The organism is Dehalococcoidales bacterium, from assembly GCA_041652735.1.
Taxonomy (GTDB): Bacteria; Chloroflexota; Dehalococcoidia; order Dehalococcoidales; family RBG-16-60-22; genus RBG-13-51-18.
In genome coordinates, this window is record JBAZGT010000022.1 from 1 (window position 1) to 42,014 (window position 42,014).

Here is a 42,014-nt window from a genome sequence, read left to right on the forward strand (position 1 = left end):
TCTTTTAGCACCTGGATAATCTGCTCTTCAGTGTACTTCTTGCGCTGCATTTCGAGTCCTCCCGTTCGCTATATTCTAGCAGAGAACTCTAAGAGCCAATGGCATTATTTACGGGGGAAAGGTCAATTCATCATCATGTCCATAAAGAAGACTAAGTACTGCCCGCCTGGATTTGCTGAAAAGAACAGAAGACAGAGCGCTATTTGTAAAAGTTGTATCCATAATGATTACAAATGTAACCCGTTTAGTTACGTTTGTCAATCGATTATTTTACTTATTATTAGTTATTGACAGCATCGTATCTACTTGGTAGACTGAGAGTAATGAAAGTCGAAATGGTTAGCACCCTAACCAGGACGGTGGACTTTCAACCCGCGGGTGGCCCCAAAAAAATGCCACCCTGTCACGGTGGAGATCGGGGGTTCAAATCCCCCCGGGGTCGCCAGGTTTTATGCAAAGTATTCAGCCGTAATTATTCCCACACACAGGATTAGCTCTTCCATAGAACAATCAAGTTAAGGTAGTCGAGCATTGTTTCAGGTAGAGTTAGACTCTCCTGTTTCTTCGCTCTTCGGTAGAATATAATCAGGTAAGCCCGCGTAGCACTCTTAGATATCAGCCACCAGATCACTGTAAAATCTGATATAATATTACTGATTACTTTACTCCGCCCGCGGTCTTACAAGTTTTTAATTACCAGACCGTCTGTTTTTCAACGCTCTTCTAGAGCTTGCCTAAGCCGGTGGTGTGAGTGTAAACTTGGGGCATGATTCACATAACCCGCACCATCACAATTGACGAAAGCGAGATCCAAGAGGACTTTGTTCGCGCCTCAGGGCCGGGCGGGCAGAACGTAAACAAAGTCGCCACCACTGTACAGCTTCGTTTTGATGTAGCTAACTCACGCTCTCTACCCGAGGAAGTTCGTAAACGTCTCATTTCACTGGCTGGTAACCGGATCACCGTAGCTGGCATACTTATCATCGAAGCTCGACGATTCCGTACCCAGGGACGGAATCGCGAAGATGCAACTGATCGGCTTGTGAAATTGATTCGCGATGCAGCACAAAGACCAAAATTCCGTCGCAAAACAAGACCGACACTGGCATCAAAGATACGTCGGTTAGAGAGTAAACGTCACGTCGCCGAAAGTAAACGCGTGCGTGGTGTAGTCCATCCCGGCAATGAATAACCACCAGGCGCCAAGATCGTTTTGCCAAATCAGATCAGTCCACCCACCAAGGATCGGGCTTCAAACTTATTAATGAAATACAATGATCCCCATTTTATGTTAAAATAGTAATAGCCACGTAAACCAAGGATATGCGATCCAGAAATACCGCCTGACCTTTCTACGAGGAACGAGCGGTTTTTTTGTTGTAACAGCAGACTCTTACTTGCAATCAGGGTCAACTGTTGAAAGCAACCGGAGAACCTGATCCGCCAGGAACAGGTAATACAGTGGACTTATAACGGAGCAAGTAGAAGTATAATGACAACCGAATTTACCCAATTGGGTCTAAACCCGCAACTGGTGCAGGCCGTATCTGATCTTGGCTATATCATCCCCACCCCAATTCAAACGAAGATTATCCCGTTAATGCTGGATGGTCACGATGTAATCGGCCAGGCACAGACAGGTACCGGCAAAACGGCTGCTTTCGTGTTACCCATTCTTCAAACCCTGGAACGAGGTCAGCGTGGCATACAGGCTCTTGTTCTGGCTCCCACACGGGAACTGGCCATGCAGGTAGCGAAGGCTGCAAATGAATACGGAAGGTGCCTGAATGTGCGTGTACTAGCGGTATATGGCGGCCAACCGTATAATATACAGATAAGCCGTCTCAGGCAGGGAGTAGATATCGTAGTAGGTACGCCCGGGCGCTTACTTGATTTGATAGAGAAGGGGGAACTCGATCTAACCCGTGTCAGTACAGTCGTCATCGATGAAGCAGACGAAATGCTCAGCATGGGTTTCATCAAAGATATTGAGGAAATTCTCAGTACAATCCCATCAGAACGCCGGACCGCTCTCTTTTCCGCTACCGTCCCGCCGGAGATCACCCGCATATCTAAAAAATATATGCATTCTCCGCAGTCTATCATCATAAAAAGCGAACATCTCACGGTTGATGCAGTTGACCATCGGTATTGTCTGGTCAATAAAGAGGAGAAACTGGCTGTCCTCACGCGGCTCTTTGAGGTTGGGGATATCACCAGCGCTCTTATATTTGTCAATACACGTGTCGGCACAAGCGATTTAGTGAATGAACTTATGGGACGCGGCTTTCCTGCCGAAGCCTTGAACGGGGACCTTAACCAGCAGACCCGGGAACAGGTTTTGAATCGTTTTCGGCGTAATCAAACCACGGTACTTGTGGCTACGGATGTGGCAGCCCGGGGATTGGATATTAATGATATTTCACACGTGTTCAACTACGATTTGCCCTTGGACCCGGAATTGTATGTTCATCGAGTTGGGCGCACGGGGAGAGCCGGTAAAACAGGCATTGCCATTACGCTGCTGACAACGAAGGAACAGTGGCGCTTACGCCGGATAGAAGGATTTACCAAACAGACCGTCACCCGGATACAAATTCCAACAGCGGAGGAAATCGAGGAACACAGAAAAGCGCAGTTACTGGAACAGATGATGGTCTGTTTGCAACGCGGTCGTTGTCAGAAGGAATTGCAGATGGTCACCAGACTGGTAGAAATGGGCCACGATCCGCTTCAGATTGCGGCAATAGCCCTTAAAATTGCCCGTGGAGAGGAGAAGCAGCGCTCTATTGCACAGATTAGCGAAGTATATGAGGGAAGTTCCCCAAAAGCCCGGCGAGGGATCAAACGCGGTAAAAAAGAGAACGGCCGTAATGGTGCTAATGGTTCTTGTGAAAAGGGAATGGTGCGGCTGACTCTTAGCGCGGGAAAATCCCATGGTGTACGGCCTGCTGATGTCGTCGGCACGATAGCCTACCACGCAAATTTCCCCGGTAGTACCATTGGCGCAATAAATATTCTTGATAAATATACACTGGTTGATATACCGCAACAGTATGTGGCGCAAACCTTGGCTAAAGCCGGCAAATACCAAATCCGCAAAAATGCTGTTAAGTTGGAGCTCGCATGAACAACCAGCTGTTTCGATTTGACGGACTGAATCCTGGGGAAATCGGACTATATTGATGCCGTGGATCTGTTGGCAGTGGTGGGGCTTAAAAAATCCTAATAACCGGTATGTTACTTTTACATCTCGTTTTTAAGTTGCTCAAGTTCTTCCCATCGAGTGTAGCATTCAGCCAGTAGCCTTTTTACTGCCTCAAGCCGTTCCTGCTTACTAACAATCTCGGACTTATCATTTTTGTAGAGACCCGGGGCGCCCATCGCCCGGTACAAGTCCTCTTGCTCTGTTTCCAACGCCTGGATAGTTAGCGGGAGCGATTCCAGTTCCTTTTGCTGTCTTTGTCCGAATTTTGGCTTCGGCCTGGAAATCCGAGCCGGCGGGATAGCTTTATTAACCGCCACGACATTATTTTGTCTGGCTTCCGGCGGGCGTTGACGCAGCCAGTCATCATAACCGCCGACATATTCTTTCACTACGGAATCGCCCTCAAAAACCAGCGTACTCGTGACGACGTTGTTGATAAAAGCCCGGTCGTGACTGACCAGGAGAATTGTCCCGGCATATTTAAGCAGGAAATCTTCCAGGATTTCCAGCGTCTCGGTATCCAGATCGTTGGTCGGCTCATCGAGGACCAGGACATTGGAAGGCCGGGTAAACAGCCGCGCCAGCAGCAGCCGGTTGCGCTCTCCGCCTGAAAGGGTCGATACATAAGAGCGCGCCTGATCGGGTTCAAAAAGGAAATCGTGCAAATACCCAAATATATTACGGGTTTTACCATTGATGGTAACCGTATCCTTACCCTCGGCTACATTTTCCATCACAGTCTTGTTCTCGTCCAGTTGCTCACGCAGTTGATCAAAATAGCTGATTTGCAAATTGGTCCCGAAGCGGACATTTCCGGATACCGGATGTAGATCGCCCAGAAGAATCCGTAAAAGGGTCGTCTTGCCGCTGCCGTTCGGGCCGAGTATGCCCACCCGGTCGCCCTTCAGAATCGTGGTGGACAAATTCGAGATAACAGGAGCACCGCCATAGCTGAAACTGACGTCTCCAGCCTTCACCACCAGCGTGCCGGAACGTTCCGCTTCATGGACTTCCATTTTTACCGTTCCGGGGCGTTCCCTTCTCGCCCGGCGCATCTCCCGCATTCTTTCCAGCTCCCGTACCCGCCCCTCATTGCGGGTCCGTCTCGCCTTGACGCCCCCACGTCTCCACTGCTCTTCCTTTGCCAGCTTCTTATCAAACAGCGCGTTTTGAGTCTGTTCATTGTCACGGGCGGCGCTGCGGCGCATTAAAAACGTCTCATAATCGCACGACTGGTCAAACAATCTGCCGCGGTCTATTTCCACAATCCGGGTGGCGATTCTCTGCAAAAACATCCGGTCATGAGTTACAAATACTAAAGCTCCGGCAAACCGTAACAACATCTCCTCAAGCCGTTTGATTGAATCGATATCCATGTGGTTGGTCGGTTCATCGAGTAAAAGGATATCCGGCTCTCCGACCAGCGCTTTTCCCAGCAACACCTGGCGCTTGAGGCCGGCGGAAAGGGAGCTAAATACACGCCCGGCATACAGCCCCAACTGTGAAATCACTTTATTCACCTGCTGCCGCTTCTCCAGGCCGTCTCCGCCATCAAGAGCCTGATAAATACGGCTCAAATCTTCAGGCGGAGCGGATTTCTCTTCGTTTAACAGCCCAGCGCTAACCGCCTGATACCGGTTGGCCGGGTCGGAAGGCGCTTTAAGTCCATCGGACACCACCTCCAGCACCGTACCCGGCACCTCTTGAGGCACCATCTGTGAAAGGCAGGCGCAGCGGATACCCTTTTGGATGGCAACAGTGCCGGAATCCGGTTTGATACTCCCTTCGATTAATCTCAGCAGAGTTGACTTGCCCGACCCGTTTCTTCCCACGAGTGCGACCTTCTCTCCCTGCTCGATTGTTAAGCCGATTTCATCAAAAAGCCGGGCGCCTCCAAAGGTTAATTCTACATTCTGAATATTTATATACGCCATCAGCGGGAATTACCTCCTGAGCGCAGGCAAAACTATTTCCCGTCAAGAATTGCCCGGATAACCTTGTCAAGACTATGTAAAAACATGGAACGATCTCGTTTCTTAAAGGAAGCCGGTCCGCCGGTAGCTATTCCGGTATTACGCAGATACGTCATTAAATCGCGGTTTGCCAGCGCATTGCTGATAGTAGTCTCGGTGAAAACGTAGCCTTTGGGTTCCAGTACCCGGGCGCCAATTTTCAGGCACCGGGCAGCGAGCGGGATATCCCCGGTTATCACAATATCATTTCTGGCGGCATGGTCAACTATCCAGTTATCTGCCGCGTCCAACTGGCCATTCACTACCGCCAGACTAACCCCGTCCTCTTGAGGTATGTTCATCGGCGAGTTAGCTACCAGCATGACCTTTAATCCGTAGCGCTTGGCTACGCGGTAAACCTCCTGCTTTACAGGGCAGGCATCAGCATCAACTAATATATCAGGCAATAATGAGTTTCCTCTGTCCGTAGATAAGAACTTGCCGGGTTATCTGTACTGTTATGAACCGGTTTCATAACAGGTTGTACCGGCAGATTTTGCAAACACGGCCATGCCAGGCGGAAATCTGATATTATACTTTTATCTCTTTAACTCGACCAACCTGACCGTCTTCTAAACGGACTTTGATGCCATGAGGATGAACCGATGATTTGGTCAAAATGTCTTTTACTTTCCCCTCGGTTAGCTTTCCGGATCGCTGGTCTGTCTTTAATACTATTGAGACCCGCAAGCCCTTTTTTATGTCAACACGATTTGTCCCGTTCATACTGCCGATTCCATCTTTTCTATAATCATACCATATTGGGAATGTGGGAGCCTGCAGTTATCAGGCATCTTCAAATATTAGAAAATCTAACTCTATAAGTCTTAATACATGGTATCATTGGAATAAGTCAATAACCTACGAGAGAAAGGTAGCAATGAAGGCACAATTGATCATCACGCATCCCGGCAGCGCACATTTTGATGAGGTGGCAGCCGTCAGCCTGATTCTGACCGTGCATGCCGATACGGAATTCCGTATCGAGCGGCGCGAGCCCGCACAGGCAGAATTAGATAATCCGGATGTGTGGGTGGTAGACACCGGCGACAGGCATGAGCCGGAGAAGCATAATTTTGATCATCACCAGTCCCTGGACTGCTCGGCGGCGTTTGTCCTGGTAGCCGATTACCTGGGGCTTTTAGAGACCATGTCCGTCATGCCCTGGTGGCATTTCAAGGACGAGGTTGACCGCTTCGGGCCGGTAAAAAGCTCGGTAAAATTTCAGGCCGGTGATGACCTCGTAAACCGGAGTCCGGTGGAAAGCTGGCTGGTAGCCAGCTTCGCTTCCGGGCCGGAGGCATGCCTCCCCATGCTTAAGACTTTTGGCGCTCATATCATCGGGGAAGCCCGCCGTCTTAAAAGCCAGATTGATTATTGGAAAACCAGTACCCGGCTGGTAATTGCGGGGGTACCGGCCATGATCGGGGAGACGAGGGAATCCGCCGGGCTGGAGGAATTCCGCCGCCTGGATGAAAATCCGCCCGATATCGTCATTTCCCTGGACCGCCGCGATGAGGGCTGGCGCCTTTTCCGCTACGAAGGAACACCGGTTGATTTTTCCCTGATTTCAGACCGCCCGGAGATTGCTTTCGCTCATAAAAGCGGATTTATGGCCAAGACCAGAGAACGCCTAGACATCGACGACCTTATCGCCCTGGTGAGCCAGGCTGTCACCGGTCAGTAATATGCGGGGAGTTAAGCCAGCATGGAACAGAATAAGGACGCTACCCCTCTCAATCCTCAAATATTGCTCGAACTGGTATCGGTACGGATGCCTTTCGGGAAATACAAAGGCCGCATTCTTTGCGATTTACCCGAACCTTACCTGGTATGGTTTCACCAGAAAGGTTTTCCTCCGGGAAAAATCGGCTTGCAGTTGTCCGCCCTGTATGAAATCAAGTTAAACGGATTGGAGTATCTTCTGAAGCCAATCAGGAAATTCCAGCCGTAAAGCCGCCTGGAACAATTACACGGTTATTTACGCCCCGGCTTTTTTGTTATCTCATCAATAAGTGTATTGTCTTTTATCAGTTCTTCTTTCCTTGCCTTTGACAGCTTCTTAACCTTGCTTTCCACTTCCAGTGCCAGGCTTCTGTTCCCTAATTTCTTTTGGAAAACCAGTACCAGAGGCCCCCTGCCCCGAAGGTACTTAGCCCCTGCATCACCGTTTCTCTGGTGCTCCGCAAACCGGCGGGCAACATCAGTCGTAATTCCGGTATACAGACTTCCATCACTGCACCTAACCAGGTATACGTGCCAATTCAGCATAATCTTTGTTATCAAGTGGCTGACCCGGGTTGTCCGGGCGGGGACGCATTCGATTTCATCGATAGAGAAATGCGTTTACGTTCCGTATCTATCGTGAGCACCGTGACCGTAACCTTTTGATTGACACTGACTACATCAGCCGGGTTCTTAACAAATTTATCCGATAGCTCGCTGATGTGCACCAGCCCGTCCTGGTGCACGCCGATGTCGACAAAAGCCCCGAAATTGGTCACGTTGGTCACGATTCCGGCCAGCTTCATCCCGGGAGAAAGCCGGTCAATCGTCCTGATGTCCGCGGCGAAAGCGACCGTCTCAAACTGTTCACGGGGGTCACGCCCCGGCCTGGCCAGCTCCGCCATGATGTCCTGCAATGTCGGCAGCCCATACTCTTCCCCGGTGTAACTCTCCAGATTAATTTTGCTGCGTAAATCATCACGGGTTATGAGGTCGGTTATATTGCAGCCCATGTCCCGGGCCATGCGGCCGACGATGTGGTAGCTCTCCGGGTGCACAGCGCTGGCATCGAGAGGATTCTCGGCATGATCAATACGGAGGAATCCGGCAGCCATCTCGAACGCCTTCGGGCCTAGCCGCGGTACTTTTTTAAGGTCGGCTCGGCTACGGAACGGGCCATTCTCGTTTCTATAGGCGATAACGTTTTTTGCCAGCGTGGGGCCGAGTCCCGAAACATAGGTGAGAAGCTGTTGACTGGCGGTATTTACCTTGACGCCTACCTCATTGACACAGCTCATGACGGTTTCGTCGAGATTACTCTTGAGCTTGCCTTGATCGACATCATGCTGGTATTGCCCCACCCCAATGGACTTGGGGTCTATCTTTACCAGTTCCGCGAGAGGGTCCAGCAGCCGCCGCCCGATGGATACCGCCCCGCGCACGGTGATATCCTGGTCGGGGAACTCTTCACGGGCGACGGCGGAGGCGGAGTAAATCGATGCGCCGCTTTCATTGACCATGACGACCGGCATTTTGCCCGGCAAGCTCAGCCCGCGAATAAATTCTTCGGTTTCCCGGCTGGCCGTGCCATTGCCGATGGCGATAGCTTCAACTTGAAATTTTTGTATTAGAGCGAGTATCGTCTGGCCGGCTTCCCGGCTCCGCGCCGCCGACTGGCTCACGTAGATAACAGCATTGGTTAAAAGCTTGCCCTGGGGGTCCAGGCAAACCACCTTACACCCGGTCCGATAACCGGGGTCGATGGCCAGTACCGCCCGCGGCCCCATCGGCGGAGCCATGAGCGTCTCACGCAGATTGCGCGCAAAGACACGGAGCGCCTCGTCATCGGCGTGCTCTTTGGCCTGCTGGCGGATATCAGTTTCGATAGAGGGCGCCAGCAACCTCGGATAGCTATCCTCTACCGCCAGGACCACCTGTGCCGAGGCGGCGCCGGTACTTTTAACGAAACGCCGGTGAAGTAATAACAGCGCTTTTTCCTGAGGCGGCCTTATCGTGAGTTTCAGTAACCCCTCGTTCTCGCCACGCAACATGGCCAGCACACGGTGGCTGGGAACCCGGGCCACCGGCTCATGCCAGTCGAAATAATTGCTGTATTTGATACCTTCGCCTTCCTTACCTTTAAGCACGCTCGATTGAATGATGCCTTCCCGGTAAAAAAGCCGGCGTATGCTCTGCCTTGCCTGGGTGTCTTCGTTGACCCGCTCGGCAATGATGTCCCGCGCTCCGGCCAGGGCATCATCGACCGAAGCGACGCCCTTTTCCGCGTTCACGAACGCGAGAGCTTCATGAGATGGGTCGGTAATCTCCTGAGCCAGTATAAGGTCGGCGAGGGGCTCAAGCCCTTTTTCTTTAGCCATGGTGGCCCGGGTGCGCCGTTTGGGGCGGTAGGGAAGGTAAATATCCTCTAAAGCGGTCAGTGTCTCTGCCGATTCAACAGTGTTGCGTAACTCGGCTGTGAGTACATTCTGTTCTTCAAGAGATGCCAGGATCGCCTGGCGCCGGCTATCGAGCGCTGCCAGTCGTGCCAGGCCGTCCCGTATTCCGCCAAGCACCACCTCGTCAAGTGACCCTGTTTTCTCCTTGCGATAGCGTGCAATGAATGGAATAGTCGCTCCCGCATCAAGCAGGGACCTAACAACCTCTACTTGCTGGGTTGTGACTCCCGCCTGTTTGGCAATGGTCATGACATGGGTTTCAAGCATTACGTTTTTATCTCCGGGTGATGGATATGGATAATTGTACTACAGAGTTCCTGCTCTCTTAAAGCAATTACCCTATGGGGATATTAAAAGGTGCGCTAAATTTCATGCCTGAGTATCAGGCGCGAACGTATGAGGCAATAATGAACGTTTTAGTTTTAGCCCATGATTAACAATACGCTTGATTGTTGGGTTATGAAACTTAATATTACTTTTGTTATGTAGTAAACAAATCTCAATCTCTTTTTATTATTCTCCTAACTGTTTCATGACTTACGCCATATTCCTTAGCTAACTTCCTCAGGCTCTTAGTTGTATGCTGCTCCTTTAATTTAATAGTTAATTTAGAAGAAACTTTACCTATCCATCTGTCTTGAAAATCATAGGGAGCATTCACAGGATAATAACTTGATTTGAGATATTGCATCAAAGCCCGAGGCCCCCCGGGGTCGCCAGCCTTCCCCACATTATTCGCCGGTTACTCTTCCCGTTGTCCCCGTATCTTTTTTCCCTGGAAATCCAGAGCTTGATTATCCATTTTAAGCCAATTTTTACCTAATAATTAGGACCCGGCGTTTGGTCGGCGGGCTCTGACTATCAGCAGCGTTGTAGTAATGACCAGCACGATGATAGACACCACCTGCGCCTGGTGTAAACCGAACAGGAATGAAGTACCGTCCCGGATAAAATCAACGGCCAGACGCCATACCGCGTAAGTGGAAAGGTAGATGAGAAAGAGCGAGCCCTCCGTCTTAATGCGTTTTCTCAGCATCAGCAGTACGCCGAAGACGATAAGGTCGAAGATAATCTCATAGACCTGGGTGGGGTGCACCGGTACGCCGATAGGTGCATGCGTGCCCGGATTGGTATAAACGATTGCCCATGGCAGAGAGGTTATTTTACCATAGCAGCAGCCGTTTAACGTACAGCCCACCCGCCCGACCGCCTGGGCCAGGATGATACCGGGCGCGATGACATCAGCCAGGTGGCTGAAAGAAAACTTCTTGCTGAATAAGCTGTAAAGCCAGATGCCGATAGCCGCTCCCAGTACCGCTCCCCAGATAGACATTCCCTCCCCGCCGATTATCTTGCCGGGATTTTTCATATAATAGTCCCAGAAATCTAACACGTGAAGAAAACGTGAAAAGATAACGCCGGACGGTATGCCCACCAGCGCGGCGTTTAAAACCATCTGGAAAGAAAGCCGGGGATCTTTCTTTACGGAAAACAGCGCCCAGGTAACCACCGTCAGCACTGACAGCATTACCATTATGCCGTACCAGGCTATGTTTACAGGGCCGATGCTGAACGCTATCGGATTTACATCGATATAAATCATAAATTACTTTGGATAACCAAAAAACCTTACCGGTAGAAATCCTTGGCTAATCGTGGTCCATGCCCCAGGCTTCGAACACTTTTTTGTAAAGCTCCGGCTGGGGGAAGTCCGGCCGCATCATCATCTGTTCATGGGCAAAGCCGGACTCGTTCCGTTCAAACTGCTTCAGATTAGCCACGAACTCCGGCAGCTTTGCTACCGGCACGGAGAACATCATTTCCCCGGCGGGGGTCAGCGCCCGCGCGTATTCACCGGGGTCCGGCAGGTTAATCCAGTACTCGCCGTGCCGTATTACCGGGACGACGGCATTGGAGCAGGAGAACGGAAAGAAATTGGACTTTACCAGGGCGCGGTCTTCCGGTTTTAGGGAAAGCAATATGATACGCAGTTGATTGGTATCGCAATAGAGAATCACGGCGTCCGGCGTGAAATCCGCTTTTTTCAGCGGGGCGGTGAGAATGCCGATGTATTTCCCGTACTCGAAACACTCGCCGGTGTTTTCCGCTCTGGCCGCCGGGTTATCCGGTATCTGCACCAGTCCGTAAGATATCACCGCGCCGGGACACCAGTTGTCTTCTTTCAACATGGCGATGGCGGTCTTCTCCCGCCGGGACATGGAGAAAGCCTGGCACTGGGCCAGGTGATAGCCGCGGTCTTTTTTAGGCCTGACGGCGCTCGCCGGAATGTCCGCTTCTTTCTCAATCATCTTTACGGCGATGGGGGACGTTTGTAGTCCCAGCCGGTTTTCCAGCTCTTCTCCGTAACCATTGTATTCGCTAATCGTCGTCATTCAAATCCTCCGGACTTCTTTAATTCTTCTTATGTTCCCTGATAGACTTTAGCAAAGCCGCCGTTAGCCCGGCAACATTATCCAGGTCTTCCCGGTTCGGGCGGCCCCGGATATCCCCCAGCCGCCCCTGAGTGCTCATATCTTCCCGGCCGTGGAACTCTCCCACCAGGTACCATTTGGCGGCGACATCGAAGCCGAGGTGCTCGAAGAACTGCCCCATGTAGTCGCCGGCGGGCGTGGCCTCCCGGATACCGGTGTGCGGCCCGGAATAGGTGCAGAACACCACCGCCGTTTTCCCCGGTATTCTGGGGCTGCCGGGCTTGATATCTCCCCGGCCGGAATGTAATTTCATCTTGTCTTTGATATAGCGCTGCACCTGGTCCGGCGGCTGGAAAGAATAGGAAGGCGCCCCCAGGAAAACCAGGTCATAGTCGTACAGCTCATCATCCGCCGCCTCGGCCACTTTTTTTACCACCGGCGCAATCCCCTCCCTGACGAGGGTATCCCGGATGGTATGCGCCACTTTCTCTGTGTTGCCGGTGGCCGACCAGTAAATAATCAGCGCTTTGATATTACCTGCATCCCTGCCTTGCGGCATGTCAGTTTCCCCCTTTTCTCCATGTTCGGCTAAGGCTGGCCGAGTTTCATCACGGCATCTTCCGCCGCATTTACCGTCTGGTAGGCTATGGGCGAAGCGCAAAGCGCGGGATGCGTGCCCATCTGGAACAGGGAGACCTGGTAGGCGGTCATTTTGTGCTGGATACAGGCGCTGATAACGTTAATGATTTCACCCACGGACACGCTGCCGGAAGCTTCGCCGCCGAGCATCACGCCGTCTTTTCGGGAGAAAATCAGTTTTACGGATATCGGCGCCGCGCCCGGCATGCCGCCCGGGTGCTTACTCGGCGCTTTGGCCTGCCCCACCACGATGTCATATCCCTCCGCCCGCGCCTGCCGCTCGATCATACCGGCGGCGGCGATGGCTAAATCCCCTATTTGGGTGGAGAAAACGCCCACGGCGCCCAGCCCGGCATACTGCGTGGTGAACAGGTTGGCCGCCGCCAGGCGGGCCTCGTTAGTCGCTATTGAAGCCAGCCAGGTCTTGACGGGCCTGCCGCTGAAAAAGGACACCTTCATGGAGCAATCGCCGCAGGCCAGGATATCGGCGTCGCCTTCGACCCGCTGGTAGCGGTCGACGACTACCCCGCCGGTGGCACTATCGATACGCAGGCCGGCATCCGCGGCCAGTTTGGTATTCGGGGCTACCCCGATGCTCACGATAACCACATCGGCCTTGATTTCCGCGCCGCTGGTCAGGCGGACGGACTTTACCCGGTCATCGCCGAGGATGGCGGCTACGGTATCGTTACCGATTATGTTAACTCCCCGCCCGGTCAGCACCTTCTCCGCCTCGATACAATACTCATCGTCGAAGGCCAGTTGGAGACAGTGGGGCATTTTTTCGATAATGGTTACGTTGGCCTGGCGGTTTTTCTTGCATTCATCGGCGAATTCCGCCCCGATAAAGCCGCCGCCGATGACCACGATATCACCGGCTTTATTGACCGCTTCCAGCATGGTCTCCAGGTACTCCACATCTTTCTTAACCAGAAAGACGTTCTCTTTATCGATGCCGGGGATGGGCAGGACCACCGGCGATGAGCCGGTAGCCAGGATGAGCTTGTCATAGCCTACCTCGCCGTCGGCCGTGCGCACGGTCTTGTTTTTCCGGTCGATGGCTTCGGCGGCGCTGATTATTATTTTCGCCCCGATGCCGGTCAGCATCCCATCCGGGATGAGGTTCTTTTCCGGGCTGCCGAGGGTCCCGAAGATGTACGGTATGCCGCAGGGCACGGATACGTCCTCTTCCTGGCGTATCACCGTTATCGACTTTCCGGGGTTCCGGCGTTTGCAGCTGACGGCCGCGGTGACGCCGGCGGCGCTGCCTCCAATGATTACCACATCAACACGTTCCATATTGTCCTCCTTGAAATTTTTCAGCCCTGTTATTTTATGGACAAAACGTCAGCCAGTTTCCTCGCAAATGTATTATACTCCTCCGCGTCATAACGTTCGATATTGCCTTCATCACAGAGTTTGGCCAGTTCCGGGTCTATGGGCAACTGCCCCAGCAAAGGGGCGCCGGCGGACTGCGCCATCTCTGCAGCGCGGCTTTTGCCGAATATCTCCATCTTTTTGGCCGTCTCCGGTATGTAGAGATAGCTCATGTTCTCCACCACGCCGATAATCTTTTTATCCATCTTTTTGGCCATTTTAACCGCTTTGCGTACCACCATGGCGGTGAGGTCCTGCGGGGTGAAGACTATTATTATACCGGATACCGGCAACTGCTGCATAACGGTCAGCGGGGCATCCGCCGTGCCGGGCGGCAGGTCCACGATAAGGTAGTCCAGCTTGCCCCAGAGCACGTTTTCCCAGAACTGCGTTATCGTTTGGCCGATGAGCGGCCCCCGCCAGATAACGGCGTCATCCTCGGCGGGCAGCAGCAGATTGACGGACATTACCCCGATGCCGGAACGGGACGGCACCGGCAGGATGCCGCTTTCGGCTATAGGCGGCGGCCCGCTGATACCGAACATCCTGGGAATGCTGGGGCCGGTGATATCGGCGTCCATGATGCCTACCTCATAGCCCCGGCGGCGCAGCGCCACGGCGGTAAGCGCGGAGACCAGCGATTTGCCGACTCCCCCTTTGCCGCTCATTACCGCGATGACATTGGTGATTTTGTTGAGTTCTTTAGGTTTGGCCTCGGCGTAGCTGATATTTACCTCTTTAATGCCGTCCAGCTTGCTTAGTGCCTCTTTTACCGTAGCGGCCAGCCATTCTTTGGTGTTTTCCATCAGCGCCGCGTCGGAAAGAACAACATTGATTTTCCCGCCGGCTACAGCGATATCTTTAACCAGGTTCATCCCCATCAGGCTGCGTTTTACGCCGGGGACCAGGACCGTATCCAGGACTTTTTTTACTTCTTCGGGTGAGGGCATGATTCTCCTTTAGATCTCCGGTTTTTTTAATGCAGGCGCTCCATCAGGTTGGTCATTTTACCTTCGATATACAGCTTGACGGCTTCATCGATGTCCTGGACATCGGTGACAATGGGCTCGATGCCGCGGCTTTTCAGGCCATCGTAAGCGCCCCACCCCATGCCCCCCACGATAAGCACCTGGCAGTCATCGATGCTCTGCGCCATGCGCTCATGTCGGGACTGCGCGCCGGCATCATAGCCGTGCCGCTCGCCTTCCGCCGTTTCCGGGTGCTCGCCGCCGGCAAAAGTGTGGTGACCGGCTTTTTCCCTGGTTTCCTTGTTCACCACGGCGCCGTTTTCCACCGTAGCCACTACATACAGCGTCGCCATCCCGAAGTGCTGGCTGACGGTTTTCCCGTCATCAGAAATTAACGCGATTTTCATTACTTAGGTTCTCCTTTATTTTATTATTAGCTCGTATTTAGGCTGGTTTTGCGTAACGGTAATCCTTACCGCTACCTGTTTCCCTTCCGCCAGGTATTTTTCCGATTGTTCACGGAGCAACTGTGATTCCGGCGACTGCAAGAAGTCCATCAGCGCCTCGTATTTGCTCTGGATATCTTTATCCATGCCGTCTTCCCGCAATAGTTGCATCAGGCAGCTGTTCAGTTCCTGCTCGCTCAGGCACTTCAGGCATTTGCCGGATATTTCATTGGTGGAATACCTCGGTTCGAGGTCGAAAGAGTCCATCACGTTTCCTCAATTCATCATAACACACACGCTGTGCACTACCTTCATGCGGTTTTCCTTACAATAGTTAATCGCCGCCTCGCTTTCCGAGCCGGGCTGGAGCCAGATGCGGTCCAGTCCCAGCGCCAGGCATTGCTTTAGTATTTCTCCGGTCACTTCCGGCGGCACCACGAAGTCCGCCACATCCACCCTGACGGGAATATCCGCCAGACTGGCATAGCAGGCCAGTCCCTCCAGCTCTTTCAGCTTGGGGTTAACCGGGTACACTTCATAGCCGCGGCTCTTCAGGTTTTTCACTATCCGGTTGCCGTATTTCTGCGGATTGTCCGTAGCCCCGATAACCGCGAATTTTTTTTGCGCCATGAATTCCTTTATCAAGTCCTGCACGGGTCTGCCTCCTTAGTGCCGGTGACAGTGCTGCCCGCCGGAGCAGGGCGGCTTTTCACACCGCTCCTCCCGCCCGCAGCAGGTCTTGCCGGCATTATCGCTTTTACCCGTCACCGCCACGGGGACTGACAGACGCCTTTCCATATTCCCGCCGCAATCCGGGCATACCGGGTCGGGCGGGCTAAAGAAGCCCTGGACCAGCACCTCGGAAACCTTGCCGCAGGACGGGCACTTGTATTCGTATATGGGCATGACACTCTCCTTAATTACTGGATAACTTGTCTTCAATGCTCTGCCAGAGCAGTTTAATCTGTCGGCTCGCTCTGCCGTCAGAGCAGGCGACCACCGGTTGGCCGCGTATTATAGCTTCGGTAAAAACGTTATCGAACGCAATTCTAGCGACGATATCCACCTGTTGCGTAGCGCAATACTCTTCTATCCGGCGCGTGTTGTCCCGGTTGATATCGTATTTGTTGATACATACCAGCACCGGCACGTTAAAGTGTCGGCAGACCTCCATGACCCGCTCCAGGTCATGGATTCCGGACAGGGTCGGCTCCGTCACCAGCAGCGCCAGGCTGGCGCCGGAAAGGGAAGAAATCACGGGACAGCCGATGCCGGGCGGGCCGTCACTGATAATGTAGTCAGCCCCCTGGCTTTCCGCCAGCGTCCTCGCTTTCTGCCGGACCAGCGCCACCAGCTTGCCGGAATTTTCCTGGGCTATGCCCAGCCGGGCATGCACCAGGGTGCCGTAGGCAGTATCGGACACGAAACATTGTCCGGCCACGTTTTCTTCCATCGATACAGCTCCGGCGGGGCATATCTGGACACAGAATCCGCAGCCTTCGCAGGAAACAGGATCAACCTGGAAATCCGTAATCGCATTAAAGCGGCAGATTTCACGGCACAAGCCGCATTGGGTGCATTTTTCCGCGTCAATCCGTGCGGTCTGCCCGCTCCGGAAATCATGTTCCTCGCGCGTAACTGGCCGTAGCAGCAAATGAAGGTCGGCGGCATCTACATCGCAATCTACCAGCACCTTGTTTTGCGCCAGCGCCGCCAGAGAGCCGGCGATACTGGTTTTGCCGGTGCCTCCTTTACCGCTTAAGACAATTACTTCTTTCATCCACCAGCTCCCGTATCTCCAAATAAAGCCGTTTGAATTTTTCCCGCCACGGCGGCATGCCTTCCGCCAGAGTTATGCCTCTGGAGTACAGGCGGGCGATTTCCGTATCCAGCGGGATGGTCATCAATACCGGCAGATTTTCTCTCAGGCAGTACTCCGCCGTATCATTATTGTCGGCGTACGCGCGGTTGATTACCACGCCGCAGGGCACACCAAGCTGCTTTACCGTTTGCACCGCCAACATGAGGTCGTTCAGCCCGAAGGGCGTGGGCTCCGTCACCAGCAGGCAGAAATCGCTGTCTTTGACGGCTGTCACCACCGGGCAGGAAGTCCCCGGCGGCACGTCGATAATGCAGATGCCCGCGTGGTCCGCCAGCCCTTTTACCGCCCTGATTAACGGTGTAGGCATAGCTTCTCCCACATTCAGCCTGCCCTGGACGAACGCCACCCCGGCAGCGTGCCCGGTTTCCACTATCCCTATCTCCTTTTTCTCTTCAACGATAGCTTTTTCCGGGCAGAGATAGCCGCAGGCGCCGCACCCGTGACAGAGATGAGGAAAGACCAGCACGTTTTTAGAAATAACGGCGATAGCGTGATAAGCGCATACCTCCGCGCATTTACCGCAGTAAGTACATTTTTCTTTATCTACCTTGGGCACAGGTATGCCGACCGATTCCCGTCCGGTGATATCCGGCTTAAGAAAAATATGGTCGTTGGGCTCTTCGACATCACAATCCAGGAGCTGTACCCTGTACCCGTCTTTCAAAGAGAAGACGAGGCTGGTAGCTACCAGTGTCTTGCCCGTCCCTCCTTTGCCGCTGGCCACCGAAATTATCATAATGGTTTATTCCCTGGTCATCCTCGTGCCGCATTTGGGACAATTTACCGTGTAGCACGGCGTTCCCGGCTTGTGGGGCGCTTTCTCGCCGCAGCCGGGGCATACGCAATTGCCGCCGGGACCGGACCCCGCCAGGTTGCCTCTCTTTCTGCCGCCCCTCTGACCGCGTCCGGTGGGCGGGCCCATGCCATCTCCTCCAGGCATTTCAGCACCTCCAGTAATTATTCCCGGTTTTACCCCCGGCCCATGCCCCTGCCGTGCCCCCCGCCGCCCGAGCCGAAATGCGGGGCAACATTGGGCTGGGAACTGGCGGCGAGGTTGCCGGCTTTGTAGTCCTCGATGGCATCTTTGACCTTGCCGGATACTCCGGTAATTACCTTGATGCCGGCCGCCGCCAGCACATCGTAAGCGTTGGGACCGCAGTTGCCGGTGAGCACGGCTTCTATGCCTCTGCCGGTGATGCTCTGCGCGGTGGATATGCCCGCCCCGCCGGTCGCCGCCCCGCTCGAGTTATTCAAAGCGACAAACTCCATGGTGTCCGGATCGGCGATGATAAAGTACTGGCACCGCCCGAAGCGCGGGTCTATGGCGGCATCCAGCGCCGGGCCGGTAGTGGATATGGCGATTTTCATCAGGCTGCCTCCTTTATTTGGGTATGATTTTCAAGACGTCCTATTCTGGATTTTATGTCTTTTAACTGCTGCATCAATGCTTTTTCCTGGTTCTTTAAAAACCCGAGTTCTTGCTCAGGAGTATTCAGTGAGATTGCGCAACGGCCTTTCCCCTGACCGGTCATGGGGCCATTCCCTTTCGGGCCGGTATTATCGAAATTGGGCATATCCTTCCTCCTGTTATCGGCTTTATCGCATCCCTGTGTTAATCTTTTTTCTCAAGCTCCTGTATCCGTCGCTCTATATCCTCGAGTTGACTTTTCGCGGCTGCCGCCTGACTTTTTAACATTCCCAATTCTTCTTCCCGGGTAGCAGCCGCCGGGGAAACAGCCCGGGCGTCCGCGGGGATATTCGCTCCGGTTAGTCCGGGATAAGCGCAGCGGGGTAAACCACCCCTGCCCCTGCCTGTATAGGGATACGGCGGAGAGCTTCCCCTAAAACCAAAACCACTGCCTCCCCGCTGACCTCGTCCAAGATAATTTCTACCAAACATATTTCACCCCCTTCTTATCTTATGGCCTAAAAACTTCTAGCCGTCTTTTTTCATGGTCAACAGCCGGATGCCGCTTAGTTGCCGGAAGGTCGCCCCCTGGCTGACGCTACGAAGCACGCTTTCCGGTTCGATAACCAGCGTACCGGAAACGGCGCTGACGCCGTAGTCGAAAAGCACCGATGAAAGGGGCGCCGTCCCACCCAGGATAACGACATATGTTTCTGGCCTGCACAGCGCGAGCAAATGCTCGATGGTATGGTTAATGAAAGCCGTGCCGGTAATCCCTACGATATCCGCCTGCGGGAGGAAGGTTTCCGCCGCTTCTTCGGATAAATCCCCATCCTGCGGATTTTTCTCGATAACCCAGAGCTCTTTGGCCGCCTGGCGCAGTCGGGGCACAAAGGGGAAATGGCCGATGATGGCCACTCTTTTGCCCTCCCCGTTTTTCATGATAAGGTCGCCGGCATTCAACTCGACGCAGCGCTTTTCATCGACTTCCAGCAAAGAGTTGATGGCGGCCATGCCGATAGCCGCTTCCATGGGACTAAGGGAACTGGCCATTTCAGCTAAAGACCGGGAGTCTTTTTCCAGCAGCCGGCCTGCTTCACTTACCGGCGCCCGGTTATGATGGGGGCCGGACTCGTGGGGAGTAGATGCCAGCCCGCAGTGCCGGGTCACTACCGCCGTCTGGAAAGGTCCCTGTCTTATCTCTCGCAGCGGTGACGTGTAATCCAGTGATGACAGCAAATCTTCGATTATTTTCACTCCGCTCCTTAGCTTTATAATTTATATCCTGCCGCGGCAGCCGCGCCCTCCGCGGTGCGGGCCGAAACCGGCTGGCGTAACGGGCCTGATGCCCGGCTCGCGGCATTGCGGGCATAGTTCAGGCAAGGCGGTAACCGGCGTTTCCAGCTCCCATTCATGTCCCTGCCGGCAGCGGAACCGCCGATACGTAACCTCGAAGTTGCCCCCCTCGATTCTGATAGCTTTACCGTTGAGCAGCGCGTCCGCCACTTTGTGTCTCGCCGCTGCCAGGATACGCTGGAAAGTAGGCCGGGAGACGTTCATTTTCTCCGCCCCCTGCTCCTGCTCCAGCCCTTCCAGGTCTTTAAGGCGCAGGGCTTCAGCTTCTTCCACAGACATGGCGACCTCTTCAAGGTCTCGCAGAGGCACGCCCGCCGGCTTGAAAAAAGTTACACCCGGTAAAAACTCAACGCGGCGGCATTTTGGCGGCCTGGACATTCTTGCCTCCTGAATAATGAGCATATGCTCACTATTAATGTTAAATCTTGTTAGACTAATTGTCAATATCACCGGAATAATTGGGGCAGATTGTTGCTTATTCATGACCGTTTGCTTGTTGAAGCATTCCGCCGGCTGCCGCTGGTAAAGCCGGGGGGCTTAACCGTTTTCATTAATAATCCATAGCATCTCTTGGTATTGACAGGATAGTATATGCATTATAAACTATTTATATACCATATAGTATTATTATCGTAATGATTAATCCCAAGGGCACAGCCCTGCCGGCGGCCCGCGGGATTATTTTAATTCAGCGCGTGACGGGAATATTATAAAATGGACAAAAAAGAAGTTATCGAACAAATTATCGACCTGCAGCAGCGGTTCAGCCGGGCTGTCATCCCCTACGCTATAGAGTCCTGGCGGGAGCTGGATGTCCCGCTGGCCCAGCTTAAAAGCCTGCTTATCTTGGCCGGCAAGGACGAGACCAATCTCCGCACGCTGGCCCAGGACCTTAAAGTCACCCCGGGGGATGTCACCGGTATTATCGAGCGCCTGGTAAGCCAGGGCCTGGTGGTCCGCTATCCCAATCCCAAGGACCGGCGCGTGACCTGGCTCCAGCCCACGGAAAAGGGTCAGGAACTCGTCGCCATGTTGATGGAAAGTCATGCCCGGCACATGGTCGGCATCATGGAATATATGAGCCTGGATGAACTCGTTGCCCTCTCCAAAGGACTAACGGGCATCGTCCGTGCGGTTGAAGAGCATCAAAAAGAGTTCGGATTAGTAGTGTAAAGGAGTATCTTCTCATGTGGCATGTTACCAAGCTGGCGATGCGCAGCAGGCTTGTCACCATCCTGCTGGCGCTGATTGTTGCCGGAATGTCCGTCTGGGCGTTTTTCGGTCTGAAGACGGAACTGATACCGGATATCAGCCTGCCGTACACCACCGTCGTCACCGTGTACCCGCAGGCCACCCCGGACGCGGTGGTGGATGAAGTCACCGCCCCCATTGAAAAAATCATATGGGATGAGTGGTCGGGCAAGGGGCTAAAGCACGTTACCTCCACGTCTTCCGCCGGCATGTCCGTAATCATGGCGGAGTTCGAATACGGTACGGATATGACCGTGGTGGGCGATAGTATTACCGAGGGCATCAGCCATTTGACGCTGCCGCCGGCGGTCATCCAGTTCGCCGAGGCGATGGGCGGCGCCGGCAATCCTCAAATCATTCCCATTAATATGAATATCCTGCCGCTGATGAACCTGAGCCTGTCCGGAGACCTGCCCCCGGACCAGCTCAAGCAGATCGCCTTGACGCAAATCATCCCGGAGCTTACCCAGATAGAGGGAGTGCTCCGGGTGGATACGGAGGGCGGGGAAAAAGACCAGGTGGTGATTTCTCCGGACCCGGATATGATGAACCGGTACGGCATCTCGATGGCCCAGATTACCGGGCTGCTCGGCACGGATTATTCTTCCCTGAACGATATTGAAAACGTATCACTCGGTATTGATAGCGTCACCCTGTCCGATATCGCCACGGTCAGCCAGAGCCCGCCGCCGCTTTCGGCCATTACCCGCACCAACGGCCGTCCCAGCGTGGGCATATCGGTGGTAAAAACGGAAGATGCCAATACCGTGGAAACCGCCGATGCCATTAACGCTAAAATCGCAGAATTACAGGGACAACTGGGCGAAGGCGTTACGGTCAGCACTATTTTTGACCAGTCGGATTTTATCAATGACAGTATTTCCCAGTTAGAGGAAAAAGCTATCATCGGCGGCGTGCTGGCCGTACTGGTGGTCTTTTTCTTCCTCTGGACTATCCGCGCCTCGCTGATAGCCGCCGTCTCCATTCCCCTGAGTATCTTTTTCGCCTTTCTATGCATGCGCCTGACCGGTATAACACTAAACATACTGACCTTAAGCGCCATGGCCATAGCCGTGGGACGGCTGATAGATGACAGCATCGTGGTGATAGAGGTCATCTACCGCCGCATGCGTCAGGGTGAAAACTTCAAGGAAGCCGCCATCGCGGGCGCCAAGGAGATAGCCACGCCGATTACCGCCGCCACGCTGGCCACCGTGGCTATCTTTATTCCATTGATGTTCGTCGGCGGCATCGTGGGCGAGATGTTCATCCCCTTCGGTCTGACGGTGACTTTCGCCATGCTGGCCTCGCTGCTGGTAGCCCTGATGCTTATTCCGGTGCTGTCCCGGTGGCTGATGGGTTCCAAGCCAAAGCCAATTACAACACGGGATAACTGGTACCAGAAAATCTATACCAGGGCGTTAAAATGGACGCTCGGTCACCGGATTGCCGTGGTGGTGGCCGCCATCGTGCTGTTTGTAGGGAGCCTGGGTCTTACCACGGTAACCGGCACCTCTTTTATGTCCGGCTCTATGGGCGAACCCACCATTACCATCAGTATCGCCCTGCCGGCTAATACTGAAATCAACACTACCAGCGCCGTCGCTACAAAAGTAGAGACTCTGCTAAGCGGGGACGATATGGTGCGGAGCTTCGACTCAACCATCGGCACTTCCGCCACCTCCCTGACCGGCATCATGAGCGCGTCCCAAGGGGGCGGCGGCTCAAATACGGCAACCATCGTTGTTTACCTTAAGTCCGATGCGGACTTGCAGCAGGAGGTTTCAGCCATAGAACAGGCCTGCCAGGGTATTACGGATACCGGTTATATCACGGTTTCCGGCGGAGACTCCGGAGGCGGCATGGGCTTTTCCGTTTCCAACGTGAATCTCTCCATCCAGGGGCAAAACCAGGAAGATATCGCCGTTGTCACCGCCCAGCTTATGGAAAAGCTCCAGGGCATCAACGGCATCGCCGATCTGAAAAGTGATTTGACCACGGTCGTCCCCAAGCTGAATATTGCCGTGGACCCGGCCAAAGTGGCCGCCTCAGGACTGCCGCCCGCCCAGATGGCTCAGTTACAGCAGGAGTTCGCCCTGCTGATGAGCGGCGGGACTTTGCCCGATAAAACGTTAACCCTCGGTAATGAAAGCTATCCCATTTACATCAAGGGGATAGCCGGCAGCCTCACCGACCCGGAACAGGCGAAAATTTTGAAAATAGGTTACCCCCAGTCCGTAACCCTGAATGATATCGCCGATGTTACCATACTGGAACTGCCGTCGCACGTCAGCCACGTTGACACGGTACTTTCCGCCACCATTACCGGCACCATAACCGATAAAGACGTGGGGGCGGTAAACCGGGCGGTACAAAAACAGGTAGACGCTTTGCCCGACCACCCCGGGGTGAACATAGCGACGGCCGGTATAGCCGAGCAGATGGGTGACACTTTCTCCAAAATGCTCATAGCTATTATCATGGCTATCGTTATCGTGCTGCTGATAGTAATATTCATGATGCGCTCCATAATCAACCCGCTGATAATTATGGTCAGCCTGCCGTTAGCTATTATCGGCTGCATTCCCGCCTTGCTCGTCAGCGGCCATACGCTCGGCGTATCCGCGATGATGGGTTTGCTGATGCTCGTAGGCATTGTTTTAACGAATGCCATCGTCCTGGTATCCATGGTGGAGCAGCAGCGTAAGAACGGCATGAGTATCCGGGACTCTATCATCGAGGGCGGCAAGACCCGTTTACGCCCCATACTGATGACCGCCATGACTACTATCCTGGCCATGATTCCCATGGCGGTAAGCGTCAGTTCCGGCACCATGCTGAGCGCCGAACTGGCGATTGTGGTAATCGGCGGCATGGTAAGCTCGACATTCCTGACCCTGTTTGTCATTCCGGCGATTTACAGCCTTATCCACCGGGAGAAGAAGCCGGCGACAAAATAACGTCTTCCTTTCCTCCTTCGGGGGACGCCGGTCGGATTCCGGCGTCCCCTCTTTTTTTACTTCGCCTTTTATTAGTGTCCTTCAGCTTCCATATCGCCCGCCAATTTTTAGAAATTGATATGTAATGTTTTGAAGATTGTGCCTTTTCCCATCGTCCATCGTGGGTGGCCGGTCGGCTTTGCCCCGCCGCCGCCTTTTGAAGGTACCCACTAAAACGGGGCTATTGATTCCAATGTTGTAACAATTATCGTAAATTAAAAGGTATGGCTTGAACACCCTTGACAACCTGAAATAATTTCTATATCCTCAACACTAGAAAGGGCAGAGTCTATACTCACCGCGTAAATAATTTGAAAACGATTGTATTGGGCATAGGCAACCGCATTTTAAGAGACGATGGCATCGGGCCCGCGGTAATCCGTGAACTGGAAAGCTTTTCCCGCTCGCCCGGTGTTTTTTTGGGCGATACCAACCTGTGCGGCATGCCCCTGTTGGATTTGATTACCGGTTATGATACCCTTATCATTATCGATGCTATCCAGGGCGGGGCAGCAACAGGTACGATACAGTGGATGCCAGCGGAGCACTTCAAATCACCTTCCGGCACGCCCTCCCAGCATGAAATGAATATCTTCCGGGTGCTGGAACTGGGCCGGCAGCTGGGTATAAAAGTACCGTCTGAAGTAAAAATAATGGCCATCGAAGCCCATGACGTTACCAGTTTCGGGGAATATTTGACACCGGAGGTCGCCGCGGTGATACCGCGGGCCGCCGCCGCGATAATAAAGGAAATTACAATTCTTGAGGGTACCCGTCAATCTGCCGCGCTCCAAAGCCCCTTTTCCGCCTCCATGGCAGAGTAACCCGGTAAAAAATATCGCTATTTTAGGGAGTACTATATGTGGAAATCTAATGAAATGGGTGGGGCCAGGGTAGAACAAGCTATCAAGCAGTTGCTGCCCCCCTGCCAGATCAAATGCCCTATAAACGAGGACATCCAGCGCACCAACGTCCTTATCTCCCTGCTGCCGGATAATATGGAAGCGGCCAAAGACGGCATCATCCAAATCGGCGACCATCTTTACGAGCATAATCCCTTTTTTAACATCTGCGGCTATATCTGCGGCCTCTGCGAGCTGGAATGCAACTACAAAAGCCGCGGCGGGGCCATACGGCGCCGGCTGCTCAAGCGCTTTCTTTCCGATACCTACACGGAATATCTGAAAGAGAAAGCGGAAATCAGCGTGGTAAAAGACCGGGAGAACGTGGCGGTGGTGGGCGGGGGGCCCAGCGGCCTGATGGCGGCCTTCCAGCTTTCCCGTCAGGGCTACCGGGTGACGATATTCGAGGCCAGCAACCGCCTCGGCGGGGCGCTGTGGCTGATACCGGAATACCGGCTGCCGCGGGAGGTCCTTTCCACCACCCTGGAAAACCTGGTCCGTATCTCCGGTATAGACGTTCGTTACAACTCCAAGCTGGGCGAGGGACGGACGACCATCAAACGACTCTTTAACGACGGGTATAAAGCGGTGTTCATCGCCAAAGGCACGCCTTATGCCCGCCATCTTACTTTCGGCAAAGACATCGTGGAGGGGCAGGAGCTTTCCGGGGTGATGTACGGGTTGGATTTCCTCTATGAGGTCAGCCACGGCAACATTAAGCCGGACTATTTTAAGAACAAGAAAATCATCGTCATCGGCGCCGGTAACGTGGCTTTCGATACCGCCCGCACCGCCCGCCGCCTCGGCGGCGAGGTGAGCATGGTGTGCCTGGAATGTGAAGACAAGAGCCACCGCGACGGCATCCCCGGCGACGAGGATGAAATCCGCGCGGCCTGGGAAGAGGGCATCCAGATATACGCTTCCCGCGGCGTGCGTAAAATCACCGGCAAGAGCGGTAAATTCGAGATGATTGACTGCCCGCGCTGCACCTCCGTCTATAACGAGACCGGGTTCAACCCTAAATTCGATACATCCGATGAAATCAGCCTTAACGGCGATATCCTGATTATTACCATCGGCCAGGCACCGGACCGGGAGCTTTTAAAGAAGGAAGGGCTGCTGGACGAGTACGGACGCCTTTCGGTTGACCCGCACACCCTCCAGAGCCAGGTCAACCCCAGCGTTTTCGTGGGCGGGGACGTGCGGCGGGTGGGCTTCATGGTGGAAGCCATGAAAGAAGGCGTTGAAGCCGCCGAGTCCATCAGCCGCCACATCAAGGGGGACGACCTGCGGATGGGCCGCACCAAGGACTTCGAGGCCTTCGGGCTGCCGGACCGCTCGGCGTACAAGGAACCGACCGATGTTCTATGGATTCCCCCGGAACAGCGCCTGCACTTCCATATGTTTGAAAAAGGCCTGACTCTGCAAGAGGCCATCGAAGAAGCCAAGCGCTGTACTACCTGCGGCCCCTGCGTTTCCTGCAAAGCCTGCATCTCCATCGGCTTTGAGAAGTCGCTCTACGCCGTGGAAGTGGACGAGGCGCGGTGCAGCGGCTGCGGTGCCTGTGTTAATATATGTAACTATGAATCGGCCAGGCTGATATCCCGGGACGGCAAGCTGATATCCGATACGGACATGTTCCGCTGCAAGTCCTGCGGCATGTGCGTGGCGGCCTGCCCGTCCGATGCCAGGAAACTGGCGGAAGACCAGACGGCCGAGCGGATTCATAAAGCCTGCGCGGAACTAATCTAGCTTTGAGGTAGAGGACGGTTATGGATAAAGTAAAAATAGTCTGTTTTTCCTGCAAATTCAGCTGGGGCTATCTCGGCGATGAGCCCGCGCTGGCGGCGGAAATCAAGAACTGGGTGCCCATCATCTGCGCCGGCAAGATGGAAGCTTCTTACATCGTGGAGGCCTTTGCCCACGGGGCGGACGGCGTGCTGATTCTCGGCTGCCCGGAGGGTGATTGCCATTACCAGGACGGCAATATAGAGGCCAGGAAACGGCTGGCTTTATTACGGCAGGTACTCCTGACCCACGGCATCCAGCCGCAGCGTCTCAATCTGTTCCTTTCCCGCGACCCGGAGGGGAAAGACATCCCCATGCACATTAATGAAATGGCGGAAACCATCAAGGCTTTGCAAAAGGAGTCCCCCGTTTCTTAGTTAAAAACACCGTTAGCTAAATTATGCAGAATGGAGGAAGTGTGGCTACAAAACCGAAAGTGGCAATCTGCTGGCTGGGAGGTTGCGGCGGCTGTGATGAGGCCATCGTTGATTTGAATGAAGCGCTGCTGACAGTGGCCGAGGCGCTGGATATCGTCCTGTGGCCGGTAGCGCTGGACTATAAATATGACCATGTCCGGGCGATGGCGGACAAGGAAATCAAACTGAGTATTATCAACGGCAACGTGCGTAACTCGGAACAGGAAGAGATAGCCAAGCTGCTCCGGCAAAAGTCCCAGTTCGTGCTGGGCTTCGGGGCTTGCGCCTGCTTCGGCGGTACGCCGGGCATGGCTAATTTCCGCACCAAAGAAGACATTTTCAACTGGGTCTACCGGGACGCGCCCACCGTGGTAAACCCCAAGGGGAATTATCCCCAGCCCAAATCCACCGTGGACGGCAGAGAGCTTACCCTGCCGGAATTTTTCGAGACGGTGTTTGCCCTCAACCAGGTGATTGACGTGGACTACTATCTGCCCGGCTGTCCCCCACCCCCCAACCTCATCGCCAATGCGGTCACGGCCATGCTGGAGAATAAATTGCCCCGCAAGGGCTCGTCGCTGGCGCCGCATAAAGCGCTGTGTGACTCCTGTTCGCGGAACAATACCAAGCCGGCCAAGATACAGCTTAATGAGTTCAAACGCATCCATGAAATAGAAGCCAAGCCGGATATCTGTTTCCTCGCCCAGGGAGTGCTGTGCCTGGGCATCGCCACGCGTGACGGCTGCGGCGCCACCTGCATCGATATCAATATGCCCTGCCGCGGCTGCTTCGGCCCGGTGGAAGGCGTCAAGGATGCCGGGCTTAAGATGATTGCTACCCTGGCGGCCATGATAGATACAAGCAACGAGGCGGAGCTGGAAAAAATCGCCGCCCAAATCGGCGATATCGCCGGGTACTCCTACCGCTTTTCCCTGCCCACTTCCATGTTAAGGTCGCTCAGCCAGTCCGCGGCTAAAAAAGGAGAAGAAGTTGGCCAATAAAATAACGGTTAATCCCATAACGCGGCTGGAAGGCCACGGTAAAATAGAGATATTCCTGGACGACAAAGGCAATGTCGCTGACGCTTTCTGGCAGGTGGTGGAGCTGCGGGGCTTCGAGCGTTTCTGCATCGGGCGGCCGGTGGAGGAAATGCCGCGCATCGTCCCCAACATTTGCGGCGTGTGTCCCAGCCCGCACAACATGGCTTCCACCAAGGCCCTGGATGACATTTACAGCGTGGAGCCCACCCCGGCGGCCAGGCTGGTGCGGCAGCTGCACTATAACGCCTTTTACGTGGAAGACCACTTTATCCACTTCTTTTTCCTGTCCGCGCCGGACTTCGTGGTCGGCACCCACGCCGATGTCGCCTCCCGCAATATCATCGGCTTAATCAAGCAGGTGGGCATCGATATCGGCAAGCAAGTCATCGATATCCGCAAGCGCAACCGGGACATTATCCGGCTCCTCGGCAGCAAAGCCCCGCACCCTGAAGGCGGCCTGCCGGGCGGCGTCTCCCGCGGCGTTACTGAAGAAGAGCGCCGCTGGATAAAGCAGACCGCCGATGATACCGTGGCTTTTTCCCTGTTCGCCCTCAAGCTTTTCAAAGACGTGGTAATTAAAGAAAAGAAAAACCTGGACCTGGTGGTTAACGACGCCTACAAGCTGGATACCTATTACATGGGACTGGTGGACGAGAACAACAAGGTCAGCTATTACGACGGCAAAATCCGGGTGGTGGACTCCCGGGGCAAAGAGTTCGCTAAATTCGACCCGCGGGAATATACCGAGCATATTGGCGAATGGGTGGAGCCCTGGACATATATCCGCCTGACCCACTTAAAGAAAGTGGGCTGGAGCGGGCTCAAAGACGGGCCGGGGACATCGCTTTACCGCGTAGGCCCGCTGGCGCGCCTTAACGTGGCCGACGGCATGGCCACGCCTTTGGCCCAGAAAGAATACGATGCCATGTTCAATGCCCTCGGCAAGCCGGCTGCCAACACGCTGGCTTACCACTGGGCGCGGCTTATCGAGGCCCTCCAGGCCGCCGAGACTATGCAGCAGATAGCCGCCGACCCCATGCTGACCAGCAAGGATATCCGCAACATGAACCTCAAGCTTAAAAAGACGGGCATCGGCTGCGTGGAAGCCGCCCGCGGCACCCTTATCCACCACTATGAGACGGACGACCGCGGCATGCTGACCAAAGCCAACCTGTTGGTGGCCACCCAGCACAACGCCGCCCCGATATGCCTTTCCGTGAAGAAGGCCGCCCAGGCGTTTGTTAAAGGGCCGGACGTCAAGGAAGGGATGCTGAACATGGTGGAGATGGCCTTCCGCGCCTATGACCCCTGCCTGGCCTGCGCCACTCACTCCCTCCCCGGTGATATGCAGTTGGAAGTCACTATCCGGGACGCCGGCGGGCAAATCGTGAACAGGGTCAGCCGCGGTATATAAACACCTATATATATAGTAGCTATGCGCCGCCGTAATAAAGCAGCGGTGCATCATCATCCCGTTTTTGGTTCGGCGGTTTAGCCGTAGATTTCCTTGTCCAGCGCTCCGGGCACGCCGCCTAAAAACTGGGCCAGGCTGGTGGAGCACTGGAAGAAAGTGGCCTGAATTACCCTTAATACATTGGCTATACTATTTGCCACGAAGGTTTTACTAACTGTGCCTGCTGCATACTCATCCTCCATCACCCTGTCCCTGGCCGCTACTTGATGATGCTGAGGTACGCTTCTTCCAGGGTGGGGTCCCGCATGACGATAGACTCCATATTTGCCTCTCCGATGATGTTAAGCACGCTGTCCTTAAGTTCGGTGCCCGGAACGGCGTGAATCGTCAGCTTTTGCAGCGGCCCGTCCGAGGTGCTGATAACCCGCTGGATGCCCTGGATAGCGTTTACCGCATCCAGTGTCGCGGCCTCCGCCTGGCGGCAGATGGCCTCGCAGACGATTATCTTGGCGAAACTGCGTTTTATTTCCCGCGGCGTGCCGGAGGCGGTAATCTGTCCCCGGTTGATGATAGCAATCTGGGTGCTTAGCTCGTCCGCCTCTGACATGTAGTGGGTGGTCAGGAGAATCGTCTTGCCTTTTTGCACCAGCACCGGTATCAGCTCGCGGAGCTCCCGGGCGCCGGCGGGGTCAAGCCCTATCGTCGGCTCGTCCATGAACAGCACCTCGGGGTCGGTAATCAGACCGCGCGCGATGTGGAGCCGCTGCCGCATGCCGCGCGAGTACTGCTCCACCGGCCGGCCGGCGGCCTCCGTCAGGTTGACCATCTCGATTACATCCTTCACCTTGCGGCGTGATGTTTCCCGGCTGAGATGGTTCAGCGCCGCGAAGTACTTCAGGTTTTCCTCGCCGGTAAGGCGACCGTAAAGGCCTCTTTCCCCACCCAGTATCAGCCCGATACGCCCCCGCACCTTCCCCGCCTCCTTGACCACGTCATAGCCGAGCACTTTAGCCTGGCCGGACGTGGGGGTCAGCAGGGTGGAAAGTATGCGGATGGTGGTTGTCTTACCGGAGCCGTTAGGCCCCAGCAGCCCGAAAACGATGCCCTGCGGCACGGTAAAATTGAGGCCGTTGAGGGCGTGCGTTTCCTGTTTTTTCCCCAGCAGCGCCCGGGATGTAAAAGTCCGTCTGACATCCTGGCATTCAATAACCCTGTCCATTTTTCCTCCCCTATTTATTACCCGCTAAAGCGCATCGCGGTCCAGCCTGCCGCGCTGCCCGGCTGTTTTCTCAACCAACCTAATTTTTTTCATCCTCGATACCTAAATAGCGTCACGCTCCAGCGTCCCGCTGCGTTTCACCGCTTTCTCGAAAAAAACAAAGGCAAAGTAAGCCGCGGCATAATAGACCAGGCCAGTGATAAACTCCCGCAGGATATTACCGGAAACCTCCGCCAGCGGCGCGCCGGTAAAAGCCGCTCTAAAGGCGGCCAGCCCGTTGGTTATCGGCAGCAATTTGGCGATTTCCTGTAAAAAACCGGGTAATACTGAAACGGGTATAATAATGCCGCTCAATATCAGCAAAATGGTGTTCGCCAGTCCCTGGATGCCTATCCAGTTCCGCACCGCAACCGAAGCCACGCCGAGCAGCTGCGCGTAGGCGGTTACCGCCAGATCTATCGCTAGAACCGCCAGTATCAAAGTCGGCCAGTTTACCGCGCTGAAGTCCAGGTCTACGATAATCCAGGCTGCCAGCATGCCGAAGAAGAAAGCCACCAGCGCGTTGGGAAAGTGGAAAACCGACCGGCTGATAAAGTGCGTCAGCCGGTTGACCGTGGACACGAAGACAAATGACGTGCCGCCGTTGTATCTTTCCCGTGTGTAAGACTGTGTGATGCCGGCTATGGCTATCCAGGCAATGCAGGAGACGGCTATCCCCAGCGCGTAAGTGCGTACCAGATCCGGATTGCTGGCGAACCGGCCGAGTATGGCGAACATGGTAACGGTGGCGAAGGGGTATAAAACGGTGCTGGACAGGTAGCCCCAGCGGTTCAGCCAGTGAAACAACCCTTTAAAGGTCAACCATGATTGGACGTAAAAATTATACATATATCACTCTTAGTAAGCGCTCAGGCTCCCCTCGATGCGTATCCTTTTATCCACCAGCCGGCACAGGTAAACGGTCGCCAGGAACCAGGCCGCGCCCACCCCGATGGCTATCAGCCAGTCCCCCGCCAGCCCCGCCCACGTCCCGGTACCGGTGATGGCATTCCAGGCTCCGTCCATCGCCCAGGAAGAAGGCATAAAACGTGCCAGTATTTCCAGTCCCAGCGGCAGCTGCCCCACCGGCAGGATGAAGCCGCTTAGCACCGCCCCGAAAGGCACGATGCCCATGAACACCCCGGCTCTGGCCCCGGCCAGCACCACCAAAGCGCCCAGGAAAGTACTGACTACTGATAGTCCCGCTATTACCAGCAGCAGTGATACTGCCAGTTCCGCGGGGTCGGCGATATCCGGCACGGCATGCGCCACCAGCATCACCGTAACCGCCGCCACGATGCCGGTAGGTACTTCGTGTATTATCTGCGCCAGCATCTTGCTGAAAAGCACCAGCGCCATGGACGTGCGGGAAATCAGCGTGAAATCCAGCGTTTTACCGGCAAGCTCTGTTTCCAGCGCCCAGCCGCCTTCAGCCACGGTGCCCGTCCATACCGCAATCAGGGCAACGCCGAAGGTGAGAAAACCCAGTGATTCCAGGTTACCGCTCTGGTAAATAATCCAGGCAAGGGCGGCCGCCCGGCCGGCATCATTAACGAACTTGAAGATAAACGAAAGCCCCGCTTCCGATGTCTTCAGCTCTTTAATAACAGTTGCCGTAATAATGCGCCAGCGTATCATTATCTATCCACCCATTACCTTTTAATAGCCCCTATAAAACAGTTGAGCCCGGATTTTCTCCGGGCTTGGTGTGCTTTTTGGGGAGTATGATTACTGTTAAATCGGAAAAATAAAAACACACCAAGCCGACCGCCGGACGGCGCTGAATATTCCGTGGGTAATTCCTTTAGTATTCATGTACATTGTAGTCATCAAATTACCATGCCACGTGAAAAAGATAGCCCATTATATTACGCCTTTAAAATGATGTCAACAGGTTTTTAGCTATCTTTGCTAATTTTTTTCCCAGGTCCTGACAATACGGTGATAATCGCCCTTATTTTTCCGTCTGTCCGCGCCTGAAGTAAAAAAGTTTTTCCCGGAAATCTGGCCTTTCCAACGTAATTTTTCCATATTCCCGACATACGTGTTACGTCATCATAATATAGTCTGTTTCGTCTTTTTCTTATTAATATGCTCTTAATCTCAACTATTCTACATATTTTTCAAGATTTTCTGGCTAATTGCGTTTTTAACTCTTTATTTATAATCATTAATGATTTACAATAACATTATTAAGGCGGCCTATTCAGGGTTGACAATTAAGGAAATATATAATATAGTATGTGAAACTTTCACTATCCCAGATAACAATACACGTCAGAAAGTGGGTTGTTCTGCGTGTTATTGGCCGGGAGTATGGAGGTGAAAACCCAAATTTTTGAATAGTCAGGGAGGTTGATAATAGCCAAGAAGCAATTATACGCGTATACGCCAAAAATATTCGAGGAGGAGAAAATGAAAAAATGGCTTGTCATCCCGCTCTTCTTGCTACTTGCTCTTGTTATCGTACTCGGTAGCTGCGGATCTACCGATAAGACCACTAAACCTGTTACCACTACACCGCCCACTCAGACGGCCACCACTACACCGCCCACTCAGACGGCTACCACTACACCGCCTACTCAGACGGCCACCACTACACCTCCGCCCACCACCACTGTCCCTACAGGCACAATCACTGTCGCCAGCCCGGATTTCGGTTATGAATCAACCGACCCGATATTCTACGAATCCACCTGGGGCTGGTCATTTTATGAATCCCTGCTCCGCTGGGACTCGACCGGTAAGTTTATCGGTGGCGTAGCTGACAGCTGGTCAGTGAGCGATAACGGCTGCGTGTGGACATTTAAAATCCACCAGGGTATCACATTCTGGGACGGCTCCCCGCTGACTGCTGCTGATGTTAAGTTCTCCGTTGACCGCTTCGGCGGCGACCCGGGCTACAGCGTATCCTCCAACCCTTGGTCCAACTACATCAGCTACAACTATAATAAGAGGGATTCCATCGTCGTCGACAATTATACCTACCAGTTCGTCAGCGACCATCCGGAACCCGCCCAGCAGATCGTCTTCGCCTGGACGCGCATCCTCCCCAAGGCCTATTTTGAATCTGTCGGTGAGGCAGGATTCCGCGCGGCACCTATGGGCTCCGGTCCGTGGATTTTCAAGGAGCTTGTCACTAAACAGAAGATGACACTGGAAGCGAACACGAACTACTGGCGCACCGATGAAATTCCTGCTTACCAGTATTATGTCGAGCTAATGGTACCCGAGCAGGCGACCCGTATCGCCATGCTGAGAAACCACGAATGCGATATCGCCCTCGGTATTGACTATGACCGCCTCCCCGATCTGGAAGCTGCCGGCTTTAAAATCTTCAATCAGCCCGGCCCGCCCGGAACGAGCAGCCTTGCCATTCAGGGCAGCTGGCTATCGAATGCCGGCGCGGTTGGTGACATCCGCATCCGCCAGGCTTTGTCCTTTGCGCTTGACCGCGAGGAAATTGTAGACACCTGGTACCAGGGCTACGGCGATCCTACCGCCGGACAGTTCTACATGTATCCCGGATGCTTCGGTTGGAACGAAGCTTTAAGGAACGATCCGTTCGATCCTGATCACGCGATGGCGCTGATGGAGGCCGCCGGCTATCCTGACAGCTTCGCTGACCCGACCATCCACATCTACACTACGGCCGCCGGACAGGACTACATCCTGTTGCTGATGGGTTATTGGCAAGATGTTGGTTTACAGGTCAGCCTTGAGGTTGTTGATTCCACCATCTACACCGCTTACGCCTTCCACAACTTCGTCGGTAGAATCCAGGATGGTGATGCCAACGCAGGCTGGATATTCACCTGGACTTTCCAGTCTTTCTTCAACTGCACCTACCACTCCGCGAATATGTACTGCTCTTGGGGTGCGCACAGCACCGGTAATGACGCGATGGCGGACGAACTCTATCTGAAAGCCGCCAACGAGACTGATCCGGCGTTGTCCGCCCAATACTTCGGCGAGTTCCAGGCGTATGTCAAGACCTTGTACATCGATATCGGTATCTGTACGTTCGATACCCTGATTGTTGAAAACCCCAATACTATCGGTGATTGGACCGGCAGGAACTGGGTAAGCTATCAGGATGCCTTGAACGGTATTCAGCATCCGAAGTAAAGTCAATACGGATTTCCGGGGCGAGGTGCACAGCCCCGCCCCGGAAATCCGAATATCAGCATTACTCATTTGTACAAAGAAAGGCTAATTTATTGCCGTTGGCGTGCAAAAACACCCTTTTTCCTGTCCGAAAGCGGATTCTTGGGTCATTAATTTGTGTTAATCCGCAAGTTATTGTATAATTACGGAAAATTTGATGGAGTTCATATAGGCTGGGATATTTTGTTATAGCAGAATCCCGGGTTATATGAAAACCATCAAAAACTTCAAGAACTGTAATAAGGATAGTTATAAATGGCGCGTTTTGTTATCGTAAGGCTATTGCAGGCATGCGTTGCCCTCGTGGGCATCACGATTATAGTATTTTTCCTGGTTCGCACTTCCGGTGACCCCATGCAGCTGATAGCATCCCCCAATATGTCGCCTGAACAATATGAGCGCATCAAAGCTGATCTGGGACTGGACAAGTCATGGGGCACTCAGCTCTGGATTTACATCAAAGACCTTGCCCACGGCGACCTCGGTTCTTCACTGGTTAGAGATAAGCCGGTCATCAAGATGATCCGGGAATCCCTGCCCAACACCCTCAAATTAACCGTCCCTTCTTTCGCTATCAGCATGATTTTGGCCTTTTTCCTCGGGATTATGGCGGCGACATACCGCGACTCCTGGTGGGATAACGGCATAAAATTTGTGGCAGTTCTTGGACAATCCTTGCCGGGCTTCTGGGTGGCTATTATGGCCGTACTGGTCATTTCTGTGGAACTGCATTGGCTACCGTCCTCCGGCATGTCCAGCCCTGACCGTTATATCCTGCCGGTCGGCACTATGGTCTTTTTTATGCTGCCGGGCATGATGCGTCTGGTACGCTCCAGTATGCTGGACGTGCTTGACAGCGAATACATCAAGCTGGCCAGAATAAAAGGCCTTCCGGAAAGGGTGGTTATCTGGAAACATGCCTTGAGAAACGCCCTGATAACGCCGCTGACCACCCTCGGCATGATAATCCCGGGTCTGGTTCTCGGCGCCGTAATTACAGAACAGATTTTTAACTGGCCCGGCATGGGTGTAATGATAGTCCAATCTACCTTTGAACGTGATTTCCCGGTGGTCCAGGCTATTACCATATTGACGGCACTTCTCGTGCTGGGAATAAACCTGCTGGTGGATATTTCCTACGCTTATGTTGACCCGCAAATCAGATTTCAAAGAACTTAGGGAATACAAATTATGCTTAGTACTATACCTACTGTAAAAGTGCATAAACAGAAGAAATACCGCGGTGTTACCAAAGGCACACGTTTTTTAAGAAGTCTCGGGCTCTATATCCCGCTGGCCGTAATGGCGGTGATGATAATACTCGCCCTGTTTTCCGATATGTGGTATGTCGGTTTACCCGGTGTTGGTTTAGCGCCGCATGACCCCAACGTCACGTCGCCGCGGGACAAGTTCCTGCCGCCCTCTTTCATGGAGGGAGGCAAGAGTGAATATCTGCTCGGGACGGATAAACTCGGCAGAGATGTTCTCAGCCGTGTCATGGTTGGCGCCCAGGTTTCACTTAGTGTCTCTCTGATAGCTATACTTATTACCGCCACCATCGGGACGGCGCTGGGTATCCTTGCCGGCTATGCCGGCGGGCCTGTAGAAGGCCTGATCATGAGGATAGTGGATATGGCGCTATCATTCCCGGGTCTGCTGCTGGCTATGTTGCTGGCGGTGTCCATCGGGCCGGGTTTTTGGACGGTGGTGTTTGCCTTGTCCATACTGGGCTGGGCGGGTTACGCCCGTATGATACGCGGTGAAGCCCTGAGAATCCGCGAATCTGATTTCGTAGCGCAGGCCCGTATTGCCGGCTCTTCCTCCTGGCGTATTATGATCCGGCATATTTTCCCCAATATCGTTAACTCGTTAACCGTTATTATGACCCTCCAGATAGGTATGATGATTCTGGCGGAATCAGCCTTGAGTTACCTCGGCATCGGCATTACGGCGCCGAGGGCTTCATGGGGTTCCATGGTATCAGACGGCCGCGCCGAACTTGACCGGGCCTGGTGGATATCCGCCTTCCCCGGCATATGCATCGGCCTGGTAGTGCTGTCCGGCAACTTCCTGGGGGACTGGATCCGCGATAAGCTTGACCCGAGGTTAAGGCAATTATGAGCAATATCGTACTGCAAGTTGAAGACCTGCATACTTCATTCTTTACCCGTGCGGGTGAGGTTAAAGCCGTCGACGGCATAAGTTTCTTCGTACGTGAGGGGGAAACCTTAGGCATCGTCGGTGAATCCGGCTGCGGCAAATCGGTTACCGGTCTTTCCATCTTGCGCCTGCTGCCGGAACCGGCCGGCCAGATTGTCGGCGGCAAGATAATCATGGAAGGTAAAAATCTGCTGGAAGTCAGCAAGAAAGTCATGCGGGCTTACCGGGGTAAGATGGTGTCCATGATTCTCCAGGACCCCATGTCCTCGCTCAATCCGGTTTATACCATCGGCGACCAGATATCGGAATCCGTACGGCTGCACCAGGGACTCCCGGACAACATGGTGGAACCGGAGGTAATATCGGCGCTGCGGCTGCTCAGGATACCCGCGCCGGAAGTGCGGCTCAAGGAATATCCTTTCCAGCTAAGCGGCGGCATGAGGCAGAGGGTGGTGGGCGCTATCGCCATGTCCTGCCGCCCGCGACTGCTCATCGCCGATGAGCCGACCACCGCTTTAGATGCTACCATTCAGGCGCAATACATCGCCCTGTTTGAAGATATCCAGGCTAAAACGAACGTAGCCATTATCTTTATCACCCATGACTTCGGCGTGATATCCAGGATTTGCGACCGCGTGGCCGTGATGTACGCCGGAAAAATAGTAGAAACGGCGCCAACCAGAGAGATATTTAATGCGCCCCGGCACCCTTATACCGCCGCCCTGATTCACTCCGTGCCTCGCCTGGATAAAAAAGACGAACGGCTTTTTTCCATCGAGGGACAGCCGCCGTCCATGATGAACCTGCCGCCGGGCTGCCGGTTCTGTCCCCGCTGTACCGTCTCGATGGATATTTGCAAGGAACAAGAGCCGCCTGAAATAAAACTTACGGATGACCATTCTGTATCTTGTTGGAGGGTTAAGTAGACCATGCCGGAAGTTTTACTTGAAGCGCGTGACCTGGTAAAGCATTATCCTGTGACCCGGGGGCTTCTCCAGCGGACGGTTGCCTGGGTAAGGGCGGTGGATGGAGTTTCCTTTACTATTGAACAGGGCCAGACTTTCAGCCTGGTAGGTGAATCCGGCGCGGGCAAAACCACCGTGGCCAAAGCCATCCTGCTCCTGGAAAAGCTGACCTCCGGGTCTATTATCTTCCAGGGAAAAGACCTTTATAAACTTACGCCATCGCAGATTAAATCGGAATACCGCCCTAAAGTACAGTCCGTACAGCAGAATCCCTGGAGTTCCATGAACCCCAGGATGCGTATCAAAGACGTTGTCGCCGAGCCGCTGGTGGTAAACACCAAGCTTAAGAAGAAAGAACTCTATGAAAAAGTGGCCAGCCTGCTGGCCAAGGTAGGTATCGGGCCTGAAGGAATGACTAAATTCCCCCATGAGTTCAGCGGCGGACAGCGTCAGCGTATCGCCGTGGCGCGCGCCCTGGCGCTAAACCCTGATTTAATGGTGCTTGACGAGCCTGTTTCCGCCCTGGATGTATCTATCCGGGCGCAGATAATGAACCTGCTGAAGGACCTGCAAATCGAGCATAATTTAAGCTACCTGGTTATCGCGCACAACCTGGCCACCGTACGCTACATGAGCCATACCGTGGGCATTATGTACCTGGGCCAGCTGGTGGAATACGGCCAGACGGAAGAGCTCTTCGAACGCCCCCTGCACCCCTACACCCGGGCGCTAATATCCGCCTCACAGCTGACTTTGCCTGAAGACGGCGACCAGGTCACCAAGCAGATTATCCTGACCGGCGAAATGCCTTCTCCGATGAACCCGCCCTCCGGCTGCCGCTTCCACACCCGCTGTTCCGAGGCGAGAGAAATTTGCTCCCTGGAAGTACCGGTAATGCACATGATAGGCAAGCAGCAGGTCAAGTGTCATAACTTCGATTAAGAGACAGGCTTCCCCCGCTTTGGTTTCTCCGGCGAATTTCTGCGCGCGGCTGTCTATTATTCCGGCGGATGATTTGGTAGATGCGGCGCTTTTCAGACCTTGAGCGTCCGCCCGCACCGTGTGCAGCGTATGGTATCGTCACGGAAGCCCGGCGGTATTTTCCACCGCGCCCCGCATTCACAGTCCACCATGCGGTAGTTGTCCATGCGGAGCATCATGTCCGATACTTCCCGTGTCTTGACGGACTTGGCCTCGGCGGCCAGCTCTCCCGGCTCGGACGGCGTGGCCGCCCGTATGCCCACCGCGCCCATCCCGACAAAAGCCCCCTTAGGCATGACAGTCTTGCCGGAATGTACATTTTCATAGGCTTTTTCATAGTCCGTGAAGGAAGCGCCGCCGGCCATGGCGCGGAGAATGCGTATCCTTTCGGATATAGGCGGGTGGGTGCTGGTAAGGTCGCTGGCTTTCCGTCCTTCTTTATGCAAAGGATTGATAATATACATGGGCGCGGTAGCCTGGTTGGCTGATTTCAGCGTGGCCGTTGACGCCCCCAGCTTCTCCAGGGCGGATGCCAGCCCTTCCGGGTAGCGCGTGTACAGCGCCGATGAGGCGTCCGCCAGGTACTCCCGCTTGCGGGAAATGGCAAAGTATATCAGCTGCGCGGCGATGGGCGCCACAATCATCAGGACCAGCCCGAGGATAAGGATAATGACCTGCCCGCCTCCGCCACCGCCCTTTGAAGAGGAGCGCCTGCCTCCGGTCATCGCCCCGAACATCATAAAGCGCGAGGCGTACCAGGAAAGCATGACGATGGTGCCCAGCATGATGCCGGCCACGGACATCAGCAGGACGTCCCGGTTCTTGATGTGGGATATCTCGTGGCCGATGACGCCCTGAAGCTCGTCGCGGTTGAGCTTTTGCAGCAGGCCGGAGGTAATCGCCACCGAGGCTTTTTCCGGGCTGCGGCCGGTGGCAAAGGCGTTCAGGGCGGGGTCGTCGATGATATAGACCTCCGGCACTTTGGGCAGACCGGATGCTATTTTCATCTCTTCCACCACGTTGTAAAGTCGCGGCGCGTCATCCGGCCCCACCTTCTTCGCTCCGGCGATGGAGAGCATGATGCTGTCGCCCTGGAACAGGGCCACCAAGCTCATTATGCCCCAGACGATAAAAGCGATTACCAGGCCGCCGACGGGGCTATCGAAAAACGCCAGCCCGATAACATAGCCGACCGCCAGCAGCAAAACCGCGATAACGGCCATCAGCAATATGGACCTGATGCGGTTAGACCTTATCTGTTCCCACATGACTTTAACCCGTGACTATTAAATAATCCTTATCTGGTATTTCTAGGAAAAACTTACCTTGGGAGCCTCACGCTCAACGGGAGCGGTGGTCTCGAAGAACTCGCCGGTCTTGAAGTTGAACATTCCCGCGATGATATTGGAGGGGAACATCTGTATCTTGTTATTGAACTGCAAAACCTGGTCGTTATAGTACTGCCGGGAAAAGCTTATCTTGTTTTCCGTGGAGGTCAGCTCCTCCTGGAGGGCCAGGAAGTTCTGGTTGGCTTTCAGTTCCGGGTAAGCCTCGGCCACGGCCAGCAGCCGGCCCAATGCCAGGCCGAGCTCGCCCTCCGCTTTGCCCCGCTCCGCCGCCCCGGCGGAAGCAGCCTGCTGGGCGAGATTGCGGGCCTTGGTGACCATTTCAAATGTTTCCCGCTCGTGTTTGGCGTAGCCCTTGACCGTCTCCACCAGGTTGGGGATAAGGTCATACCGCCTTTTCAGTTGAACATCTATCTGCGCCCAGGCATTCTTTACCTGGTTGCGGAACCCTACCAGGCTGTTGTACATGCCTACGACGATGAAGAACAGGACAACGATGATACCCAGGATAATCCAGAGCCAAAGCATTGTCTTCCTCCCTTTCTATTCGATAGCCCGAGAAGCTACGATTATACCGTTTATTTTTCTCCGGGAGACTGGTATTGGAGCATCTCCCCCACGAAAGCCAGCACCCCGGCCGCGGTGTCCCCGCCGGCGTGCCCGGCGGCAATTCCGGCGATGAGCTGCTGCACCTCGCCGCCGTCAAACCAGATGCCGTGACCGCGGCCGCAGATGTCCACCAGGACTTTTTTATCCTGGTCTATATGGGACTTCTTCATTTTATGGCGGCAAATGGGACAGCGCCGCTTTTTTTCCCCGGTAGCCGCCTCCGGGCCGGCGGCGTCATGCCACGAGGCCCGGGACTCCGCCATACCGGCGGCCTCCAGCAGCATCTCCAGCTCACCGGCGTCGAACCAGACGCCGCCGCAGGACGGGCAATAGTCCAGCTCGATGTGGTTATACTCCACTATCAGGGCGTCTTTTTTACATACCGGACAAATCATTTTTCTTTATTATACCCGACAATTGTTTTAAAATTATTTTTTTATTATTCCGTGCCTGGCCAGCTTCAGGATTTGTTTTTTGTTTTATGTTAAATCAGCTTCAATTCTGCGGTGAATTGTTTTTTGTTTTATGTCTACCCCCGCCCGTTCCATTACCTTTAGGCCGCGGCAGGCACACCGCGTACATTATAGGCTAATCCGGCGCCAAAGGGAAGGGTATGCTGTCCCTTATATAAATTATACGGGTTCACGGGACACGTTACAATCCCCGCGCGCTGGTATTTAGCGGCAGTGACTGCCTCAGCGTTACCTCACCCCCTAACCCCCTTGTATGTTTGAAAGATGGTAATATAAGCTTTAAAGGCACGGCAGACCGATTCCCCCTTGGTTTAATAAAACCGTTGGAGAGCGAGG

Annotated in this window: 42 protein-coding genes, 1 tRNA gene and 1 pseudogene; 17 read left to right on the forward strand and 27 right to left on the reverse strand. The window is 54.1% G+C overall.

Annotated elements, in window-relative coordinates; genetic code table 11:
- Positions 1 to 355 precede the first annotated feature (355 nt).
- The 3 genes from WC370_08390 (at position 356) to WC370_08400 (ending at position 3,130) form a co-directional block, all read left to right on the forward strand.
- A tRNA-Asp gene (locus tag WC370_08390) sits at positions 356 to 445 on the forward strand.
- A gap of 330 nt (positions 446 to 775) precedes the next feature.
- A complete protein-coding gene (gene arfB / locus WC370_08395) occupies positions 776 to 1,192 on the forward strand; it encodes an alternative ribosome rescue aminoacyl-tRNA hydrolase ArfB (protein ID MFA5309483.1) in 417 nt (138 codons plus the stop codon).
- A gap of 300 nt (positions 1,193 to 1,492) precedes the next feature.
- The gene (locus tag WC370_08400; protein ID MFA5309484.1) at positions 1,493 to 3,130 is read left to right on the forward strand and encodes a DEAD/DEAH box helicase; all 1,638 of its coding nucleotides are present in this window, start codon (positions 1,493 to 1,495) and stop codon (positions 3,128 to 3,130) included.
- Between the two features lie 116 nt (positions 3,131 to 3,246).
- Here WC370_08400 and WC370_08405 read toward each other — a convergent pair whose 3' ends face one another.
- Positions 3,247 to 5,142, reverse strand: a complete 1,896-nt coding sequence (locus WC370_08405) for an ATP-binding cassette domain-containing protein (protein ID MFA5309485.1) — start codon at positions 5,140 to 5,142, stop codon at positions 3,247 to 3,249.
- A 32-nt stretch (positions 5,143 to 5,174) separates the two neighbouring features.
- Positions 5,175 to 5,627, reverse strand: a complete 453-nt coding sequence (locus WC370_08410) for a YaiI/YqxD family protein (protein MFA5309486.1) — start codon at positions 5,625 to 5,627, stop codon at positions 5,175 to 5,177.
- A gap of 473 nt (positions 5,628 to 6,100) precedes the next feature.
- On the opposite strand from WC370_08410, the gene WC370_08415 reads away from it, so the two are divergent.
- Together WC370_08415 and WC370_08420 are read left to right on the forward strand one after the other, a co-directional pair.
- Complete coding sequence (locus WC370_08415) at positions 6,101 to 6,907, forward strand: MYG1 family protein (GenBank protein ID MFA5309487.1); 807 nt, start codon at positions 6,101 to 6,103, stop codon at positions 6,905 to 6,907.
- 21 nt (positions 6,908 to 6,928) lie between these two features.
- Positions 6,929 to 7,174, forward strand: coding sequence for a DUF3820 family protein (locus WC370_08420; GenBank protein ID MFA5309488.1), 246 nt, complete (start codon positions 6,929 to 6,931; stop codon positions 7,172 to 7,174).
- 23 nt (positions 7,175 to 7,197) lie between these two features.
- On the opposite strand, the gene WC370_08425 is transcribed toward WC370_08420, so the two are convergent.
- The 18 genes and pseudogenes from WC370_08425 to WC370_08510 all read right to left on the reverse strand — a co-directional run bounded on the left by WC370_08425 (position 7,198) and on the right by WC370_08510 (position 20,287).
- Positions 7,198 to 7,506: a GIY-YIG nuclease family protein gene (locus WC370_08425; protein ID MFA5309489.1), complete on the reverse strand. Its 309-nt coding sequence runs from the start codon at positions 7,504 to 7,506 to the stop codon at positions 7,198 to 7,200.
- Complete coding sequence (locus WC370_08430) at positions 7,503 to 9,668, reverse strand: Tex family protein (GenBank protein ID MFA5309490.1); 2,166 nt, start codon at positions 9,666 to 9,668, stop codon at positions 7,503 to 7,505. Before WC370_08430 ends, WC370_08425 begins: the two co-directional genes overlap by 4 nt.
- Positions 9,669 to 10,227: 559 nt before the next feature.
- Complete coding sequence (gene lgt, locus WC370_08435) at positions 10,228 to 11,004, reverse strand: prolipoprotein diacylglyceryl transferase (protein ID MFA5309491.1); 777 nt, start codon at positions 11,002 to 11,004, stop codon at positions 10,228 to 10,230.
- Between the two features lie 46 nt (positions 11,005 to 11,050).
- On the reverse strand, positions 11,051 to 11,794 hold the full coding sequence (locus WC370_08440) for a DUF169 domain-containing protein (GenBank protein ID MFA5309492.1): 744 nt from the start codon (positions 11,792 to 11,794) through the stop codon (positions 11,051 to 11,053).
- A gap of 19 nt (positions 11,795 to 11,813) precedes the next feature.
- Positions 11,814 to 12,392, reverse strand: coding sequence for a flavodoxin domain-containing protein (locus WC370_08445; GenBank protein MFA5309493.1), 579 nt, complete (start codon positions 12,390 to 12,392; stop codon positions 11,814 to 11,816).
- A 29-nt stretch (positions 12,393 to 12,421) separates the two neighbouring features.
- On the reverse strand, positions 12,422 to 13,771 hold the full coding sequence (locus WC370_08450) for an FAD-dependent oxidoreductase (protein MFA5309494.1): 1,350 nt from the start codon (positions 13,769 to 13,771) through the stop codon (positions 12,422 to 12,424).
- Between the two features lie 29 nt (positions 13,772 to 13,800).
- Complete coding sequence (locus tag WC370_08455; GenBank protein ID MFA5309495.1) at positions 13,801 to 14,799, reverse strand: Mrp/NBP35 family ATP-binding protein; 999 nt, start codon at positions 14,797 to 14,799, stop codon at positions 13,801 to 13,803.
- Positions 14,800 to 14,825: 26 nt separating this feature from the next.
- Entirely contained in the window at positions 14,826 to 15,224 is a 399-nt protein-coding gene (locus WC370_08460; protein ID MFA5309496.1) for a NifB/NifX family molybdenum-iron cluster-binding protein, read from the reverse strand.
- A 15-nt stretch (positions 15,225 to 15,239) separates the two neighbouring features.
- The gene (locus tag WC370_08465; protein ID MFA5309497.1) at positions 15,240 to 15,530 is read right to left on the reverse strand and encodes a hypothetical protein; all 291 of its coding nucleotides are present in this window, start codon (positions 15,528 to 15,530) and stop codon (positions 15,240 to 15,242) included.
- Between the two features lie 9 nt (positions 15,531 to 15,539).
- Positions 15,540 to 15,917, reverse strand: a complete 378-nt coding sequence (locus WC370_08470; GenBank protein MFA5309498.1) for a CoA-binding protein — start codon at positions 15,915 to 15,917, stop codon at positions 15,540 to 15,542.
- Between the two features lie 12 nt (positions 15,918 to 15,929).
- Positions 15,930 to 16,169, reverse strand: a complete 240-nt coding sequence (locus WC370_08475) for a zinc ribbon domain-containing protein (GenBank protein ID MFA5309499.1) — start codon at positions 16,167 to 16,169, stop codon at positions 15,930 to 15,932.
- A gap of 10 nt (positions 16,170 to 16,179) precedes the next feature.
- Positions 16,180 to 17,043, reverse strand: a complete 864-nt coding sequence (locus WC370_08480; GenBank protein ID MFA5309500.1) for an ATP-binding protein — start codon at positions 17,041 to 17,043, stop codon at positions 16,180 to 16,182.
- Positions 17,015 to 17,881, reverse strand: coding sequence for an ATP-binding protein (locus WC370_08485; protein MFA5309501.1), 867 nt, complete (start codon positions 17,879 to 17,881; stop codon positions 17,015 to 17,017). Before WC370_08485 ends, WC370_08480 begins: the two co-directional genes overlap by 29 nt.
- 6 nt (positions 17,882 to 17,887) lie before the next feature.
- On the reverse strand, positions 17,888 to 18,085 hold the full coding sequence (locus WC370_08490; GenBank protein ID MFA5309502.1) for a hypothetical protein: 198 nt from the start codon (positions 18,083 to 18,085) through the stop codon (positions 17,888 to 17,890).
- A 29-nt stretch (positions 18,086 to 18,114) separates the two neighbouring features.
- Complete coding sequence (locus WC370_08495; protein MFA5309503.1) at positions 18,115 to 18,513, reverse strand: NifB/NifX family molybdenum-iron cluster-binding protein; 399 nt, start codon at positions 18,511 to 18,513, stop codon at positions 18,115 to 18,117.
- Entirely contained in the window at positions 18,513 to 18,719 is a 207-nt protein-coding gene (locus tag WC370_08500) for a DUF5320 domain-containing protein (GenBank protein MFA5309504.1), read from the reverse strand. The genes WC370_08495 and WC370_08500 overlap by 1 nt, the downstream gene beginning before the upstream one ends.
- 362 nt (positions 18,720 to 19,081) lie before the next feature.
- On the reverse strand, positions 19,082 to 19,810 hold the full coding sequence (locus tag WC370_08505) for a DUF364 domain-containing protein (protein MFA5309505.1): 729 nt from the start codon (positions 19,808 to 19,810) through the stop codon (positions 19,082 to 19,084).
- Positions 19,811 to 19,999: 189 nt separating this feature from the next.
- Positions 20,000 to 20,287 (reverse strand): annotated as a pseudogene (locus WC370_08510) (DUF134 domain-containing protein).
- Between the two features lie 336 nt (positions 20,288 to 20,623).
- Here WC370_08510 and WC370_08515 point away from each other — a divergent pair.
- From WC370_08515 to WC370_08545, 7 genes are all read left to right on the forward strand, one after another.
- Positions 20,624 to 21,082 (forward strand): MarR family transcriptional regulator, encoded by a 459-nt coding sequence (locus WC370_08515; GenBank protein MFA5309506.1) that lies wholly within the window; start codon positions 20,624 to 20,626, stop codon positions 21,080 to 21,082.
- A gap of 14 nt (positions 21,083 to 21,096) precedes the next feature.
- A complete protein-coding gene (locus WC370_08520) occupies positions 21,097 to 24,120 on the forward strand; it encodes an efflux RND transporter permease subunit (protein ID MFA5309507.1) in 3,024 nt (1,007 codons plus the stop codon).
- Positions 24,121 to 24,470: 350 nt separating this feature from the next.
- Complete coding sequence (locus WC370_08525) at positions 24,471 to 24,983, forward strand: hydrogenase maturation protease (GenBank protein ID MFA5309508.1); 513 nt, start codon at positions 24,471 to 24,473, stop codon at positions 24,981 to 24,983.
- 36 nt (positions 24,984 to 25,019) lie between these two features.
- Positions 25,020 to 26,813 (forward strand): FAD-dependent oxidoreductase, encoded by a 1,794-nt coding sequence (locus WC370_08530; GenBank protein ID MFA5309509.1) that lies wholly within the window; start codon positions 25,020 to 25,022, stop codon positions 26,811 to 26,813.
- Between the two features lie 20 nt (positions 26,814 to 26,833).
- Positions 26,834 to 27,226, forward strand: coding sequence for a hydrogenase iron-sulfur subunit (locus WC370_08535; GenBank protein ID MFA5309510.1), 393 nt, complete (start codon positions 26,834 to 26,836; stop codon positions 27,224 to 27,226).
- Positions 27,227 to 27,267: 41 nt separating this feature from the next.
- Positions 27,268 to 28,266, forward strand: a complete 999-nt coding sequence (locus WC370_08540) for a F420-nonreducing hydrogenase (protein MFA5309511.1) — start codon at positions 27,268 to 27,270, stop codon at positions 28,264 to 28,266.
- On the forward strand, positions 28,256 to 29,719 hold the full coding sequence (locus tag WC370_08545) for a Ni/Fe hydrogenase subunit alpha (protein MFA5309512.1): 1,464 nt from the start codon (positions 28,256 to 28,258) through the stop codon (positions 29,717 to 29,719). Before WC370_08540 ends, WC370_08545 begins: the two co-directional genes overlap by 11 nt.
- Before the next feature lie 77 nt (positions 29,720 to 29,796).
- On the opposite strand, the gene WC370_08550 is transcribed toward WC370_08545, so the two are convergent.
- The 4 genes from WC370_08550 to WC370_08565 all read right to left on the reverse strand — a co-directional run bounded on the left by WC370_08550 (position 29,797) and on the right by WC370_08565 (position 32,615).
- Positions 29,797 to 29,919, reverse strand: a complete 123-nt coding sequence (locus WC370_08550; protein ID MFA5309513.1) for a hypothetical protein — start codon at positions 29,917 to 29,919, stop codon at positions 29,797 to 29,799.
- 59 nt (positions 29,920 to 29,978) lie between these two features.
- Positions 29,979 to 30,938 carry an ATP-binding cassette domain-containing protein gene (locus WC370_08555; protein MFA5309514.1) on the reverse strand — a complete coding sequence of 320 codons (960 nt, stop codon included), beginning with the start codon at positions 30,936 to 30,938 and terminating at the stop codon, positions 29,979 to 29,981.
- A gap of 102 nt (positions 30,939 to 31,040) precedes the next feature.
- The gene (locus tag WC370_08560; GenBank protein ID MFA5309515.1) at positions 31,041 to 31,826 is read right to left on the reverse strand and encodes an ABC transporter permease; all 786 of its coding nucleotides are present in this window, start codon (positions 31,824 to 31,826) and stop codon (positions 31,041 to 31,043) included.
- A gap of 9 nt (positions 31,827 to 31,835) precedes the next feature.
- On the reverse strand, positions 31,836 to 32,615 hold the full coding sequence (locus WC370_08565) for an ABC transporter permease (protein ID MFA5309516.1): 780 nt from the start codon (positions 32,613 to 32,615) through the stop codon (positions 31,836 to 31,838).
- 777 nt (positions 32,616 to 33,392) lie between these two features.
- Here WC370_08565 and WC370_08570 point away from each other — a divergent pair.
- The 5 genes from WC370_08570 to WC370_08590 all read left to right on the forward strand — a co-directional run bounded on the left by WC370_08570 (position 33,393) and on the right by WC370_08590 (position 39,211).
- Positions 33,393 to 35,105 (forward strand): ABC transporter substrate-binding protein, encoded by a 1,713-nt coding sequence (locus tag WC370_08570; protein MFA5309517.1) that lies wholly within the window; start codon positions 33,393 to 33,395, stop codon positions 35,103 to 35,105.
- A gap of 294 nt (positions 35,106 to 35,399) precedes the next feature.
- The gene (locus tag WC370_08575) at positions 35,400 to 36,323 is read left to right on the forward strand and encodes an ABC transporter permease (GenBank protein ID MFA5309518.1); all 924 of its coding nucleotides are present in this window, start codon (positions 35,400 to 35,402) and stop codon (positions 36,321 to 36,323) included.
- Positions 36,324 to 36,335: 12 nt separating this feature from the next.
- Positions 36,336 to 37,265, forward strand: coding sequence for an ABC transporter permease (locus WC370_08580; GenBank protein MFA5309519.1), 930 nt, complete (start codon positions 36,336 to 36,338; stop codon positions 37,263 to 37,265).
- The gene (locus WC370_08585) at positions 37,262 to 38,230 is read left to right on the forward strand and encodes an ABC transporter ATP-binding protein (GenBank protein MFA5309520.1); all 969 of its coding nucleotides are present in this window, start codon (positions 37,262 to 37,264) and stop codon (positions 38,228 to 38,230) included. Before WC370_08580 ends, WC370_08585 begins: the two co-directional genes overlap by 4 nt.
- Positions 38,231 to 38,233: 3 nt before the next feature.
- Positions 38,234 to 39,211: an oligopeptide/dipeptide ABC transporter ATP-binding protein gene (locus WC370_08590; protein MFA5309521.1), complete on the forward strand. Its 978-nt coding sequence runs from the start codon at positions 38,234 to 38,236 to the stop codon at positions 39,209 to 39,211.
- A gap of 92 nt (positions 39,212 to 39,303) precedes the next feature.
- Here WC370_08590 and WC370_08595 read toward each other — a convergent pair whose 3' ends face one another.
- From WC370_08595 to WC370_08605, 3 genes are read right to left on the reverse strand one after another with little or no spacing between them, the layout of a single operon-like run.
- Positions 39,304 to 40,518 carry a M48 family metallopeptidase gene (locus WC370_08595; protein MFA5309522.1) on the reverse strand — a complete coding sequence of 405 codons (1,215 nt, stop codon included), beginning with the start codon at positions 40,516 to 40,518 and terminating at the stop codon, positions 39,304 to 39,306.
- 42 nt (positions 40,519 to 40,560) lie between these two features.
- Positions 40,561 to 41,124 carry a LemA family protein gene (locus WC370_08600; GenBank protein ID MFA5309523.1) on the reverse strand — a complete coding sequence of 188 codons (564 nt, stop codon included), beginning with the start codon at positions 41,122 to 41,124 and terminating at the stop codon, positions 40,561 to 40,563.
- Between the two features lie 50 nt (positions 41,125 to 41,174).
- Positions 41,175 to 41,600, reverse strand: a complete 426-nt coding sequence (locus WC370_08605; protein ID MFA5309524.1) for a zf-TFIIB domain-containing protein — start codon at positions 41,598 to 41,600, stop codon at positions 41,175 to 41,177.
- Positions 41,601 to 42,014 lie beyond the last annotated feature (414 nt).

Coding starts and splice junctions, on each gene's coding strand:
- WC370_08405 (MFA5309485.1), bottom strand. CDS start 5,142: ATGGCGTATATAAATATTCAGAATGTAGAATTAACCTTTGGAGGCGCC.
- WC370_08480 (MFA5309500.1), bottom strand. CDS start 17,043: ATGAAAGAAGTAATTGTCTTAAGCGGTAAAGGAGGCACCGGCAAAACC.
- WC370_08440 (MFA5309492.1), bottom strand. CDS start 11,794: ATGACGACGATTAGCGAATACAATGGTTACGGAGAAGAGCTGGAAAAC.
- WC370_08560 (MFA5309515.1), bottom strand. CDS start 31,826: ATGTATAATTTTTACGTCCAATCATGGTTGACCTTTAAAGGGTTGTTT.
- WC370_08495 (MFA5309503.1), bottom strand. CDS start 18,513: ATGAAAATCGCCATATCCACTACCGGCCCGGCGCTGGATGCCGCCATA.
- WC370_08570 (MFA5309517.1), top strand. CDS start 33,393: ATGAAAAAATGGCTTGTCATCCCGCTCTTCTTGCTACTTGCTCTTGTT.
- WC370_08455 (MFA5309495.1), bottom strand. CDS start 14,799: ATGCCCTCACCCGAAGAAGTAAAAAAAGTCCTGGATACGGTCCTGGTC.
- WC370_08515 (MFA5309506.1), top strand. CDS start 20,624: ATGGACAAAAAAGAAGTTATCGAACAAATTATCGACCTGCAGCAGCGG.
- WC370_08500 (MFA5309504.1), bottom strand. CDS start 18,719: ATGCCCAATTTCGATAATACCGGCCCGAAAGGGAATGGCCCCATGACC.
- WC370_08400 (MFA5309484.1), top strand. CDS start 1,493: ATGACAACCGAATTTACCCAATTGGGTCTAAACCCGCAACTGGTGCAG.
- WC370_08450 (MFA5309494.1), bottom strand. CDS start 13,771: ATGGAACGTGTTGATGTGGTAATCATTGGAGGCAGCGCCGCCGGCGTC.
- WC370_08595 (MFA5309522.1), bottom strand. CDS start 40,518: ATGTGGGAACAGATAAGGTCTAACCGCATCAGGTCCATATTGCTGATG.
- WC370_08580 (MFA5309519.1), top strand. CDS start 36,336: ATGCTTAGTACTATACCTACTGTAAAAGTGCATAAACAGAAGAAATAC.
- WC370_08465 (MFA5309497.1), bottom strand. CDS start 15,530: ATGGACTCTTTCGACCTCGAACCGAGGTATTCCACCAATGAAATATCC.
- WC370_08530 (MFA5309509.1), top strand. CDS start 25,020: ATGTGGAAATCTAATGAAATGGGTGGGGCCAGGGTAGAACAAGCTATC.
- WC370_08565 (MFA5309516.1), bottom strand. CDS start 32,615: ATGATACGCTGGCGCATTATTACGGCAACTGTTATTAAAGAGCTGAAG.
- WC370_08460 (MFA5309496.1), bottom strand. CDS start 15,224: ATGAAAATCGCGTTAATTTCTGATGACGGGAAAACCGTCAGCCAGCAC.
- WC370_08415 (MFA5309487.1), top strand. CDS start 6,101: ATGAAGGCACAATTGATCATCACGCATCCCGGCAGCGCACATTTTGAT.
- WC370_08600 (MFA5309523.1), bottom strand. CDS start 41,124: ATGCTTTGGCTCTGGATTATCCTGGGTATCATCGTTGTCCTGTTCTTC.
- WC370_08490 (MFA5309502.1), bottom strand. CDS start 18,085: ATGCCTGGAGGAGATGGCATGGGCCCGCCCACCGGACGCGGTCAGAGG.
- WC370_08590 (MFA5309521.1), top strand. CDS start 38,234: ATGCCGGAAGTTTTACTTGAAGCGCGTGACCTGGTAAAGCATTATCCT.
- WC370_08535 (MFA5309510.1), top strand. CDS start 26,834: ATGGATAAAGTAAAAATAGTCTGTTTTTCCTGCAAATTCAGCTGGGGC.
- lgt (MFA5309491.1), bottom strand. CDS start 11,004: ATGATTTATATCGATGTAAATCCGATAGCGTTCAGCATCGGCCCTGTA.
- WC370_08605 (MFA5309524.1), bottom strand. CDS start 41,600: ATGATTTGTCCGGTATGTAAAAAAGACGCCCTGATAGTGGAGTATAAC.
- WC370_08445 (MFA5309493.1), bottom strand. CDS start 12,392: ATGCCGCAAGGCAGGGATGCAGGTAATATCAAAGCGCTGATTATTTAC.
- WC370_08585 (MFA5309520.1), top strand. CDS start 37,262: ATGAGCAATATCGTACTGCAAGTTGAAGACCTGCATACTTCATTCTTT.
- WC370_08555 (MFA5309514.1), bottom strand. CDS start 30,938: ATGGACAGGGTTATTGAATGCCAGGATGTCAGACGGACTTTTACATCC.
- WC370_08485 (MFA5309501.1), bottom strand. CDS start 17,881: ATGATAATTTCGGTGGCCAGCGGCAAAGGAGGGACGGGCAAGACACTG.
- WC370_08475 (MFA5309499.1), bottom strand. CDS start 16,169: ATGCCCATATACGAATACAAGTGCCCGTCCTGCGGCAAGGTTTCCGAG.
- WC370_08520 (MFA5309507.1), top strand. CDS start 21,097: ATGTGGCATGTTACCAAGCTGGCGATGCGCAGCAGGCTTGTCACCATC.
- WC370_08430 (MFA5309490.1), bottom strand. CDS start 9,668: ATGCTTGAAACCCATGTCATGACCATTGCCAAACAGGCGGGAGTCACA.
- WC370_08420 (MFA5309488.1), top strand. CDS start 6,929: ATGGAACAGAATAAGGACGCTACCCCTCTCAATCCTCAAATATTGCTC.
- WC370_08575 (MFA5309518.1), top strand. CDS start 35,400: ATGGCGCGTTTTGTTATCGTAAGGCTATTGCAGGCATGCGTTGCCCTC.